Source organism: Actinomyces bovis, assembly GCF_900444995.1.
GTDB classification, from domain to species: domain Bacteria; phylum Actinomycetota; class Actinomycetes; order Actinomycetales; family Actinomycetaceae; genus Actinomyces; species Actinomyces bovis.
In genome coordinates this window covers 345,773-403,443 of record NZ_UAPQ01000006.1, presented here as the reverse complement: position 1 = coordinate 403,443, position 57,671 = coordinate 345,773, and the positions used below count along the sequence as shown (strand labels likewise).

Annotated in this window: 44 protein-coding genes, 1 tRNA gene, 1 pseudogene and 1 riboswitch (2 of these 47 running past the window's edge); of the genes and pseudogenes, 17 read left to right on the top strand and 29 right to left on the bottom strand. The window is 67.2% G+C overall.

Annotation, left to right across the window (positions count from 1 at the left end; translation table 11 throughout):
* Positions 1-1,088, bottom strand: partial view of a hypothetical protein gene (locus tag DR039_RS05375; RefSeq protein ID WP_111836354.1) — the 5' portion only. 397 nt of this gene lie to the left of the window's left edge; only the first 1,088 of its 1,485 coding nucleotides appear in the window; it begins with the start codon at positions 1,086-1,088; its stop codon lies off the left edge, out of view.
* 376 nt (positions 1,089-1,464) lie between these two features.
* Here DR039_RS05375 and DR039_RS05370 point away from each other — a divergent pair, with 376 nt between their 5' ends.
* Together DR039_RS05370 and DR039_RS05365 are read left to right on the top strand one after the other, a co-directional pair.
* On the top strand, positions 1,465-2,865 hold the full coding sequence (locus DR039_RS05370) for a DivIVA domain-containing protein (protein WP_172458358.1): 1,401 nt from the start codon (positions 1,465-1,467) through the stop codon (positions 2,863-2,865).
* A 111-nt stretch (positions 2,866-2,976) separates the two neighbouring features.
* Complete coding sequence (locus DR039_RS05365) at positions 2,977-3,426, top strand: hypothetical protein (RefSeq protein WP_111836353.1); 450 nt, start codon at positions 2,977-2,979, stop codon at positions 3,424-3,426.
* A gap of 79 nt (positions 3,427-3,505) precedes the next feature.
* Here DR039_RS05365 and DR039_RS05360 read toward each other — a convergent pair whose 3' ends face one another.
* The 13 genes from DR039_RS05360 to sucC all read right to left on the bottom strand — a co-directional run bounded on the left by DR039_RS05360 (position 3,506) and on the right by sucC (position 19,636).
* A complete protein-coding gene (locus DR039_RS05360) occupies positions 3,506-3,796 on the bottom strand; it encodes a hypothetical protein (protein ID WP_111836352.1) in 291 nt (96 codons plus the stop codon).
* A 78-nt stretch (positions 3,797-3,874) separates the two neighbouring features.
* Positions 3,875-4,681: a carbohydrate ABC transporter permease gene (locus DR039_RS05355; protein ID WP_229116840.1), complete on the bottom strand. Its 807-nt coding sequence runs from the start codon at positions 4,679-4,681 to the stop codon at positions 3,875-3,877.
* Positions 4,682-4,772: 91 nt separating this feature from the next.
* Entirely contained in the window at positions 4,773-5,705 is a 933-nt protein-coding gene (locus tag DR039_RS05350; protein ID WP_111836350.1) for a carbohydrate ABC transporter permease, read from the bottom strand.
* A gap of 92 nt (positions 5,706-5,797) precedes the next feature.
* Entirely contained in the window at positions 5,798-7,117 is a 1,320-nt protein-coding gene (locus DR039_RS05345; RefSeq protein ID WP_111836349.1) for an ABC transporter substrate-binding protein, read from the bottom strand.
* 278 nt (positions 7,118-7,395) lie between these two features.
* Entirely contained in the window at positions 7,396-8,385 is a 990-nt protein-coding gene (locus DR039_RS05340; RefSeq protein ID WP_111836426.1) for a malate dehydrogenase, read from the bottom strand.
* 186 nt (positions 8,386-8,571) lie between these two features.
* The gene (locus tag DR039_RS05335; protein WP_229116839.1) at positions 8,572-9,915 is read right to left on the bottom strand and encodes a dicarboxylate/amino acid:cation symporter; all 1,344 of its coding nucleotides are present in this window, start codon (positions 9,913-9,915) and stop codon (positions 8,572-8,574) included.
* 175 nt (positions 9,916-10,090) lie between these two features.
* Positions 10,091-10,420, bottom strand: coding sequence for a DUF3017 domain-containing protein (locus DR039_RS05330; protein ID WP_172458357.1), 330 nt, complete (start codon positions 10,418-10,420; stop codon positions 10,091-10,093).
* A gap of 38 nt (positions 10,421-10,458) precedes the next feature.
* Positions 10,459-12,195, bottom strand: coding sequence for a bifunctional phosphoribosylaminoimidazolecarboxamide formyltransferase/IMP cyclohydrolase (purH, locus tag DR039_RS05325; protein ID WP_111836346.1), 1,737 nt, complete (start codon positions 12,193-12,195; stop codon positions 10,459-10,461).
* A gap of 24 nt (positions 12,196-12,219) precedes the next feature.
* Positions 12,220-12,320, bottom strand: a riboswitch (ZMP/ZTP riboswitch).
* A 16-nt stretch (positions 12,321-12,336) separates the two neighbouring features.
* Complete coding sequence (locus DR039_RS11645; protein ID WP_111836345.1) at positions 12,337-13,191, bottom strand: ABC transporter ATP-binding protein; 855 nt, start codon at positions 13,189-13,191, stop codon at positions 12,337-12,339.
* A gap of 19 nt (positions 13,192-13,210) precedes the next feature.
* Positions 13,211-15,979: a hypothetical protein gene (locus DR039_RS11240; RefSeq protein WP_170166857.1), complete on the bottom strand. Its 2,769-nt coding sequence runs from the start codon at positions 15,977-15,979 to the stop codon at positions 13,211-13,213.
* Positions 15,980-16,265: 286 nt separating this feature from the next.
* The gene (locus tag DR039_RS05310; RefSeq protein ID WP_111836344.1) at positions 16,266-17,492 is read right to left on the bottom strand and encodes a cell division protein PerM; all 1,227 of its coding nucleotides are present in this window, start codon (positions 17,490-17,492) and stop codon (positions 16,266-16,268) included.
* A gap of 8 nt (positions 17,493-17,500) precedes the next feature.
* Positions 17,501-18,448, bottom strand: coding sequence for a succinate--CoA ligase subunit alpha (gene sucD / locus DR039_RS05305; protein WP_111836343.1), 948 nt, complete (start codon positions 18,446-18,448; stop codon positions 17,501-17,503).
* A gap of 3 nt (positions 18,449-18,451) precedes the next feature.
* A complete protein-coding gene (sucC, locus tag DR039_RS05300; protein ID WP_111836342.1) occupies positions 18,452-19,636 on the bottom strand; it encodes an ADP-forming succinate--CoA ligase subunit beta in 1,185 nt (394 codons plus the stop codon).
* 315 nt (positions 19,637-19,951) lie between these two features.
* Between sucC and DR039_RS05295 the strand changes: the two genes are divergently transcribed.
* Positions 19,952-22,306, top strand: coding sequence for a 6-phosphofructokinase (locus DR039_RS05295; RefSeq protein WP_111836341.1), 2,355 nt, complete (start codon positions 19,952-19,954; stop codon positions 22,304-22,306).
* Between the two features lie 516 nt (positions 22,307-22,822).
* Positions 22,823-23,548 carry a nitroreductase gene (locus tag DR039_RS05290; protein ID WP_111836340.1) on the top strand — a complete coding sequence of 242 codons (726 nt, stop codon included), beginning with the start codon at positions 22,823-22,825 and terminating at the stop codon, positions 23,546-23,548.
* 71 nt (positions 23,549-23,619) lie between these two features.
* Here the strand turns inward: DR039_RS05290 and DR039_RS05285 are convergent, their stop codons facing one another.
* On the bottom strand, positions 23,620-26,361 hold the full coding sequence (locus tag DR039_RS05285) for an ATP-dependent helicase (protein ID WP_111836339.1): 2,742 nt from the start codon (positions 26,359-26,361) through the stop codon (positions 23,620-23,622).
* A 173-nt stretch (positions 26,362-26,534) separates the two neighbouring features.
* Between DR039_RS05285 and DR039_RS05280 the strand changes: the two genes are divergently transcribed.
* From DR039_RS05280 to DR039_RS05265, 4 genes are all read left to right on the top strand, one after another.
* Entirely contained in the window at positions 26,535-26,768 is a 234-nt protein-coding gene (locus DR039_RS05280) for a ribbon-helix-helix domain-containing protein (protein ID WP_111836338.1), read from the top strand.
* Positions 26,769-26,771: 3 nt separating this feature from the next.
* The gene (locus tag DR039_RS05275) at positions 26,772-27,092 is read left to right on the top strand and encodes a type II toxin-antitoxin system PemK/MazF family toxin (RefSeq protein ID WP_111836337.1); all 321 of its coding nucleotides are present in this window, start codon (positions 26,772-26,774) and stop codon (positions 27,090-27,092) included.
* Positions 27,093-27,339: 247 nt separating this feature from the next.
* Positions 27,340-28,845 (top strand): sodium/proline symporter PutP, encoded by a 1,506-nt coding sequence (gene putP, locus DR039_RS05270; protein ID WP_111836336.1) that lies wholly within the window; start codon positions 27,340-27,342, stop codon positions 28,843-28,845.
* 157 nt (positions 28,846-29,002) lie between these two features.
* Positions 29,003-32,581 carry a proline dehydrogenase family protein gene (locus tag DR039_RS05265; protein WP_111836335.1) on the top strand — a complete coding sequence of 1,193 codons (3,579 nt, stop codon included), beginning with the start codon at positions 29,003-29,005 and terminating at the stop codon, positions 32,579-32,581.
* A 58-nt stretch (positions 32,582-32,639) separates the two neighbouring features.
* On the opposite strand, the gene DR039_RS05260 is transcribed toward DR039_RS05265, so the two are convergent.
* The 6 genes and pseudogenes from DR039_RS05260 to DR039_RS05235 all read right to left on the bottom strand — a co-directional run bounded on the left by DR039_RS05260 (position 32,640) and on the right by DR039_RS05235 (position 38,078).
* On the bottom strand, positions 32,640-33,368 hold the full coding sequence (locus DR039_RS05260) for a DNA alkylation repair protein (protein ID WP_229116820.1): 729 nt from the start codon (positions 33,366-33,368) through the stop codon (positions 32,640-32,642).
* Positions 33,369-33,513: 145 nt separating this feature from the next.
* Entirely contained in the window at positions 33,514-34,422 is a 909-nt protein-coding gene (gene prmC / locus DR039_RS05255; protein ID WP_407641278.1) for a peptide chain release factor N(5)-glutamine methyltransferase, read from the bottom strand.
* Positions 34,423-34,469: 47 nt separating this feature from the next.
* Complete coding sequence (gene prfA, locus DR039_RS05250; RefSeq protein ID WP_111836334.1) at positions 34,470-35,558, bottom strand: peptide chain release factor 1; 1,089 nt, start codon at positions 35,556-35,558, stop codon at positions 34,470-34,472.
* Between the two features lie 93 nt (positions 35,559-35,651).
* On the bottom strand, positions 35,652-35,864 hold the full coding sequence (rpmE, locus tag DR039_RS05245; protein ID WP_111836333.1) for a 50S ribosomal protein L31: 213 nt from the start codon (positions 35,862-35,864) through the stop codon (positions 35,652-35,654).
* A gap of 363 nt (positions 35,865-36,227) precedes the next feature.
* Positions 36,228-37,412, bottom strand: coding sequence for a sensor histidine kinase (locus DR039_RS05240; protein WP_111836332.1), 1,185 nt, complete (start codon positions 37,410-37,412; stop codon positions 36,228-36,230).
* Positions 37,406-38,078, bottom strand: a pseudogene (locus tag DR039_RS05235) (response regulator transcription factor). The gene DR039_RS05240 and the pseudogene DR039_RS05235 overlap by 7 nt, the downstream one beginning before the upstream one ends.
* A gap of 199 nt (positions 38,079-38,277) precedes the next feature.
* Here DR039_RS05235 and DR039_RS05230 point away from each other — a divergent pair.
* The gene (locus DR039_RS05230; RefSeq protein ID WP_111836331.1) at positions 38,278-38,604 is read left to right on the top strand and encodes a hypothetical protein; all 327 of its coding nucleotides are present in this window, start codon (positions 38,278-38,280) and stop codon (positions 38,602-38,604) included.
* A gap of 125 nt (positions 38,605-38,729) precedes the next feature.
* Here DR039_RS05230 and rho read toward each other — a convergent pair whose 3' ends face one another.
* The 3 genes from rho to DR039_RS05215 all read right to left on the bottom strand — a co-directional run bounded on the left by rho (position 38,730) and on the right by DR039_RS05215 (position 42,872).
* A complete protein-coding gene (rho, locus tag DR039_RS05225) occupies positions 38,730-40,751 on the bottom strand; it encodes a transcription termination factor Rho (protein ID WP_111836330.1) in 2,022 nt (673 codons plus the stop codon).
* Positions 40,752-40,992: 241 nt separating this feature from the next.
* Positions 40,993-42,066, bottom strand: coding sequence for a permease (locus DR039_RS05220; RefSeq protein ID WP_197719054.1), 1,074 nt, complete (start codon positions 42,064-42,066; stop codon positions 40,993-40,995).
* Positions 42,063-42,872 carry a TIGR03943 family putative permease subunit gene (locus DR039_RS05215; protein WP_111836329.1) on the bottom strand — a complete coding sequence of 270 codons (810 nt, stop codon included), beginning with the start codon at positions 42,870-42,872 and terminating at the stop codon, positions 42,063-42,065. The genes DR039_RS05220 and DR039_RS05215 overlap by 4 nt, the downstream gene beginning before the upstream one ends.
* 217 nt (positions 42,873-43,089) lie before the next feature.
* Between DR039_RS05215 and DR039_RS05210 the strand changes: the two genes are divergently transcribed.
* On the top strand, positions 43,090-44,487 hold the full coding sequence (locus DR039_RS05210) for a PAS domain-containing protein (RefSeq protein ID WP_111836328.1): 1,398 nt from the start codon (positions 43,090-43,092) through the stop codon (positions 44,485-44,487).
* A 42-nt stretch (positions 44,488-44,529) separates the two neighbouring features.
* Here the strand turns inward: DR039_RS05210 and thrB are convergent, their stop codons facing one another.
* Together thrB and DR039_RS05200 are read right to left on the bottom strand one after the other, a co-directional pair.
* Positions 44,530-45,435 carry a homoserine kinase gene (gene thrB / locus DR039_RS05205; RefSeq protein ID WP_111836327.1) on the bottom strand — a complete coding sequence of 302 codons (906 nt, stop codon included), beginning with the start codon at positions 45,433-45,435 and terminating at the stop codon, positions 44,530-44,532.
* A 3-nt stretch (positions 45,436-45,438) separates the two neighbouring features.
* Positions 45,439-46,776, bottom strand: coding sequence for a homoserine dehydrogenase (locus DR039_RS05200; protein ID WP_111836326.1), 1,338 nt, complete (start codon positions 46,774-46,776; stop codon positions 45,439-45,441).
* A gap of 167 nt (positions 46,777-46,943) precedes the next feature.
* Between DR039_RS05200 and DR039_RS05195 the strand changes: the two genes are divergently transcribed.
* The 6 genes from DR039_RS05195 (at position 46,944) to DR039_RS05170 (ending at position 53,935) form a co-directional block, all read left to right on the top strand.
* A complete protein-coding gene (locus tag DR039_RS05195; RefSeq protein ID WP_229116819.1) occupies positions 46,944-47,615 on the top strand; it encodes an ECF transporter S component in 672 nt (223 codons plus the stop codon).
* A complete protein-coding gene (locus DR039_RS05190; RefSeq protein ID WP_170166856.1) occupies positions 47,612-49,390 on the top strand; it encodes an ABC transporter ATP-binding protein in 1,779 nt (592 codons plus the stop codon). Before DR039_RS05195 ends, DR039_RS05190 begins: the two co-directional genes overlap by 4 nt.
* On the top strand, positions 49,387-50,160 hold the full coding sequence (locus DR039_RS05185; protein ID WP_111836324.1) for an energy-coupling factor transporter transmembrane component T: 774 nt from the start codon (positions 49,387-49,389) through the stop codon (positions 50,158-50,160). The genes DR039_RS05190 and DR039_RS05185 overlap by 4 nt, the downstream gene beginning before the upstream one ends.
* Positions 50,161-50,311: 151 nt before the next feature.
* Positions 50,312-52,036, top strand: a complete 1,725-nt coding sequence (locus DR039_RS05180; RefSeq protein ID WP_111836323.1) for an ABC transporter ATP-binding protein — start codon at positions 50,312-50,314, stop codon at positions 52,034-52,036.
* Positions 52,018-53,220 (top strand): ABC transporter transmembrane domain-containing protein, encoded by a 1,203-nt coding sequence (locus tag DR039_RS05175; RefSeq protein WP_111836322.1) that lies wholly within the window; start codon positions 52,018-52,020, stop codon positions 53,218-53,220. Before DR039_RS05180 ends, DR039_RS05175 begins: the two co-directional genes overlap by 19 nt.
* Positions 53,207-53,935, top strand: coding sequence for an ABC transporter ATP-binding protein (locus tag DR039_RS05170; RefSeq protein WP_170166834.1), 729 nt, complete (start codon positions 53,207-53,209; stop codon positions 53,933-53,935). Before DR039_RS05175 ends, DR039_RS05170 begins: the two co-directional genes overlap by 14 nt.
* A gap of 30 nt (positions 53,936-53,965) precedes the next feature.
* Here DR039_RS05170 and lysA read toward each other — a convergent pair whose 3' ends face one another.
* Together lysA and argS are read right to left on the bottom strand one after the other, a co-directional pair.
* Positions 53,966-55,432: a diaminopimelate decarboxylase gene (lysA, locus tag DR039_RS05165; protein WP_111836320.1), complete on the bottom strand. Its 1,467-nt coding sequence runs from the start codon at positions 55,430-55,432 to the stop codon at positions 53,966-53,968.
* Between the two features lie 25 nt (positions 55,433-55,457).
* On the bottom strand, positions 55,458-57,134 hold the full coding sequence (argS, locus tag DR039_RS05160; protein ID WP_111836319.1) for an arginine--tRNA ligase: 1,677 nt from the start codon (positions 57,132-57,134) through the stop codon (positions 55,458-55,460).
* 231 nt (positions 57,135-57,365) lie between these two features.
* On the opposite strand from argS, the gene DR039_RS05155 reads away from it, so the two are divergent.
* A tRNA-Arg gene (locus DR039_RS05155) sits at positions 57,366-57,441 on the top strand.
* Positions 57,442-57,505: 64 nt separating this feature from the next.
* On the opposite strand, the gene DR039_RS05150 is transcribed toward DR039_RS05155, so the two are convergent.
* Positions 57,506-57,671 carry the 3' portion of a glycerophosphodiester phosphodiesterase gene (locus tag DR039_RS05150; RefSeq protein ID WP_111836318.1) on the bottom strand. 623 nt of this gene lie beyond the right edge of the window, so the window shows 166 of its 789 coding nt (coding positions 624-789); its start codon lies beyond the right edge, outside the window — the gene reads right to left on this strand; the stop codon is at positions 57,506-57,508.

The window sequence follows — 57,671 nt, the reverse complement described above, 5'->3', positions numbered from 1 at the left end:
TGCACTGCCGGGGCTGGTGCGGCCTCTACGGGTGCCTCCTCGGGTGTGGTTTCAAAGGCAGGTCCCTCTGGCAGCTCCCGAGTGGCCCTGTGAGCGGCCACGGTGGCCTCTGCTAGGCCCGGAACGACGGCGGTGCCGTGGGCTAGGCCAGTGTGCGTGCGAATCTGTTCGAGCGTGGGCTCAAAGTCCACCTGCGGCAGCTGCGCGGTGGTTGGCAGCGGAATTGGCGGCACCTCAGCGCCACCTGGCTGAACCTCACCCGAGCGGGGGTCGATCCAGTCAGCGCCCTGCGCCTCAACGCGCTCCTTTTCCCGCTGCTCCCGACGGGACAAGACTCGATCCTGCTTCCCGACCTGCGGAATCGCAGCAGTGGAGATGCCATCGGCAGTTGCCAGGTGGGCGGCGCGCTCAGCGGCCCGAGCCCGCCGCTCCTCATCCTGGTGGCGCAGTTGTAGATCCAACACAAAGCCAAAGACCCCGAAGAGCAGCAGCAGGCCACCCAGGATTAGTCCCGGGATGAGCCAAGGTGTGGAGACGGTGCGGGGCCAGCTCAGTGAAAGCTTGGGCGCGGGCGCTGTTCCGTCCGTGGCTACTAGCGCTACTAGATCGGGGTCGGTGGCGCTGAACTTTAGGGTGGCAGTGCCAGTGCCCGTGGCGGTCCGCTGCCACAGGTCAGAGCTGGCCGGATTCGCGCCGGTGGCCGTAAGTGGGGTGCACTGGCCAGTGTCGGCGGTGCCAGCGGCGTCGCAAGAGGTGAGGATCGACTTGGAAACCAGTTTGGTCCAACCGTCCAGGTCGGTAACTGCCTCGTAGGGGTCCGAGCCGAGCCAAGCCTTTACATCAGCGGAGCGTGCGATAGCGATGGTGACGGGCTGGCTGGCATCCGCGGCTGTCGCAGTGATGGTCACATCAGGGTCGGCGACGCCGAGCACACCAGGACGGGTGACCACATATGCGGAGGTCGGCGTCGAGGTGAGGGATGCGACCGCTGTTGAGCTGGGCTTCCAGATGGTCGCCGAGCAGACTGCCAGGGCAATAACCACCAGGCCGATCAGCGCGAGGATCTCGCTCAGAATACGTCGTCTCACGAGTTTGCACTCCTTGGATTTCAGGTGCGGCCCGGGGCAGGAAAGCGCGGTTTCCTGGGGCGCTAGGACCTGAGCGCCTAAGCACTCGAGACAACAGAGTCCCATGAGAAAGCGCGAAATGGCACCATTCTGGGCGGAGGATCACATGCCCTGCGCCCTGAGCGGACACCGTACCCCTGAGTGAAGCCACTAAGGCAGGGCTCAGATTTTGCCTTGAACCTAAAATAACGGTGCGATAACGCCGGTTGTTTGAGATGCGCTGGGTGGCCCTAGACCGTTAGGCTGCTTTTCGGGCTTTCTGCACTGAGACCCGCCGCCTAAATTGACCCTGAACGCCGCGCCCTTACCCAAGGCGCCTTGCTAGGAGGAGACTGTCGTGCCCGACGAATACACCGAGTTCGCAATTACGATGCGTGGTTATGACCGCGCTCAGGTGGACCAAAGACTTGAGGCACTGACGCGTCAGCTCGCCGATGCGCGCCGCGAGGTCGCGGCCCTAGACGCCCGCGCCATGACGGTCGCCGGCGAGCTCGCAGAAGCCAAGCGGCGGCTCCGTGAGTCGGAGAAGCCCAGCTACGCCGGCCTGGGCTCCCGCATCGAGCAGCTGCTGCGCTCCGCTGAGGAGCAGAGTGCTTCCATCCTGGCTAAGGCCAACAGCGAGGCCGAGGCCCTGCTCAGCCGCACCCGCCAAAACGCAGCCACCCTTTCCCAGCGTTCCGAGTCTGAGGCCGCCACCCTCCTGGGCGACGCCCGCCGCGACGCCGCAGAGCTGCGCTCCCACGCAGAGAACGAATCCTCCACCACCATGGCCAATGCGCAGGCCCGCGCCGACGAGCTCGTTGCCGCCGCCGAACGCCAGGCTGCGCAGATCACCGCCTCCACCGAGGCCTCCACCTCTGAAGCGACCTCCGCTGCTGAGCGTCAGGCCCAGTTGGTCCTGGCCCAGGCCACCAAGAAGGCCAGCGAGGTCACCATCACTGCCGAGCAGGAGGCTTCCGCCACTCTGGAGGCAGCCGTCACCGAGGCTGAGGAGCTGCGCACCTCCAGCACCGAGCAGGCCGAGTCGGTCCTGTCCGCGGCACGCTCCGAGGCCAAGAGCCTGCTGGACAAGAGCAAGGCAGAGGCCGAGGAGCTCTTGAGCGCCGCCAAGAAGGAGGCGTCCGAGCTGCTGCGCACCGCCAAGGACGAGTCCGCCGCAGCTCACGCTGAGGCCAAGGAACTGCGCCAGCAGACCACGCTGGAGATCGCGGCCTTGCACGAGACCGCCGCGAAGGAAGACTCCGAGGCACACGAGAGCGCTCGCACCCGCACCCAGGAAATGATCCAAAAGGCTGAGGCCCAGGCAGCCGACGCCGAGGCCCGCCTGCAGGCCGCCCTGGACCGCGCCGAGCAGGTCCGCACCAAGACGGATGAGGAGAACCGCAAGCGCCAGAGCGACGCCGCGCGCAACGCGGAGGAGACGCTGCGCACCGCCCGCGAGCAGGCCGAGCAGATTGTGCAGGACGCTCGCACAGACGCCGACACCATCATGCAGTCGGCACAGCGTCAGCTCGCTGATCTGGAGCGCCAGCGCGAGTCCGTGACCACCTACCTGGACGAGATGCGCGGTGTTTTGGGCTCCCCGGTGCCCTCTCACCTCCCTGAACCGGTGGCGCCGATCAACCTGCAGGGTGAGGGCGCTGAGGAGGGCGAAGCCAAGGAAGCGAACGAGGGCAAGGAGAACCAGTCCAAGAAGCCTGGCAACTCCTCCAAGAGCGAGCCCGCTGCCGCCAAGTAAGTTCCTCATCTCCCCAGTTAGCCGCTTGGCAGCGGCAACGCTGAACTTGCCTGGTCCCCTTCCCACACTCGTGGGAAGGGGACCAGTTCTTTTCGCGTCAGGAGCATCGCGATGGCCCAGGAGCACCAAGAGGACCAGTGGGCTGCGCAGCGGCGCGAGGCGGCGGTAGAGCGAGCCCGGATGCTGCGGGCCCGCCAGGATGCTGAGCATGCCCGGGCAGAGCGGATTGCGCGCGCTTTTATCACTGTGGCCTTGCGTGAAGGCCTGCCCCCCGCTCCCCTGCTGGCACGGGGATACAAGGGCGGCACCGCAGGCACCGGTCTGCGTGGTTGGTACCTGCGCTCGGATCAGACGGTGGCTTTGGGCGCAGATGGGGCCTTCTACGTGCTCACCATGCCGCTGGGGTGGCGTGAACGCATCGCGGGCGTAAAGCCAACTCCTGCACGCGTGCCGCTGACGGTTGGTGAAGGCGGGCGCGACGGCGACGTCGTTCCTCTGCTGGATGCTTTGGAGCGCTTGCTGCCAGGCTGGCGGGACCGTTGCGAAGAGCCGCTAGTCTGAGCAGCCGCTGGGCTAAAAGCACCTGCGCTGCTGGGCGACGGCGCATCACCAGCCCGGCAAAGCCACCACGCCAGGGGGCTTACCAAAGCTGACGCTCCCAGCAGGGAGTGTGCCAGTGGCGGCGTTCCTCCAGTCCCCGGTCAGGACCGAACAGGGACTCGTTAGACCATGCCACTACATGCGCCGTACCCGGGGGAATCTGCCGGTGGCAGCCAGGGCAGGTATAAGGCTTATCCCCACCGCGCAGATGACGAACTGTGAACTCGGCGCCGCCTGGGCCAGTCTGGCTGCGCGGCATAGAAGCTAAACGCCCCAAGTTCAAGGGGACGTGCCCCTGCCCATAGGGGCGCTTGCTGCTGCGGCGTGCCATACCCCGACTCTAGTTGGCGCAGCACAAGGCCGGGCACCCACGCGGGGTGCCCGGCCCGGCCTTGTGTAACTGCCTGCCTCAGCCCTTCACGGAACCGGCCATCAGACCGCCCACGAAGTACTTGCCCAGGAAGATATAAACCAACAGGGTCGGCACTGAGGCAATCAGGGCGCCGGACATCGAGGCGCCGTAGTCAGCCATGATGGAGCCGTGTGCCAGGTTGTTCAGGGCCAGGGTGACCGGACCGGACTGTGCACCGCCGCCAAAGAACAGCGCGAATAGGAAGTCGTTCCAGGCGCTGGTGAACTGCCAGATGATGACCACCACAAAGCTGGGGATGGAGATCGGCAGCACCACGGAGAAGTAGGTGCGCAGCATCCCTGCGCCGTCGACGCGGGCGGCTTCAACCAACTCGTCGGGGATCGTCTCGTAGTAGTTGCGGAAGATCAGGGTGCAGATTGGGATGCCGTAAACCACGTGCATGAAGATCAACGTGGGAATACCCATGCCCATCTCGGCGCTGGTCAGCAGCTTCATCAGCGGGATCATCACCGCCTGGTACGGAATGAACATGCCGAACAGGATCAGCGTGAACACCAAATTTGCGCCTGGGAAGCGCCATTTGGAGAGCACGAAGCCGTTGGCGCTGCCCAGCATGGAGGAGATCAGCGAGGAGGGGATCACCAGCAGCAGGGAGCGGACTAGGCCACCGCTGAGTTCACTCCAGGCTTTGCCCCAGTTGGAGGCATCCCAGTGCTTGGGCAGGAACCAGGTGGAGGATGGGTCAGCCTCTGCCCCATTCTTGAAGCTGGTTACCAGCAGCACGTACACGGGGATCAGCACGAGGATCAAGGAGAGCAGCAGGAGCGCGTAGCGCAGGACCATGCCCCACTGGAGGCCGCTGCTCTGGCGGGATGGTTTGCTGGCTACAGAGGAGGCTGCCGAGGTCACGGTGGTTTCAGTGATGGCGGTCATCTCACTTCCTCCCCTTCGCGTCGTGGATCAGGTATGGGATGACGGCAATGGCTACGACGACGAGCAGCACCGTTCCGACTGCGGCGGCGTTGGAGTAGTCGTTGTCCGTCATGAAGTTGAACATGTCGATGGCTGGCACCTTGGTGGAGTAGGTGCGTTGGTCGGTGATCGACATGATCAGGTCGAAGGACTTGAGGGACATGTGGCCCACAATGATGACCGCGCTAAGCGCGATCGGGGTGAGCTGCGGGAAGATAATCGACTTGTAAAGCTGCCACTCGTTAGCGCCGTCGACGCGGGCGGCTTCGCGCAGGTCATCGCTGATGCCACGGAAACCCGCCAGGAACAGGGCCATAACGTATCCGGCCAGCTGCCAGATTGCTGGCAGGGCAATCGCCAAGATGCCGAAGGTGGTGTCCTGGGTCCAGCTGTTCTCCAGGAAGGTCAGCCCGGTCATCTCAAAGAGCCGGTTCAAACCAGAGGCTTCGGTGCCTTGCGCGGAGTTGAGCAGCCAGCGCCACACCACACCGGAGGCCACAAAGGACACCGCCATGGGGAACAGGAAGATGGAGCGGAAGATGCCCTCACCCTTGATGGGTTTGTCCAGCAGCCAGGCCCATAGGAAGCCGATCACCAAGGTGCCAGCCAGGAAGGCCACCGTAAACAGGACCAGGTTCAGGAAAGAGTGCTGGAAGTCCGCGTTTTTGAACAGATTGGTGAAGTTCTCCAAGCCCACGAAGCTTGAGGGCTTCCTACCGGAGACCTGGGCGGCCTTGTGGGTGTCCTGCAGGGAGGTACTCACGTTAACGGCGATCATGCCGTAGACGAATATGCCTACGAGGATCAGTGAAGGTGAGATTAGGAGCAGGCCAGGGCCCCACGTCCTCCATCCTGACTTCTTGCGCCGGGCTACCGGCGTGGATGCTTTAGTCACAGGTGTGTCCTAGTCGAACCGCCGCTAGTGGTTACCAGGGCTGTGGGGCGGGGCGACGGCGGTGCTGCCCCGCCCCACAGCTCAGGAGGCAATCAGGCGACTGACTTGTAAGCCTCGGCGAGCGCCTGCTGCAGTGCTGCAACGTCGGAGGCGCCCTGCGCGAACTTGGTGAGGGCGTCGCTCATGGCGTTGGAGGCCTTGGCGGGCAGCGCGGCCCCGTGGGCGATCGAGGAGACGATCGTGTCCTTGCCGAAGGACTCCATGGCGGTCTTCTGGTACTCGGAGAACTTGCCCTTCTCCTCGTCGGTGAGGTCCTTGCGCGCCGGAATCGAACCCTTGACAGTGTTGAAGGCGATCTGGCCTTCCTTGGAAGAGATGCACTTCAGCCAGTTCTTCGCCCCACCGGGGTGCTTGGCACCCTCGGCGAGAGTGAAGCCATCCGCCAGGAAGTCAAAGACGCCGTCGGTGCCCGGGACCGGGAAGTAGACGTAGTCCTCGTCCGCCTTCTTGCTGGCGGTGTCGAAGGCCGCCACGGCCCAGTCACCCATGACGTTGAAGGCAGCCTTGTTCTCCATAATCGGTTTCATGGCCGGCTCCCAGTCCTCCGTGTAGAGGGACTTGTCCGTGTAAGCCACGATCTTGGAGAAGTGCTCCAGGGCCTTGGTGACGTCGGCTCCGGCCCAGTCGGTCTTGCCGTCGAATAGGCCGTTGTACTTCTCAGCACCTAGGTCGGCTAGGAGGACAGTCTCCAGCAGCTGCAGCTGGGTCCAGGCCATGCCCATGGTGATGGGGGTAAAGCCAGCCGCCTTGACCTTCTCCATGTCGGCCAGCCAGCCGTCCAGGTCCTTGGCGGGTGCCTTCGGGTCCAGACCAGCGACCTTGAGCACGGAGACGGAAGCCCACACGACGTTGGCGCGGTGGATATTGGAGGGCACGGAGTAGATCTTGCCCTTCTCGTCCTTGAGTCGGTCCACGAGGGTCTCGGGGAAGGCTTTGGTCAGGCCGAACTCTTCGTAGAGGCTGGAGACATCGACCAGGTAACCGGCGTCAATGTCGTCCTTGATCTCGGCACCGGCGTGGGCCTGGTAGGTGTCCGGCGGGGTCTTGGCGGCCAGGTCGGCAGCCAGCTTCTGCTTAGCCTGCGAGCCAGCGCCACCGGAGACGGCCTTGTTCTCGAACTTGGTGTTGGGGAACTGGGTGGAGAACACCTTGGTCAGGGCGTCTAGGCCCTGCTTCTCAGATCCGGCGGACCACCAGGTGACGACGTCGACCTGGGTGGCGTCACCCTCACCGGCCTTGCCACCACTAGAACCGGAGGTGCCCTTGGAGCCGCAGGCTGCAAGAGTTGCCATGACGGCGGTCGCGGACAGGCCCACTAGGGCCTGACGACGGGAGATGAGGGGGTTGCGCATTTTCTCTCCTTGAAACGTCTCTGTTTCATGTCAGAGCCGGGTCCGGTTTGGTTGGGATACCAATCCATCTGTGGCTTCGTCGCCACGTGCCCGGCTGGGCGCGTGAAGTATATGACGATCCGCCAGCGAATCGCACAACTTTTCTCACTGCCGATCACAAACCGTCATAGTTCCGCATCATTCATGCGGCCATAAGCAGAGCTGCGCCCGGCCCGCATAGTGCGGGTCGGGCGCAGCAGATGACCGGTGCTGACCAGGTCAGCGCAGCTAGCGCAGGCTCAGATCAGGCCCATTCCGGCGACAGCGTTCTTCTCCTCCAGCAGCTCGGCGGCGGAGGCGTCGATCTTGGCGCGGGAGAACTCGTCGATCTCCAGGCCCTGGACGATCTTCCACTCCCCGTTTTCAGCGGTGCAGGGGAAGGAGGAGATGATGCCCTCGGGCACACCGTAGGAGCCGTCAGACATGATGGAGGAGGAGGTCCAGGAGTAGCCCTTGACGCCCAGGCACCAGTCGCGGAAGTGGTCGATGGCGGCGGAGGCGGCCGAGGCGGCCGAGGAGGCGCCCCGGGCCTCGATGATCGCGGCGCCACGCTTGGCGACGGTGGGGATGAAGTCCTGCTCCACCCAGGCGCGGTCGGCCAGGATCTCCTTGATGGGCTCGCCCTTGACAGTGGCGTGGCTCAGGTCTGGGTACTGGGTGGAGGAGTGGTTGCCCCAGATCGTCAGCTTGTCGATGTCGGTCACGTGGCAACCGGCCTTAGTAGCCAGCTGGGCTAGGGCGCGGTTGTGGTCCAGGCGGGTCATGGCGGTGAAGCGGGAGGCCGGGATGTCCTTGGCGTGGGACGCGGCGATCAGGGCGTTGGTGTTGGCGGGGTTGCCGACCACCAGGACCTTGATGTCGTCTGCCGCACCGGCGTTGAGGGCCTCGCCCTGAGGGCCGAAGATGCCACCGTTGGCGGAGAGCAGGTCGGCGCGTTCCATGCCAGCCTTGCGGGGCATTGAGCCCACCAGGAAGGCGATGTTGGCGCCCTCGAAGGCCTGCTTGGGGTCGTCGAAGATGTCCACGGAGCCCAGGGTCGGGAAGGCCGAGTCGAACAGCTCCATGGCGGTGCCCTCAGCGGCCTTGATGGCGGACGGGATCTCCAGCAGGCGGAGGTTCACCCGCTGGTCCGGGCCCAGGAGGGCGCCGGAGGCGATGCGGAAGAGCAGCGCGTAGCCGATGTTGCCTGCGGCACCGGTGATGGTGACGTTGACGGGGGCGTTAGCCATAGAGGACTCCTTAGAGATGGTCAGGTCGGGGCCGCAGGTGCCTGCAGCCGCTAGGGCACAGCCTATGCCGTGGCGGACGCCTCCGGCCCAGGACAATGGGCTGGAGGGCGTTCACCCGTGGCGTCATCCAGGTCACATTCCCCGGCCTGCCAACTCACCGCCTTCCAGCAGCGCGGCGAAGTCCGCTCAGCTCACGGCGTTAGGACCTGCAGCCTCAGCTGAGGCAGCTAGCTCCTCGGGGCTGACTACTCCTTCTACGGAGACTCGGTCCAGGTAGGCCATGCCGTCAAAGGACAGTTCTCGGGCGTTTTCCACATCGCCGTCGTTCTTGAAGCTGCCACCGGCGAGCTTGTCCACTACCAGGGCAATAGCGCCGTCGCCGGTCACATTGGTGGCCGTGCCGAAGGAGTCCATGGCGATATAGGTGGCGATCATGAGCGCCACCTGTGCCTCGGAGAAGCCGAGCATCGAGGACAGCAAACCGGTGGCTGCCACGATGGCCCCGCCGGGCACGCCGGGAGCCGCAACCATGGTGATACCGAGCATGAAGACGAAGCCCACCCACTGCGTGGTGGAGATGGTCAGGCCCTGGGTCATCACGATTGCGAAAGCAAAGGCAAAGATCTTGGAGGTGGAGCCAGCCAAGTGGATGGTGGCGCACAGCGGAACAGTGAAGGAGGCTACGGCGTCGGATACACCGTTCTTCTTGGTTTGGCGCAGCGTCACTGGAATGGTGGCCGCGGAGGAGGAGGTGCCCAGAGCCGTCAGATAGGCGGGCAGCATAACCGCGATGGCCTTAAGGGGATTGCGCCCGGCGATTAGCCCAGCCAGGACGTACTGCGTCAGCAGGATGGCCGCCTCTAGCAGCAGCACCACCACAACCACGCGGATAAGGGCCCGCATAACCACCCCGGCCTCGCCGGTGTAGGTCAGGTTCAAGAAGATGCCAAAGATATGTAGCGGCAGCAGCGGCACAATAATGCGCCCGATGAGCTTGGAGATGATGGCGCGGAACTCGATGAAGCCCTTGCGGAGCACACCGCGCGGCACCATAGACAGGCCAATGCCCACCACAAAGGACAGCAACAGTGCCGTCATTACCTGTACAGCGGCCGGCATCTCAATGGTGAAGTAGGGCTCCAGGGCACTGCCGGGCTCTTTCACGTCCGCCAAGGTGACGCCGTTGAGAAGCTTGGGGAACACGCTGGCGCAGACCAGGTAGGTCATGAAGCCGGAGAACAGGGTGGAGCCGTAGGCGACGGCAGTGGTAATGCCGAGCCATTTGCCAGCGCCGCGTCCCAGGTCCGCAATAGCCGGGGTAACCAGGCCGATGATAATCAGCGGGATTGAGAAGCTGAGGAACTGGCTGAACAGAGTCGAGAAGGTAGCGAAGATCCGGCCCACCTGCAGGGGAATCAGGTGTTCTCCCCCAATCTTCGCGGAACCAAGGAGCAGGGCTAGGACGATCGCCAGGATCACCCAGAACAAGATGCTCCGGAACAGTCCGTGCAGCCGGGAGGGCTGGTTCATGGACTTGGTTGAGGATTGAGGGGAGGAAGTCATGATGACGCCTTTCGGCCGGGTACTGCGTGGCGCGGACATACGAAGGCCCGCACAGGCGCAAACCTATGCGACCACCCGCCGAATTACCGAATTGCGGACACTTTCGTCCGTTTTCTGGACGTGCGCTTAGGTAAGGAGGCGTTCAGATGCGCCGCAGCGCCGCATAACCGGCCAAAGCCAGCAACACCAACACCAGCCCCGCCCCAAAGACGGCGTCAAAAAGGCGACTGCGAGAAGCAATCCAGGAACCATCCGGCCGCTGCAAACGGACCAGGGTGACCACCGCCAGCACCGCTGCCAGCCAGAACACCGCCAAACGAGCGCGCCCCAACACCGCCAGCGTTGGCGTCAAAGCCAGCGCCGCCCCCACGGCCACCACCGCAGCAGTCCGGTAGCGCTGCCAAGGGCGCTCAGCCTTGTCTGGCTCAATCGGCCTTTTGGACGACGGCGCCCCCTGCTCCTCCTGCTTCACGCAGGCCATGCTAGTGCGCACTGGCGCCCCGGGCCGCCTCAGTGGGCGAAGTGGCGGACTCCCGTGAGGTACATGGTCACGCCAGCCGCCTGGGCGGCAGCAATGACCTCCGCGTCCCGGATGGAGCCACCGGGTTGGACCACCGCGGTAATCCCGGCGTCGATAAGGACCTGCAGGCCGTCAGCGAAGGGGAAGAAGGCGTCGGAGGCAGCCACCGCGCCGCGGGCCCGCTCAGGGGCCAGGGCAGATAGCAGCTCGGCGGCGTCCGCTCCGCCTACCGCCCCTTGCTCGAGGGAGTCAGCGGCGGCGTCACCGGTGGAGCGGGAGCCCAGGGTGTTGGCGCGTTCCACGGCCAGTTTGCAGGAGTCCACGCGGTTAACCTGCCCCATGCCGACGCCTACCGTCGCGCTGTCCTTAGCCAGCAGGATCGCGTTGGAGCGCACTGAACGGATGGACTCCCAAGCGAAGCGCAGGTCAGCGAGGGTAGGCGCGTCGGCGGCTTGGCCAGCTACCAGAGTCCAGTTGGCGGGGTCGTCGTCCCCGGCCTGGTAGGAGTCGCATTCCTGGGCCACGGCACCGCCCGAGATCTGTTTAATCTCCCATGCCGCACGCTTGGGCGGTTCAACCACCAGCAGGCGCAGGTTCTTTTTGGTGGTGAGGATTTCCAGGGCCTCGTCCGTGAAGGTGGGGGCCGCTAGGACCTCCGTGAAGATCGGCTTGATCTGGCGGGCCATCTCTGCCGTGACGGTGGCGTTGGTGGCGATCACGCCGCCGTAGGCGGAGACGGGGTCGCAGGCGTGGGCCTTGCGGTGGGCCTCAGCTACGTCGCCAGCAGCGGATACGGCGATGCCGCAGGGGTTAGCGTGCTTGATGATGGCCACGGTGACGGCCTCGCCATGGTCGTAGGCGGCGCGGACGGCGGCGTCAGTGTCCGTGTAGTTGTTGTAGCTCATGGCTTTGCCGTGGAGTTGGTGGGCGCCTGCCACTCCCCCAGTCTGTCCCGGGCGGGTGTATACGGCGGCTGCCTGGTGTGGGTTTTCGCCGTAGCGCAGGGTGGCTAGGCGCTCGTATCCGGCACCAAGGTATGCGGGCAGGGTTGGGGTGGCCGTGGGTGGCTCGGAAGTGGCCACGGCGTCGGCCTCAAGTTGCTGGGCGAACCAGGTGGCGACGGCGGCGTCGTAGGCAGCTGTGTGGGCGAAGGCTTGGGCCGCCAGGCTGCGGCGCTGGGCCAGGGTGAAGCCTCCGGCTGCGAGAGCCTGCGCGACCTCACCGTAGGCGGCTGGTTTGGTGACCACGGCGACGGCGGCGTGGTTCTTGGCGGCGGCCCGCACCAGGGAGGGCCCACCGATGTCAATCTGCTCGACGCAGGCGTCAAAAGGAGCCCCGGAGCGGACGGTCTCGGTGAAGGGGTAGAGGTTGACCACCACCAGGTCTATAGGGGTGACCTCCAGCCCAGCCAGCTGGGAAAGGTGGCTGGGCCGGCGCCGGTCGGCGAGGATCCCGGCGTGCAGGCGCGGGTGCAGGGTCTTGACCCGGCCGTCCAGGCACTCGGGGAAGCCGGTGACCTGCTCGACGCCGGTGACCGGCAGGCCCGCCTGCACGAGGGTGGCGGCGCTGGAGCCGGTGGCCACCAGCTCCACGCCTGCTGCGTGCAGGGCGGTGGCCAGCCCTACCAGACCGGTCTTGTCATAGACGGACAGCAGGGCCCGCTTGACGGGGACCTGCCCCAGGGGCTCTGTGGGCTCGGCGGGGTGGGTGGCAGGGGTCAGGCTCATGCGGCGCTCCTGGGGCTCTGGTCGGCGGGACGCCCAGGCGGACGACGCCCCGTGCTGCGGTGGTGTCAGGTGCAGGCCTGCCGCTCCCCGGTGGTTGCCCACCCTCGCCAGTCGCGGCAGGGCCAGGATAGCGCGCCCGGCTCAGTCCAGGGGAAGTACCTGGTCCGCGGCCTCCACCACCAGCGGGTCGTGGGTGGCCACGAGCACGCCGGTGCCCTGGGCCACCAGCTCCTGGAGGTAGGCGATGAGCTGGCGGGTGGTGGCCTCGTCCAGGGCGGAGCTCGGCTCGTCCAGCAGGAGCAGGCGAGGCTGGGCGGTGATGAGGCTGGCCAGCCCCACCCGCTGCCGCTCCCCGCCGGAGAGGGTACGCACCTCGTGGTCCAGGACCAGGTCCAGGCCCAGCCGGTGGGCGGCCTGACGGGCTCGTTGGCGCGTCTGGGCCCGCTGGGAGCGGCGCAGCGGGCCAGCCCCCACCATGACGGCCTCCAGCGCCGTCAGCCCCTCGATGACGGGCACGCCCTGGTCCAGGTAGCCCAAGAAGCCCGCGCGCATCCGGGTGACCTGTTCGGGGCCCAGCCCCTCCAGGGGAGTACCCTGCCAGCGCACAGAACCTGTCTGAGGCCGGAGCACCCCGGCGAGCAGGCGCAGCAGGGTGGACTTGCCGGTTCCGGTGCGGCCGGTGACAGCCACCAGCTCCCCCGCCCGCAGTCCCAGTGAGAGGTCCTGGAGGACCTGGCGCGGGCCCGCGGGGCCGGGCACGGCCAGGCACAGCCCCTCCGCCTCCAGCAGTAGCTCGTCCCCGGGGTGGCTGGCCTGCCGGGCCGCAGCCTGGGCCTGGCTGGGGGCGTCCCGGCCCGAGGCGTCGCGCCTGGGTTCCTGCTGCCCCGAGGCGTCGCTGCTGCTCGCGTCCGGGCTGGCCGGGTCATGGCGGGACGACCCACGCCCAGGGGTGTCTGGGCCCGGTGCGTCCTGGGGGCTGGCGGCGGTCTGCGTCATCGTGGTCGTCCTCCGGGACTCATGCGGGTGGAGCACTGGCTGCGGCACGGGCTGGGCTACCGGCAGGGGCGCTGCCTGCGGAGGCGGGCAGGCTGACCGGCTGGGAGGCCCGCAACGCCGTCCACACGGTCACGCCGACCGCCACTAGCAGCACGCAGGCCACCACCAGGCAGCCCCAGAGCAGGGCCGCCCCGGCCGGGCCTCCCTCCTGCCACCAGCCTGTAGGGCCACCGAGCCCCAGCACCGTCGTCGGCAGGAGCACCAGCAGAACCGGTGCGAGCTGGCGGGCCCACAGGGCCGCCTCCGCCCCCAGTCGCGAGCGCCGCGACCAGCCCAGACTGGCCAGGAGGCGCTGACGACGGTGGGCGGCGCGCCGTAGGTCCCCCAGTCCCAGGAGCAGGACGGCGGCGGTGGCGCAGGCGGCCAGCAGTAGCAGAAGGCGGGCTGCCGCCCCGACCAGACCCCTGCCCTGGGCGGCGAGCTCCGAGAACCCCGCCTGGCTGCTGGTGGCGCTGAGCACCTCCAGCCCCAGGACTGTCAGGGCCCCGGCGGCCAGGGCCGCGCCGCTGACGGCCCAGCGGCCCGGGTTGTGGGCGTGCCAGCCCACAGCCAGGGGCGAGCCGCTGGCCCCGCCGCCCCGCCTACGCGCACGCCTGAGCCCGAGTCGCCGCCAGGAGGCGCGCCCCCCGGTCGGAGTGGGAGGGGCGATCCGGCGGGGCTGCGCGGCCCGCCACCCGTCCCACCAGGCCAGGGCGATCGTTCCCAGGCAGGCCGCCAGCCCGACGACCACCAGCGGGCCCGTGCCCGGCCCGGCGCTGGCCACCGGCCGGATTAGGGCCAGCAGGACCACGAGCAGGCAGGCCACCCCTACCAGCGTGCTGCCGGGCAGGGTGGCGGCCAGGAGGCGGCGGCGCACCTGCTGGCCCGTCCAGCCTGTGTGCAGCAGGGTGCGGGCCTCCTGGCGGCGGGCCACGGAGGCGTTGGACTCCACCAGCAAGGTCAGGGCACCGACCACCAGCACGGCCAGGACGGGCAGCAGCCGCAGGGCCCGCCCGGTGGCCTGCTCCACCCGCAGCACGGCGCCCAGCTCCGTCCAGGTCTCGGTGGCTGTGCCGTGCCAGGCCACCGGGTCGTGGCCCCCGAGCGTGACGCCCACCTCCACAGGGGAGGCGCCGGTGAGCACGGTCACGTCCAGGCCGGTCTGCGCGATCTGGGCGGCGACCCGTTCCAACTCAGTGTCCGAGGGCGGCTGCCCGGTGGGCCGTTCCAGGCGCACGCGCAGCACCCCTGCCCCCAGCTCCCCGCCCGGCATGAGGGCCTGGAGCAGCTGGCGGGAGACCAGGGCGGGGGCGGCGGAGGTGGCAGCACCGGTGGCGTCCAGGGTCTGCCGGACGGGCCCGTCAGCGGTGCGCAGGGTGGAGGCGCTCAGCGGGCTAGTACCCGCCTGGAAGGTACTGGTGACGGGGGTGTAGGTGTCGGCCTCCCCGGCCAGCAGGCTCAGCGCGGGCACCGGTGTGGGGCGCTGGGTGTGGGGGCGGTAGGTCTCGTCGTGCCACTGGCTGCCCAGGGAGCTGGGTGGACCCACCGGGCTGAGGACGACGCCGGGGCCGCTGCTGCCGCTGCTGTAGGTGCGGTCAAGGGGGGTGAGTACCTTGGCGGAGGCGGCGTCCGGGTGGGCCCAGAACGGACCGGTGCTGATGACTGGTACCGGGCTCGCCGCGTCCGTGGTGTAGGGGTGGGCGTGTCCGGCCCAGGCACTCAGTGGTGAGGAGAGGGATGAGCTGCGAATCTCGGTGACCGGCAGGCTGTGGAGGGCGGTGAGCCCTTCCGGGCTCAGCGAGTGGCAGCCTTTCAGCAGGCGGGAGGTCTGGCAGCCGCCGTCCGGGGCCTGCGCCTGTGGGCCCAGGTCGGCGGGGGTGCGGGCAGTGATGGTGGCTTCGACCGTGATCTCACCCCGGGGCTCGGTGCTGACCAGGGCGGGGACGGGCTGGCCGTTGGTCAGGGGCGGGGACAAGCGGGCCATGGCTGCCTCTTGGGTGCCGGCGTCGGCAGCAGTGGAGGTCTGTGCCAGCGTGTCCAGGGAGGAGGCCAGGTCCTCCGCCCCGACGGCGCGGGCCAGGTGGGCCTCGGCCTCAGGGTCCACCGCCACCGCGAAGGAGCGGGCTGCGGTCAGGTAGGTGTTGGCCAGCAGTCCCGCGCCGGTGGCCGGGGCGTACTGGGACTCGTAGCGGTAGCCCTCCGGGCCCAGGACCACGACGGGGCTGGCGGTGGGGCCCAGCAGGCTCGCCCGGCTGATGCCGGGGGAGACCAGGGTGGTGTCTGCCTGCAGCAGGGCCCCCACCTGCTGGAGGTCAGTGCGGCGGGTGCCGGTGCCGTCCTTGGTGGCGGCCTGCAGCTCAGCGGTCCAGGCCAGGTCAGCGCCCGGCTGAGAGGGCAGCCAGGCGCTGACGGCCTCGCCTGCGGGCTTGGCCCAGGTCGGCAGCACGGTGGCGGGGGCCACCACCTCCACACCCGGCACGACCTGCACCTGGCGAATCTGCTCCTCAGAGACCAGGCCGGGGGTCATCCAGGCGTCCGGGGCCAGGTGCGGGTGCCCGTCCAGAGGCGTGGCGAGGTCAGGCCCAGCGGTGATGAGCAGGTCGACGGGCTGGTCGCGGGCAGTCAGCAGGGCCTGGTTGACGCTTATCTCCGCACGGGCACCGACCAGGCTGGAGCACACCAGGACCACAGCAAGCAGCCCCATGGCCCCGGCCCGGCGGAGCACCCGCTGGCGGAGCCGGATCACCATGTACAGGCGTACACTCCTCGGCCGCCCCCGATGCAGACGTTACGAGACCAGGAACAGTCAGTTGAGAACGGCCAACAAGTGAAATTGGATGGTGCAGCAGGGACTGCCTCTGCAGTGACTCTAACGCCAGTAAAGCCACTCACAACTATGAGAGCCGTCGAGAACACCAAGACCAGGCGTGAATTCTTCATACCTCACCTCATCTTGAAATCATGTGATACACATCATTGGCGTCACGGAACGTATGACACACACTACAGTCTAACTTGCATGTAAGCAACACCTGTCACGGCGCCTTGCTATCGGCGTTGAACAAGGTCCTGGTGACGTGCTCGCGCGTGCGCGGGTGCAGCAGCACGGTGGTCAGGCACAGGCCGGTGCCGCACTCCACCAGCAGGAGCACCAGGCCCAAGGTGGAGGGCCCCACCTGGGTCAGACGCCCGGGGCCCGCCGAGCCGCTGGCCGCCCAGAAGGCCAGTCCCGCACCCACCACCAGCAGCCCGGTGGCCGCCGCGCAGGCCGCCACCGCACCCGGCAGGCTCAGCTGGCACAGCCGCCGTCTACGGGACCACGCGCACAGCGCCGCCACCGCCAGCGGCACCAGCGCCACCCAGACGGCCACCGCCCCCAGGCCCGAGTCAGGCAGCGCCCCCAGCAGCGGCAGGCTGGGGACCGGCCCGGCCACCACCTTTCCCGGAGTAAATCGGGTGCCGTCCCCCACGCTGAAGCCCGCGCCCGTAAGCCAGGACAACGCCCAGATCACCAGGGTGGGCAGCCAGCCCAGCTGGAGGATTACCAGTGCAACGATGGCGGTCACCCCGCCACCGGCCAGGGCGTGATGCAGGGCCTGGACGCGCCCCCAACCGGTGACCAGCATGACTCCGGCGGTCACCACCGCCGCAACCAGCAGCACCAAGCTGGCGCGCGCGGCCAGCAGCAGCCCTTCAGCCAGCCAATCTGGCCCTGCGGCCAACAACCGGTTTCGCGCAGCCCGCTCTGTGCCTTCCGCTGCGGTTCGGCCAGCGTCCCGCCACTGGCGTGCCAAGGCCACCGCACCAATTACCACCGCTGCGCCCAGCACGGCCCACCAGATCTGGCCTCCACCACCGTTCAGGCATAGCAGCGCGCTGCCGCCTGCGGCCGCCAGTCCCACCCAGAGCGCGGAGAGCGGCCCGACCAACTTGGCGCGCCCCGCCGCGCCCCAGGCCCACCAGGCTTGCAGAACCGTGAGTCCCAGCAGCGGCAGGCTCAGCTGGTCATCAGCCTCACCGGTGCCCGTCAGTGGTGCGAAGGCCCCGCCGAGCCCCAGGCTCCACAATCGGGTGGCGGTGCGCACCGCGCCGTCGGGGGCGAGCGCGGCGGCAACATCCTTGGCAGAACCGCTGAGGTAGATGGCCATCACCGGCAGCAGGACCAGGAACCAGCTGACGAATACCGTCTCCAGGCCAACGCGCAGCGCCCAGGGCCAGTCCTTGGGGACCAGTCCTGGGCGGCGTGTTTCGTGTTGGGTCATAGATTCCGTCACGCTTGGGTGCCAGCGGCCGCGCGCGTGGCGGCCAGGGTCTCGCGGGCCAGGCGCGCCGTCTCCGAGGGGGTGCGGCCCACGCGCACGCCCGCGGCCTCCAGCGCCGTCTTCTTGGCGGCAGCTGTGCCTGAGGAACCGGAGACGATCGCTCCGGCGTGTCCCATGGTCTTGCCTTCGGGCGCTGTGAAGCCCGCAACGTAGGCGACGACTGGCTTAGTCATGTTCTCCTTGATGTAGGCGGCGGCACGCTCTTCAGCGTCGCCTCCGATCTCACCGATCATGATGACGAGTTCGGTCTCTGGGTCCGCCTCGAATCCGGCCAAGGCGTCGATGTGGGTGGTGCCTACCACCGGGTCGCCGCCAATGCCGATGCAGGTGGTGAAGCCCAGGTCCCGCAGCTCGTGCATGAGCTGGTAGGTGAGGGTACCGGACTTGGAGACCAGTCCAAGGGGTCCCGCGCCGGTGATGTCGGGGGGAGTGATACCGGCGTTGGATTGCTCCGGGGAGATGATTCCGGGGCAGTTGGGGCCGATGATTTGCACACCTTTGGAGGCGGCGTAGGCGCGGAAGTAGGTGGCGTCAGCTACCGGGATGCCCTCGGTGATGACGACGACTAGGCGGATTCCGGCTTCCACCGCCTCCACGACGGCGCCTTTAGAGAAGGCCGGGGGCACAAAGACCACAGACACGGTGGCGCCAGTGGCAGCTTTGGCCTCCGCCACGGTGCCGTAGACGGGGACGGACACGGTGCCAGCTTTAACACTGCCAGCCCCCGGGCCTATGGGCTCTACTTCAAAGTCGACACTGGTGCCGGCTTTGCGGGGATTGACCCCAGCTACAACCTGGCTGCCTGCGCACAGCATGCGGCGGGTGTGCTTCTGCCCCTCAGAGCCGGTCATGCCCTGGATGATGAGGCGGTCGTTGCGGTCAAGGAAGATGCTCATGTTTCAGGCTCCCAGCTGCTCAGCGATAGCGGTGACGGCGTCGGCAGCGCCGTCCATGGTCTCAACAACGGTGACGCCGGGCAGGGCCGCCTCGGCCAGCATTTGGCGGGCCAACTCCGCGTTGTTGCCGTCTAGGCGCACGACAATGGGCTTGTCGAAGCCCTCCAACTCGCCTACGGCGGTGATGATTCCAGCGGCCACCGTGTCGCAGGCGGTGATGCCCCCGAAGACATTTACGAGAATTGCCCGAACCTGTGGGTCTGAGGCCACCACCTCCAGGCCGGTGGCCATGACCTTTGCGGAGGAGCCACCCCCTAGGTCTAGGAAGTTGGCGGGGCGCATGCCGCCGTGCTTTTCACCAGCGCCAGCGACGACGTCGAGGGTGGACATAACCAGTCCGGCACCGTTGCCGAGCACCCCTACCTGGCCCTCCAGGCGGACGTAGTTCAAGCCAGCTTCCTTGGCACGGGTTTCCAGTGGATCGGCGTCGCGCGTGTCCTTGAGGGCGGCGTGCTCTGGGTGACGGAAGGCGGAGTTGTCATCCAGGCTGACTTTGCCGTCCAGGGCGAGGACGCGGCCATCAGGGGTGACCACCAGCGGGTTGACCTCAACCAAGGTGGCGTCCTCCTTAATGAACACCTCCCAGAGACGCTCAATCACCGGCGCCACCTGGCTGGCAACCGCCGCGGGCTCAATCCGGGCCGCCGCCACGATCTGCTGGGCTACCTCCGGGGTGATGCCCACCAGCGGGTCGATGCCCACGCGCGCCAACTCCTCGGGCCGCTCTTTGGCCAGGGTCTCGATATCCATGCCACCTTCGCGCGAGCACATGGCCAGGTAGCGGCGCTCAGCGCGGTCTAGCAGCACAGAAAAGTAGAACTCGGAGGCGATGTCGGCGCCGTCGGCCACCAGGATGGTGCGCACGGTGTGGCCTTTGATATCCATGCCGAGAATCTCCTCAGCGCGGGCGCGGGCTTCCTCCACGGTGCGGGCAAGCTTGACGCCACCGGCCTTACCTCGGCCACCGGTCTTGACCTGGGCTTTGATAACCAGGAGTTGGGAGCCTTCAGCCAGCATGCGCTTAGCCGCGTCCGCCGCCTCTTGGGGGGTGATGGCTATGGAGCCGGTTAACACCGGCACCCCGTGTGCGGCAAAGAGGTCCTTTGCCTGGTACTCGTAAAGGTCCATTAAGTGCTTCCTCTCGGTGTCCGGCCCGCAGGCGGCTGGTTCACCAGGGGGCCAAGGGCCCTTTCCCGGTCAGGAGTGGTGGTTGTTGACGAGCGTAACGCGATCTAGACCACAAAGGAGGCAAGTCGGAGAGGGAAATCAGGACTAAAGTCCGCCAGCGGCTGTGAGGGCGGGTGGCGCCACCCGCCTCGGTCCCCCTAGACCTGCGCCGCTCGGCACCGGAAGCATGACGCCAGGCGCCGGTGCCGCCACAATGGGGCCGTGTGCCACCGACGCCAGGAGCACGCTTTGTCCACGCCAACTGGAAGGACCCTCATGCCCGCCAACGCCGCCCCTGAGCCCACCACCCTTGCGGAACTCACCAAGCCTGTCACCGGCCCCGGAGGCGAGCGCATACGCATCGGGGTGCTGACCAGCGGCGGTGACGCCCAGGGCATGAATGCGGCCGTGCGTGCAGTCGTTCGCACCGCCCTGCGCATGGGCGCCCAGCCCTATGCCGTTATGGAGGGCTGGGCGGGTGCGGTAGCCGGTGGAGCCGGCATCCGCCCGCTGGAATGGGACTCCGTGGGCTCTATCCTGCACCGCGGCGGCACGGTGATCGGCACCGCCCGCTGCCCGGAGTTCCGTGACCTGGACGGTCAACGGCTGGCCGCCAAGCACCTGTTGGAGCACGGCATCGACCGCCTAGTGGTAATCGGTGGGGATGGCTCCCTGACCGGCACTGACGAGTTCCGCAGCAATTGGCCCAGCCTTTTGGCCGAGTTGGTCGAGCGCGGTGAGCTCACGCAGGAAGTGGCGGATGCGCACCCCACCCTGATGGTCACCGGCATCGTTGGCTCGATTGACAACGACCTGGTGGGCGCGGATATGACCATCGGCACGGACTCCGCGCTGCACCGCATCCTGGAGGCCATTGACGCGATTTCCTCCACCGCGGCCTCCCATCAGCGAACCTTCGTCATCGAGGTCATGGGGCGCCGCTGCGGCTACCTGGCGCTGATGGCGGCTGTCGCCGGCGGCTGTGACTACGTGCTGGTGCCGGAGATGCCCACCACCGACTGGGCTGAAGACATGTGCGTGAAATTGCAGGAAGGCCGGGCCGCTGGGCGCCGCGAGTCGATGGTGGTTGTGGCCGAGGGGGCCACCGACTGCGATGGCAACCGCATCACCGCCGCTGATGTCTCTGCGGTGCTCTCCGAGCGCCTGGGGGAGGATGCGCGCGTCACCATCTTGGGCCACGTGCAGCGCGGCGGTAAGCCCTCGGCCTACGACCGCTGGATGTCCACGCTGCTGGGGGCCGCCGCTGCTCGCGAAGTCCTCACCGCCACTCCTGGCTCCGAGCCGGTCATAATTGCGGAGCGGCATAACCGCATTCGCCGCCTGCCCATGATGGAGCAGGTACGGGCCACACGCGCCGTCGCCCAATTCGTCAAGGAAGGGGACTATGACTCCGCAGTGGCTGCGCGCGGCGGTTCCTTCCAGCGGATGATCTCGATCTTTAACACCCTGTCCACTCCCCCGGCCCTGGACCCGGCGGTCTCCCCCGCTGCCGCCCCCAAGCGCGTGGCCATTATTCACGCAGGCGGCCTGGCCCCCGGCATGAACACGGCGGCCCGCGCCGCTGTCCGCTTGGGCTTGGACCATGGCTTCACCATGCTCGGTGTGGAAGGTGGCTTCCCGGGGCTTATTGACGGCAGGGTGCGCGAACTCAGCTGGGACGACGTCGAAGGCTGGGTTGGCGACGGCGGCGCCGAGCTGGGCACGCACCGAGATGTACCCTCCATCGAGCAGCTTTACGCGCTGGGACGCCAGATTGAGCAGAGCAATATCGATGCCCTGCTGGTGATCGGCGGTTACAACGCCTATCTGGCGGCGCACCGGCTGGTAACCGAGCGGGACCGCTACCCCGCTTTCAAGATCCCGGTGGTTTGCGTGCCCGCCTCCATTGACAACAACCTGCCCGGCTCAGAGCTGGCCATTGGTTCGGACACCGCTTTGAACCAGGCGGTCAACGCGCTGGATGCCATCAAGCTTTCCGCCTCTGCGTCCCGCCGCTGTTTTGTGGCCGAGATGATGGGGCGGCGTTGCGGTTATCTGGCCCTGGTGGCAGGCATAGCCGCGGGGGCAGAGCGCGTCTACCTCAACGAGGACCCGTTGGACCTGCAAACCCTGGCCACTGACTCCCAGCGGATGGTGGAGGCCTTCCGCTCCGGGCGGCGTCTCTACTTGGCAATCCGCAATGAGCGCGCCTCCGAGGGCTACACCACGGATGTGTTGGCGCATATCTTCGCGGAGGAAGGCCGGGGCCTGTATGACGTGCGCCAGGCGGTAATTGGCCACCTGCAACAGGGTGGCGACCCAACGCCCTTTGACCGGATTATGGCCACCAAGCTGGTGGCGCACGCGCTGGATCTGCTAGCTGAGCGACTGCAGGCCGGGAACATGCAGTCCAGCTACGTGGGCATTATGGAGGGCAAGGTCTCCGCACGCCCACTGGACCGGATGGAAGACGACCTAGACCTGGACGCCCGACGGCCCCTGGACCAGTGGTGGATGGGCTTGCGCGGAGCAATCCCCCTGGTCAGCCAGAACACTGGAGTGCTAAGTCTGGAGCAGGTGCCCGACTTCCGGGCCACGGTGGACGCTGCCGCCAGCCCCTCGGTGAACTGATTCCCAAAAATGACTGTGGCCCGCGGGCCGGGTGGTGTTCCCGGCCCGCGGGCCTTCGTCGTCAGGAGCCTTGGCTACGACTCGCGCGATTCCCATGACACGCGAGGAGCGGCTCCTGCTTCACCGAAGCGTGGCCCCGAGGCTCCCTTAAACCTCAGATGTCACTCGACTACGTTCCTTCAACGGGTTCCCCAACCCTCCAGAGCGTTGCCGTTCGGTGGTGACAACTATGTAAGACCATCCGTCTGGAAGAACACCCCTGGTCTGCCTGGGAACTTCCTTGGAACCCACTGGCGTGCGCTAGCCGGATTGTGGCGGCGGCTTGCCGAGGCCCATATCTAAGCGATTACCACAGGCACATTGGCAGATTTTCCGCTCCACCTTTGCGCCACAACAGGTCTGTCTTTGCGCCAATACACCGACTTCGGCTAGTCGCTTGCTAACAAAGTCGAACGCTCTGGGGAAAATTACACCGTTATCAGACAGTTACCAGTTCTTTACGCATAAAGTTATCAGGTGATTCCTGAACTCTTGTCCACCTTGGTGGCCTCACGACATTCAGTGCGTGACTTCCGCCCTGACCCGGTGCCCCAGTGGGTAATGGACGCGATCCTCGACGACGCCCGCCAAGCTCCGAGCTGGTCCAATACCCGACCTTTCATGCTGGCCTTAGCCACCGGCGAGCGGGCTGACCGCCTCCGGGCCGCCTACACCGCGGAGTTTGACAAGACCCTGGCAGTGCAGCACAAAGAGCGATTCGCGAAGGCGCGGCTAGCGCTCTGCGGTGACCGCCCCGACGGCGACTATCCCGTATGGCGCGCCTATCCCAAGGACCTGCTCCCCCATTCTCGTGACGTCGGCAAACGCCTCTACGCCCATATGGGCATCACCCAGGACGACACTGAGGGGCGCGATGCGGCCGCCCGGCGTAACGTCCAAGCATTCGGAGCGCCAGTGATCGGCTTCGTGCTGGTACACAAGGGGCTCATGCCCTTCGCGGCCCTGGACGCGGGGCTGATGCTGCAGACCCTGTTCCTGTCCGCCAAAGCCAGGGGCGTGGATTCTTGTCCGCTAGGGGTGCTGGCTGCTTGGCGCAGCCCGCTCAATGAGGAGTTCGACATTCCGCACGCCTATCGGCTCATCACCGGCTTCGCGCTGGGTTATGCCTCCAAGGATCCGGTTAATGACTTCCGGGCTGAGCGGCGCCCCGTGCAGTTGGTCCAGCCGCGCCAGCGGGACTGACGCCATAGGCGGGACTGACGCCAGCAACCGGGCTGCCACAGCCTTTGAGGCTGGCCCGCACCAGCCCAGACTCAGAGCTTCTCGAATTTCGCGAAGCCAACCATGAGGCGCTTGGTGGCGGCGACGCCGTCGAGAATGAACTCGACATGCACCACCGGGGCGCGCCCGCGCGTCTCCAGGCCCGTAACTGTGCCCTCACCGTAGGTCTCGTGCCGCACGCGGTCCCCTACCCGGAACTGCTGCGCGCCTGCCTGGCCCTCGCCTGCCGACGGCGTCGCGGAGCTGCTGGTTGCGGTGGCCGGGGCAGCAGAGCCATCCAAGCGCATCGCCTTGCCTCGGGCCTCCAGACGCTTGGCACGGCGCGCCTCAGCCCGATCCTTGGCGGTCTCCAAGCGCCCGAGTTTGCCGGTGCGCGAGCCTCCGCCGATAGGCGGCGCAAAATCGTCATCCTCACTGTAACCAGAGCCGCCCGCACGTCGGCCAGAGCTGCTGCGGCCCGCACCGAAGCCACCGTCGCCCCAGGAACTGCCCCAACCAGTGGAGTCGCCGCGCAGGGCATCAGTGGAGGAGGCCAGGCGCTTCCAATCCATGGTCTCAGCAGGAATGTCGTCCAGAAAGCGTGAAGCGGGCATAGCGCTGGCCGCCCCCCAGGCGGAGCGCACAGCCGCGCGCGTAACGTAGAGGCGCTCGCGGGCGCGGGTCAGGGCCACGTAGGCCAGGCGCCGTTCTTCCGCCAGCTCGGTCTCCTCCCCCAGGGAGCGGGAGTGTGGGAAGGTGCCGTCTTCCATGCCGGTTACAAAGACCACGGGGAACTCCAGGCCCTTAGCGGTGTGGACCGTCATCAGGGTGACCTGCCCAGCGTCGGCAGCTTGCTGTGCCGCCGCCGCTTCCGCCTCACTCATGGCAGCCAGATCGGCGGCATCCGGGAGTTGGTCGGAATCGGCCACCAGGCTGACGCGCTCCAGGAAGTCAGCCAGGGTGCCGTCGGGGTTGGCAGCCTGGAAGTCACTGGCCACAGAGTGCAGCTCAGCCAGGTTTTCCACGCGAGTGGCGTCCTGTGGGTCGTCGCTAGCGCGCAGCTCAGCTAGGTAGCCGGAGGCATCCAGGGCCGAGTCCAGCACTTCAGCTACGCCGTCGCCCGCTGCTATCTGGTGGCGCAGGGAAGTGAGCAGCTCATGGAAGGCGGTTACCTGGGTGCGGGCGCGGGTGGCTAGGCCTTCTACTGCGGGAGGTTCTGCCTCTCCAGCGGCCTCAGTCCCACTGTCAGCAGCTATCGGGCGGGGAGCCCCGGCGGCGTCAGCCACCGCCTGCCCGAAGGAGACGCCGTAGCGGGCGGCGTGCTCAGCCAAGGCGGACTCGGCCTTGTCACCCAGGCCCCGCTTGGGGACGTTGAGAATGCGGCGCAGGGAGACGTCGTCGTCGGGGTTGTCCACGGCGCGCAGGTAAGCGATGGCGTCCTTGACCTCACGGCGCTCGTAGAAGCGCGTGCCGCCCACCACCCTGTAGGGCTGGCCGGAACGCAGGAAGGCCTCCTCCAGGGCCCGGGATTGGGCGTTGGTGCGGTAGAAGACGGCGACGTCGCGCGGGCGAGTGCCCTCCATGTCAGCTAGGCGGTCGATTTCCGTGGAGATCCAGCGGGCCTCGTCGTATTCGGAGTCGGCCACGTAACCGGTGATGGGGGCACCTGCACCGGAGTCGGTGAACAGGCGCTTGGGACGACGCCCGGTGTTGCGGGCGATTACGGAGTTGGCGGCGTCCAGAATGTTCTGAGTGGAGCGGTAGTTCTGTTCCAACAGGATGGTGCGGACACTGGGGTAGTCCTGCTCGAACTCCTCAATATTGCGGATGGTGGCGCCCCGGAAGGCGTAGATGGACTGGTCCGAGTCGCCCACTACGGTGAGTTCCCCCGGGGGCAGGGCGCTGCCTGCGCCGGAGGTACCGGGCCCGCCGACGAGTTCACGCACCAACACGTACTGGGCGTGGTTGGTGTCCTGGTACTCGTCCACCAGGATGTGGCGGAAGCGACGTCGGTACAGCTCGGCGACGGCGGGGCGGGATTGGAGGAGCTGGACTGTGCGCATGATGATGTCGTCAAAGTCCAGGGCATTGGCGGCCCCCAGCCGCTGCTGGTAGGCGCGGTAGACCTCCACCAGGTGCCGTTCAAAGGGGTTGGAGGTGATGGCCCGCTCCGCGAAGCTGCCTGGGGCGATCAGCTCATTCTTCAGGTCGGAGATACGGTGGGCGAAGGCCTTGGGGGTGAAGCGCTTAGGGTCAATTCCTAGTTCTTTAACCACCAGGGTGATGAGGCGCTGGGAGTCGGCGGCATCGTAGATGGAGAAGGTGGAGCGCAGGCTAGCGGCCTCGTGTTCGCGGCGCAGGATCCGCACGCAGGCGGAGTGGAAGGTGGAGACCCACATGTGCTGTCCGGGCGGGCCCACCAGGGCGGTGACCCGCTCGCGCATTTCTGCGGCGGCTTTGTTGGTGAAGGTGATGGCTAGGACCTCGCCTGCGCGAGCCCGACCAGTGGCCAGCAGGTAGGCGATGCGATGAGTCAGCACGCGGGTCTTGCCGGAACCCGCTCCCGCGATGATCAGCAGGGGCGCGCCTGCGTGATTGACGGCGGCGGCCTGCTGGGGGTTCAGTCCGTGGGTTAGCTCGGCGGGGTCGGAGACCTTGAGATTTGCCTCGCGGCCCCAGCGGGCTAGGGATGTGCCCGCGATGAGCGGTGCGTCTGGGGCGGCGGGAGGGGTGTGCTCGGAACTGCGTTGGCCGGGCATGGGCAGGGCGCCGAAGAGGGAGTTAGTCGCGTTCATACTGGAGCCAACCCTAGGACAGTCCGCAGCGCTTCACGACGCTGCCTGGCAGGCGAGGCGAGTTCGAGGGCAGTGCAGGCGTGAGCTACCGAAATGAGCTACCGAAACTTACGGTTGAGGCCCGCCACACTGTTGCATCCCATTGTGGGATGCAATTGGGTAGACTCACGAATATGAGCACTCAGATCGCCGTTCGCCTGCCGGAGGACCTGGTCTCCTTCCTGGATGACCTTGTGGCCCGCGGTGAAGCCCCTAGCCGCGCCGTAGTAGTCAATCGGGCTTTGGAACGTGAGCGACGAGAGCGCACTGCAGCCGAGGATGCGCATATCCTCGCAAGTGTCGGCCCGCAGGACGATCTGGATGCTCTGGTCGAATGGACCGCTAGGACCGCTAGCCTTGAGGATTGAGCTGTGCGGGAGATAGTGCTGGCCAACTTGGACAAGACTCGCCCAGTCCTGGTTCTCACTCGTGAGCGTGCACGTGGCGCCATGACTAAGGTGACCGTCGCCCCGATTACCACCACGATCAAGGGCCTTAGCAGCGAACTTCCACTGGGGCTGCGCAACGGATTGGACCAGGACTGCGTCGCCTCGATGGACAACATCACGACGCTGCCCACAAGGTGCCTTGGACGCACCATTGGCTACCTCACGGCAGACCAGGAGCAAGTGCTCGCCCAGGCCCTGATCTTGGCTTTTGACCTAGACCTTCCCCTCGGAAACCACTTCTAGTGTGCGAACTGGCCGCGGCTACGGTGGCTGGGCGGATCTAGAACCTAACTAGCCCGGCCAGCGGAGCGCCGAGAGCCGCCAGTGGACGCTAGCTCACCTGAGCCCAAGGTCCTACTTATGTTATGCTCGTCACTGTCGGCAATGGTGCCTCACCCCTAGTTGGCGATGCGTTGATCGCCACAGCTGGCTGAGCACGACGTCGTCTCCTTGCCACCGCTTGATGCCGTGCCACAGAGAAGGGCAACACATGTCAGACGTGACTTACCAAGCCATCGCAATGATCATCTATCTGGTTGCGATGATTGCAATTGGGCTTTTTGCCTACAACCGCACCAGCAACCTAGACGACTACATGCTCGGTGGACGCGGCCTGGGCCCGGGCGTGGCCGCACTGTCGGCGGGCGCCTCGGATATGTCCGGCTGGCTCCTCATGGGCTTACCGGGCGCCCTCTATCTCAATGGGCTCATTGAGTCGTGGATTGCCATCGGTCTGACGGTCGGCGCCTGGCTCAACTGGAAGTACACGGCCCCCCGGCTGCGCGCCTACTCCCAGATCGCGGGCAATGCCATCACGGTGCCCTCGTTCCTGGGCACGCGGGTGCGCGACGCCTCAAATTTTGTGCGCATCACGGCGGGCATTGTCATCACGGTGTTCTTCACCTTCTATGTGTCCTCCGGAATGGTGGCTGGCGGCGTGTTTTTTGAGTCTTCCTTCGGCGTCGACTACAGGCTAGGCATGACGATCGTTGCTGCAATCACGGTCTTGTACACGCTGGTGGGTGGTTTCCTAGCGGTGTCTTGGACCGACGTCGTGCAGGGCTTGATGATGGTCACGGCGCTAATCATGGTGCCGATCGTCGCGATCGTGCACGTTGGTGGCATTGGGGAAATGACGAAGATCATCACCGAGATCAACCCCAATATCTTCTCCATGACAGGCGGCGCTAATACCCTGTCTTGGCCTGCAATCCTGAGCATTATCTCAGCCTTGGCTTGGGGCCTGGGTTACTTTGGTCAGCCGCACATCATTGTGCGTTTCATGGCTCTGCGCAGCGCCTCTGAAGCCAAGGCGGGCAGGCGGATCGGCATTGGCTGGATGATCCTGGCAGTGGTTGGCGCGGGCATGACCGCCATTGCGGGCGTGGCTATTTTCAAGCACGACACCAAGCAATTGCCGGATCCGGAGGGCGTGTTCATCGCTCTGGGTCAGCTCTTGTTCCACCCATTCATTGCGGGCTTCATGCTGGCGGCGATTCTAGCAGCCATCATGTCAACGATTTCCAGCCAATTGCTGGTGACTTCATCAGCTCTGGTGGAGGACATCTACCGGGCGGTCACTAAGAAGACCCTGGCGGACCGCGACGGCGTCTTGGCCGGTCGGGTAGCGGTGGCCTCGGTGTCCGTGGTGGCTGCAGCGCTGGCGTGGCAGCGTTCGGACACGATCTTGGGCCTGGTGGCCTTCGCTTGGGCGGGCTTTGGTGCTTCCTTCGGCCCTGTCGTCATTCTTGCCTTGTTCTGGCGCAAGCTGACGGCGCAGGGGGCAATTGCGGGGATGTTGGTGGGCGCGGTCACCGTAGCCGTGTGGGGCAATATCTCGGGTGGCCCTGCTGGCATCTTCGATTTGTATGAGATTCTGCCCGGCTTCATTTTCAATCTGATCGCCGCGGTGTTTGTGTCTAATATGACCCACACCGTGAATCCCGAGATTGAGCACGAATTCGACCAGACGGTGGCCCACACTAAGGGCCTGTGACCGCCCGCCCCAAGGGCCTATAAGCGTCAGGCCTGCGCTCTTCACAATCCTCAACCCAACCAGTTCTTTATTGATGGAGGCGGGGCTACCCTGTTTATCCCCACCCTCGTCATTGACTTCACCTAGCCCGGTTACGAGACGTACCAGAGGAAATACAATGAGCTCCGCATCAGCCAATCCGACCGACTTCGAGACCATCGTCGAGCGCGCAGTGAAAACAGCCCAAGGGTGGGCGACGTCGTCGACCAAGTACCCGATTGATCCAGCGGCAAAACTGCTGGCGAGGATTCTCGCAGACGAGGCAGGTCTGGACTACACGGTGTCCTTTGTTGACGGGGTGATCCGCCCAGAGGATTCACAGGTAGCAGCCCAGCACTTAGGCGAGATCGGGGACAAGAATCCGGCCTTCCTACCGTGGTACCTGCGCACGCCCGCCCTGGTGGGCGGCAAGGTCAGCCGCGTTCTGCCGAAGCTTTCCGTGCCAGTGGCGCGCAAGTTCTTTGCGCGCATCGTCGGCGACCTAGTGGTAGACGTTACTGATGCCAAGCTGGGGCCGGCGATCAAGCGACTCAAGTCCGAGGGCGCGCGCCTGAATATGAACCTGCTGGGCGAGGCGGTTCTGGGCGATGCTGAAGCGGGCAAACGCCTGGCGGCCACGCGCGAACTGTTGGAGCGCCCAGATGTGGACTACGTGTCGCTGAAGGTGTCGGCGGTGACTGGCCCACATAACCCGTGGGGCTATGAGCAGGTGGTTGAGCACGCGGTGTCACAACTGCTGCCGCTGTACCAGTATGCGGCGCGCTCGGGCGACAAGTTCATCAATTTGGATATGGAGGAGTACCGCGACCTCAACCTGACGATCGACGTCTTTAAGCAGATCTTGGATCGCCCAGAGTTGCTGAACCTGGAGGCGGGGATAGTCCTGCAGACCTACCTGCCAGACACTTTGGACGCCATGAAAGACCTGCAGGCGTGGTCGGCAGCCCGGCGGGCGCGGGGCGGTGCGGGGATCAAGGTCCGTGTGGTCAAGGGAGCAAACTTGGCCATGGAGCGGGTGGATGCGCTAATGCACGGTTGGGAGTTGACGACGTGGGAATCGCGCCAGGCCACGGATGCGAACTACCTGCGCCTGTTGGAGTGGTCTATGACGCCGGAGCGCATCGCGAATGTGCGCCTGGGGGTTGCGGGTCACAACCTGTTCACAGTGGCGGCTGCGTGGGAGCTCGCTAAGGAGCGCGGAGTGACCGGCGGGGTGGAAATCGAGATGCTGTCAGGCATGGCCACTCAGCAGGCCGCTGCGATCCGTGAGGATGTGGGCCGGCTGCTGCTGTACGTGCCGGTGGTGAACCCGGAGGAGTACGACGTCGCGATCGCTTATCTGGTGCGCCGTTTGGAAGAGAACGCGGCGGATGAAAACTTCATGTCCTCGATCTTTGATATTGGGTCTTCTGAGGAGTCTTTCGCTAAGGAGAAGGCGCGGTTCTTGGCTGCGATTGCGCAAATGCAGGCGGAAGGGACGGGCCGGTGTGGGCCAAACCGTAAGCAAAACCGTCTCACCGAATCGGTTTCCGAGATTTCTGCGCCGGTGCGATCTGCTGCGGGTGCGTGGAAGTTCGACAACACGCCAGATTCGGACCCGGCACTGCCAGCAAACCGCGAGTGGGCGCGCGCCATTGCGGCACGGGTGCCTTCATCCACCTTGGGTGTGGAGACGATTGAGGCAGCCGCTGTGCATTCTGCATCTGAATTGTCCGGGATTGTGGACGCGGTGGATGCGGCTGCAGCTAAGTGGGCGGCCTTGCCTGCTGCGCAGCGGGCGGAGATCTTGCACCGGGCTGGTGTGGAGATGGGACGGCGGCGCGCCGAACTGATCGAGGTGGCTGGCTCGGAGTTGGGCAAGGGCCTGGATCAAGCGGATGTTGAGGTCTCTGAGGCGATTGACTTTGCGCACTATTACGCGGAGCAGGCCCGGGCTTTGGAGGCTGTGGAGGGAGCCGTGTTTACGCCTTTGCGGGTCACGGTGGTGACGCCACCGTGGAATTTCCCGATTGCCATTCCTGCTGGCGGCGTGCTGGCCGCTTTGGCGGCAGGTTCGGGTGTGGTCTTTAAACCTGCAGGGGCGTCTAAGCGTTGTGGTGCGCTGGTGGCGGAGTGTTTGTGGGCAGCGGGGGTGCCGCGCGAGGTATTGGCTTTGGTGTCGATCGGTGAGCGGGAGCTTGGCAAGGAGTTGATCACGCATCCGAAGGTGGGCACCGTGGTGCTTACGGGTGGGGCGGAGACGGCGGAACTGTTCAGGTCTTGGGATCCGACTCTGCGGATTATGGCGGAGACCTCGGGGAAGAACTCGATTATCATCACGCCTTCAGCTGACCTGGACTTGGCGGTCAAGGATGTGGTGCAGTCTGCTTTTGGGCACGCTGGGCAGAAGTGTTCGGCTTGTTCCTATGTGATCCTGGTGGGGTCGGTGGGCTTGTCGAAGCGCGTGCATAACCAGTTGTTGGATGCGACGCGTTCTTTGCATGTGGCGTGGGCCGACGACCTGTCGGCGCAGGTAGGGCCCTTGTCGACGCCGCCGGGTGAAAAGCTGCTGGCGGGATTGACGAGCTTGGCGCAGGGTGAGCATTGGACTTTGGAGCCGCGCCGCCTGGATGACAGTGGCCGGTTGTGGAGCCCGGGTATTCGCGCGGGCGTGCAGGTGGGTTCGGAGTATCACCTGGTCGAGTACTTTGGGCCGATCCTGGGCATTATGCGGGTGGATACCTTGGAGGAGGCGATCCAGGCGCAGAACTTGACCGCTTATGGCCTAACTGCTGGCTTGCATTCCTTGGACGCCGATGAGATCAACTTGTGGCTGAACAGTGTTCAGGCGGGCAATGTGTATGTGAACCGTGGAATTACTGGCGCTATTGTGCGTCGTCAGCCTTTTGGTGGGTGGAAGCGTTCGGTGGTTGGCGAGGGTGCGAAGGCAGGCGGCCCGAACTATCTGTTTGGCTTTGGCTCATTTGCGCCCGCACCCTTACCTGATGAGTTTGGCGATGCGGGGGTGTCTAAGCCACAGCTCCGGGCACTGTTGAAGACGGGCGCCTCGGTGTTGCCTCCGGATGACTTGCGTGTTTTCACTGCTGCGGTTGCCTCAGATGAGAAAGCTTGTGCTGCAGAGTTTGATGTTCTGCATGATCCGAGTGGGGTGTCGGTTGAACGGAACTTGTTGCGTTATATCCCTACGCCGGTCACTATTCGGGCAGGAGTGGATGCCACGCTCGCAGACGTATTGCGCGTGATTTCGGCGGCTTTGGCTGTGGGCGAGTTTGAGGGGGTCGGTTCAGGTTCTGGATCCGACTCTGGCGAGTTCGGCGGTTTGGCGCGCGTGCTATCTGGTGGCGGTTGGGTGCCGCAGGAGCTTGACCTTTCTGTGGCGACGCCGCTGCCTGCGACAGTTCAGGCCTTGTTGGATGAGTATGGGGTTCTAACGACGGTTGAGTCTGCCTCCGAGTTTGCTGCGCGTCTGGTCAAGGAGGGCTGCGGTTTGGATGAGCGCGTGCGAGTCATTGGGGAGGACGGTGATGCTCTGCGCCGTGCCGTCAAGGGTTCGATTGATGTGGCTGTTTGGGACGGCCCGGTTACGAATGCTGGCCGCATCGAGATCCTGCCCTTCGTCCACGAGCAGGCCGTCTCTATCACCAACCACCGCTTCGGCAACAGGACTCCGCTGACGAAGGAGGTGCTGGCGAAGTGATCCGTTGCATCCCGCGTCCTTGGCGAAATCCATATGTTTCCCTGCCTCTCCAAGGCTCTCAAAGATGCTTGAGGGCCTCGCGGCGGCTTAGTGGTGACAGGCCTGGGTGCGTCTCCACAAAATTGCGCACCCAGTTGGGGCCCGTGCGGGCGTAGTCACGCAGCGCCCAGCCAATGGCCTTGCGGATAAAGAACTCACCATCGTCCTGGTTGACTTCAATGACTTCGGTCAACAGCTCCAGGTTCGTGCGTTCCTTATGCTGAAGCTGGCAAATGATCGAGCTGCGGCGCACCCACAAGTCGGCGTCGCGAGCCCAAAGGCGCATGGCTGAAGCTTGCTCCGGGTGCTCCAACAGCACCAGGCCAACCGCATGGCTGGTCTCGTCCACCAGGTCCCACCACTGGCCACTGCGCAGCAGATGCTCATACAGGCCCAAGGACTCCACCCGGCTGGCCTGCACCGCCGAGAGCCTGGAGCGAATCACCGCCAAGGCTGCGAAGCGCTCCTCACGGTAACCAGCCTGATCCCAAAGCTCACGCAGCGTCCCCTCCCAGCTGCTGGCGTCCTGCCACAGCGCCGGGTGTGCCTTGGCGGTGGTCTGCGCGATCTTGCGAGTCTCAGGCACACCCACCCCGTACATCGGCATCTCCGACTTGAGGTACTGGCGCTGCTGCACAGCCCGCTGCGGGTCACCAGCCGCCGCGAGCGCAGCACGCAGCTCCGCGAGAAAGGCGCCGCGCTCGTCGTCGCTAACGCTGGAGGTGACTGCTGCATTCATCTCTGACATGAGCCAACGCTAGCGGTGCTGTCACAGCCAAAGGAAGCAGCCGGAGGCAGACCGCCGCCCGCGTTGGCCGCGACCCGCGTCGGCCCCCAGAATCACCCTGGTGGCTAGCCCAGCGTTCTCGATGGCACGCAGGCGGTCGCCGGCCTCAGCGCCAGGCCTGCAGGTAGCGGTCTCGGCCCGTGAGATCCTGGCCGGTCCGCGCTTCTGTGAGCCCCGCGTCCATAGCCGCCTGCCGCAGGGCTGCTCCCTGCCCGGCGTCGTGCTCCATGACCAGTACCCCGCCGGGGCGCAACAAGCTTGCTGCCCGGGTCACCACCCCCACCGGCACGCTCAGTCCATCAGCTCCCCCACCGAACAGCGCCAGCGCCGGGTCGTGCTGCTGCGTCTCCACGTCTTCCAAAGCTCCGGCGGGCACATAAGGCGGGTTACTCACGACGACGTCCGCCGTGCCATCCAACTGAGCCAACGTGCCAGGCGCGGTGGCATCAGCCTGCAGGAACTCCACGCGGCCAGGCACCAAGTGTTCGCAATTGGTTCGTGCCAGTGCGAGGGCGACGGCGTCTAGCTCTACCGCCAGCACTCGGGCACTAGGCACCTCCGTAGCCAAGGCGGCAGCAATCGCCCCAGAGCCAGTGCATAGATCGACGGCAAGCGGCACCTGCCCCACCCTGGCAGCTAGCGCGCGGCGAGCAGCGTCAATGGCCACCCCAGCCACCACCTCAGTTTCCGGGCGAACGATGAACACCCCCGGACGGGCCTCCAATTCCAGCCCCCGGAACCACATACGCCCCGTCAGATGCTGCAAAGGCTCACGAGCCGCCCGCCGCTCAACTAGGTCCAAGAAACGGCCAGCCTGCTGCTCGCTAGCCCCCTCACACCTCACCAGAGAAGTGCCAACAACCAACTCAGCCAATACGCGCGCGTCATTTCCTGGCGAGCTGACTCCCGCCTCCCCCAAGATCTGGCTGGCCTCGCGGACCAAGCGGCGGAAGGCGTAGCGGTCAAGCGGCTGGGCTCGCAGGCCGTCCCAAAGCCGCGCGAGCGCCTGTGCCAACTCCAGTTGCAGCTCTTTAGCCCAACCGCTCCTTGGCTTATCCGCCACTACTGGTCTCCGACGGCGGCCATTCGCTCCGCCTCGTCCATGGCAATGGCTGAGGCGATCACTGGGCCAAGGTCGCCGTCAAGCACAGCGTCCAAGTTGTAGGCCTTGTAGCCGGTGCGGTGGTCGGCGATCCGGTTCTCAGGGAAGTTGTAGGTGCGGATGCGCTCGGAGCGGTCCACGGTGCGTACCTGGGAGCGGCGGGCGGCGCTAGCCTCAGCCTCGGCGGCGGCGGCGCGCTCAGCCAAGAGGCGGGCGCGAAGGACCCGCAGTGCCGCCTCCTTGTTCTGCAGTTGGGATTTCTCGTTTTGCATGGACACGACGATGCCGGTGGGCAGGTGGGTGATGCGCACGGCGGAATCAGTGGTGTTTACGGACTGGCCGCCCGGACCGGAGGAGCGGAAGACGTCAATACGCAGATCATTGGGGTCGATTTCCAACTCACCGGGGTCGTCCACCTCCGGCATTACCAACACTCCGGCGGCGGAGGTGTGGATACGGCCCTGACTCTCGGTGACGGGAACCCGCTGGACGCGGTGCACGCCCCCCTCATATTTCAGATGCGCCCACACGCCGTCCTGAGGCTCGGGCGCGGTGCGGGACTTGATGGCTAGGCGCAGGTCTTTGTAACCGCCCAGGTCGGAGTCGGTGGAGTCCATGACCTCCACGGCCCAGCCCTGCCGCTCGGCGTAGCGGGTGTACATGCGGGCCAGGTCGGCGGCAAAGAGTGCGGACTCCTCACCTCCCTCGCCGGCTTTGACTTCAATGATGACGTCGCGGGCATCGTCGGGGTCACGGGGGATGAGGACCTCACGCAGGTGCTCGGCGGCGGCAGCCTCAGCAGCCTCTAGGGCGGGCAGCTCGGCAGCAAAGTCAGGGTCCTCGGCGGCGAGTTCACGGGCGTCAGCGGCGTCGGCGGCGGCTTGAGCCCAGCTGCGGTGCGCGGCTACGACGCGGCCTAGCTCGGCGTAGCGGCGTCCCAGGCGGCGCAGGGCACCAGGGTCGGAGGCGACGGCGGGGTCGGCCATCTCGCGTTCGATTTGGGCGTGCTCGGCGAGCATCGGGGTGGCGGCGGCGAAGTCCTCGCTCATGCTCGTCTCCTGTGACCGGTGGATGCTGGTTGGTGGGAACGCGACGACGCCGACGGCGGTCCGGGGACCATCCGTCGGCGTCGGGCAGGATGCTTACTTACCGCGCTTGCCGTAGCGGGCCTCAAAGCGGGCCACGCGACCACCGGTGTCAAGAATCTTCTGCTTGCCGGTGTAGAAGGGGTGGCATTCGGAGCAGACGTCCACGCGAATCTCACCGGAGGTGGCCGTGGAGTTGGTCTCGAAAGTGTTGCCGCAGGTGCACGTGACCGTGGTGGCCACGTAATCGGGGTGAATCCCCTGCTTCATGGTGTCTCCTAGCTTCAGAGGGTCCCGGGTCCCACACGGGTCCGCGCAGGTGAACCGGATACCAACAGCAGAGGATATCGGCTCCACCTTCGGCCGACAACGGCCCCGCCCGCCCCAGCAGGTGAGTTCAGGCACCCCAAAAGCCAGCATGTAACCTCGGTCACATCACGCTCTCATTGCATCACACTAGAACCCACATTGTTATGGGACACATCAAGGACTACCTCAAAATTAACTACTGACTTACCGCCTCAGAGGTCCAGAGAGGCTCGTACACTCCACCCCTCGCAACGTCGTTCCGTAACGGCAGTAGGTAGCGAGCCCTAATCCCGCTGCCACAGGGAACTGTCCTACGGCGTCGTTTTAGGGCTGTTCCTGCGCGACTTCACCTTGGGGCAGGATAAGTTCAGCGACGCATCCGCGCCCTGGACCTGGCGAGCTAAGAATCAAGTCGCCTCCGTGCGCTCTGGCAATACCGCGGGCGATGGATAGCCCGATCCCCGTGCCCGATCCCTCCTGAGCCCGGTCCGCCGGTCCGCGCCAGAACCTCTCAAAAGCCCGGGACAGTTCCTCAGAGCGCAACCCCCGGCCCGTGTCCTCAACCCTGAGCACCGCTACCCGCGCAATCCCACCGGGCTTCGAGGGCCTGGATGCCCGATTTCCCTGCTTTCCGGTTCCTGTTAGGAGCCCTGAACGCTCCTCCACACTGACGCTCACGCTCACACGCCCTCCGCGCGGAGTGGCCCGCAAGGCATTAGACATGAGGTTGGCGACCACCTGGCCCACCCGGTCGGGATCAAGCTGTACCGGAGCCGCCACGGCTGCGCCGACCTCCAACTCAATCCCCTTCTCAGTGGCCCGGGAGCGAAAAGTCTCCGCCACCGTCAGGCCCACCTCAGACAGGTCGGCCTCCTCTAAACGCAGCGTCGCTGGCGCCTCATCCGAGCGAGACAGGGCCGAGAGGTCCTCGGTCAGGCGCTGCAGGCGCATGACCTGGTAATGCACTCCCGTCAGCTCGGCGTCATCGCGCTCAAGCACCCCATCGAGCATGCCCTCAATGTCTGCGCGGACCACGGAAATCGGAGTACGCATCTCATGGGCGACGTCGCGCAGCAACTCCACCCGCGCGGCCTCAGTCCGTCCCAGGCGTTCCCCGAGCTCATTGACCGCGGCGGCCAGATCAGCCAGCTCCTTCTCCCGAGGTGGCACCAGGCGCACCGACCAGTCGCCGTCGGCCATGGCCCGGGCGGTGGCGGCACTCGACTCCACGGAGCGGGACAGGCGCACAGCCAGCCACCACCCCAGGGTCACAGCGATCCCCAGGGCCAACACCGTGCCCAACAGCAGTGAGGTCGTGACGGTATCCAACAGTTGCTGGCGCGCCGAAGCCTTCTCCCCCGGCCCACGGCGGCCCGCGCCGGTGCCGTGCCCGTGGCGTGACAGGACAGCCGGAGCGACTAGGCGCACCGCCACGAAAGTCACGCAAGTAGCCACCACAGCTACCAGGGCGTGGCTAGTAATCAGACGAGAGCGCAGGCTCCTCAGCATGGCTCCTCCAGATAGCGGTAACCGACCCCACGGCTGGTGCCAATGAGCTCTGGCGCCGCGGCGTCATCATCCAGCGCCCGACGCAACGCCCGGATGTGCACGTCCACAACTCGCTCGTCCCCAACCGGGCCCCCAGACGGCGTCGAGCAGTTGGCGGCGCATCAGGACCCGGCCCGGGTTGGCGCAGAGATAGGTCAGCAGATCAAATTCCAGCGCAGTCAGAGACACCTTCAGGCCATCACGCTGCACCTCCCGCCGGTCGGTATCGATAACGACGTGGGGGAATCGCAGCGGCGCCTGCGTGGACGCCACACCCGGCGCACAGCGACGCAGCACGGCGCGCAGCCGAGCCACCACCTCTCGGGGGCTGAAAGGTTTGGACACATGGTCGTCTGCTCCGGCGCCCAACCCGACCAACAGGTCGATCTCCTCAGCCCGAGCGGTTACGAGCAAAATCGGCAGATCGGCGCGCGTTTGGCGGGCACGACGCATCACCTCTAGGCCGTCGACATCGGGCAGGCCAATGTCCAACAAAACGGCATCAAAGGATTTGGCGTGTAGCTCAGCGAGCGCCCCAGCTCCATCAGCGGACTCGATGACTTGGAAGCCATCGCGCTCAAGATAGGCCCGCAGGACCCGACGGATGCCGGACTCATCATCGACCACCAGCACTAAGGGCACGGTTCCTTCTCCTGCCAGCCGCCCCTTACAGCCCTAGTGTGTCCGGCAGCGACCGCGCATGGTGCTGGCTTCACACAGTCTTCACGGGAGCACCGCCCGGGGCCTCATATGGCAGCGATGTACTAGTCGTGTCCCCAAAGGACACAAGGAAGACGACGAAGACGACGCGTGAGAGGAGCACATCATGACAACGACGAAGGAACACACCCTGGGAGTCTCCCGGTTGCCTCGGTGGTCTACCTGGGCAATGACGGCAGCGGTGGCCATTGCGGTGGCAGCGGTACCGCTGCTTGCGACCGTCGATGCGAAGGCGCAAGAGACCACGAGTCCTGCAGTATCGGTGCAGACCGGCAACGGAACTTGCGACGGCACCTGCAATGGCACCGGCAAAGGCTACGGCCCGGGTGATGGCACCGGAAACCGCTGTGGCCGCGGGGATGGCACCGGCAACCGGGTTTGCGACGGCACCGGCGCTGGTCGCGGTGGCCGCCACGCACGTCACGGCCACTAATCGCCAGGCCCGCAAACCTGCCGAAACCGAGCTGCACGGCCCACACCGGTAGCACCAAGTGATCGCGCCCGCTTCCGCCTGAGTTCCAGGTGGAAGCGGGCGCGATCGGTGCAGCCCAGGGACGCTCAGTCGTCAGCGTCAGCCAGGGAGGTGCCTTGCGGCGTCGTCTTGGAGATGACCATGAGGAACTCCGCGTTGGAGTTAGTTTCCTTGAGTTTGCCAAGCACCAGTTCCAGGGCCTGCTGCTGCTCCAGCCCAGTGAACAAACGGCGTAGACGCCACATGATCTTGAGCTGAGCCGGGTCAATGAGGAACTCCTCGCGGCGGGTGGAGGAGGCGGCCACATCCACAGCTGGGAAGAGTCGCTTCTCAGCGAGCTGGCGGGACAGGCGCAACTCCATATTGCCGGTGCCCTTGAACTCCTCGAAGATCACCTCGTCCATCTTGGAGCCGGTCTCCACCAGCGCCGTGGCCAAAATGGTCAAGCTCCCGCCGTTCTCAATATTGCGGGCCGCCCCAAAGAATCGCTTAGGCGGATACAGTGCGGCGGCGTCCACACCACCGGAAAGAATGCGTCCGCTGACTGGGGCGGCCAGGTTGTAGGCCCGCCCCAGGCGCGTGATGGAGTCCAGCAGCACCACCACGTCCTGTCCCAATTCCACCAGGCGCTTGGCCCGTTCAATAGCCAACTCGGCCACGGTGGTGTGATCGGAGGCAGGGCGGTCAAAGGTGGAGGCGATGACCTCCCCCTTAACCGTGCGCTGCATATCCGTGACCTCCTCGGGGCGCTCATCCACGAGCACCACCATGAGGTGCACCTCCGGGTTGTTAATGGCGATGGCGTTGGCAATCTGCTGCAGCACGATCGTCTTACCGGCCTTAGGCGGAGAGACGATCAGACCACGCTGGCCCTTACCAATGGGCGAGACCAGGTCAATGATGCGCGGGGTCAAAGCCTTAGGGGTGGTCTCCAGGCGCAACTGCTCCTGGGGGTACAGGGGCGTGAGCTTGGTGAAGTCGGGGCGCCGCTTGGAGCGCTCAGGGTCCATGCCGTTGACGGTGTCCACCGAGGCCAGCGGGTTGTACTTGACGCGCTGGAAGGGGCGGTTGCGGCGACCCTGGCGTCCGGCATTGCGCTGCGGCTGATCGGACTCCCCACCCTCACGAACCCAGCCGGTGATGGCGTCACCAGGGCGCAGACCGTAGTTCTTGATCTGCTGCTGGCTGACGTACACGTCCTTGGGGCCGGGCAGGTAGCCGGAGGTGCGCAGGTAAGCGTGGTTGGAGTCGGAAGCGTCCAAAATGCCGGCCACAGGTAGGAGAACCTCGTCCTCCCGGGGGGCACGCTGGCCACCGTCCTGATTGTTCTGGTTGCCACCATTTTGGTTGTTGTTATGGCCGTTCTGGCCGTTTTGACGGTCCTCACGGCCACGACGACGACCCCGACGGCGTCGCCCAGAGCGACCATCCTCATCCCAGTCGTCCCGCTGCTGGTTCTGGCGAGACTCACTGTGCTCGACGACGGGGGTGCCGGTGACGTCAGCGAGGTCACGCATAAGCGCAGCCTTGGCATCCTGATGGTCGACGCCGCCCTCCTCAGCCGCCTCAATCTGGGCGCGGCGGCGGGAGCGGCGCGAACCCTCCTGACGACTCCCCTGGCCGTCCTCGCCCCGCTGGCGACGCTCACCGCGCTCATTCCATTCATTCCGCTCAAGGCGCTCGGAGTGGTCAGGGCGCTCACCGCGCTGGCGGCGCTCGGCCCTGGAGGCATCCTCCTCACTGACCTCCCGCTCGGCGCGGGGCTCCGGCAATTCCAGGAGGGGGGCGGCCGTGGGGGCACCGGCAGCGGCGGTCACGCGGCGACGCCGTCCGCGCCCTGCGGTAACAGCTTCAGCGGGCGCCTCAACGGCAGGCGCGGCATTAGCCGAAGGCTCAGCGATGGGCGTGGGCTCAGTCAGGGTGGGGGCCTCAACACTCGGGGCAGTCTCAGACTTGGGGGCACCACCGTGAGCGTTCTTGATGGCGGCCACTAGGTCGCTCTTGCGCATGCGGGAGGTGCCTTTAAGGCCCATGCTGGCGGCGAGTGCTTGGAGGTCAGCCAGGCGCATGGTGGTCAGTGAGGCGGTGTTGGCAGAGGTCTCGGTCACGAGGATCCTTACAGTGTGCTTCTAGTCCGGCAGGTCCGGTTGCATAGGGAGGGACCGTCCGGAAAGCTCACGGGAAAGGTCCTGCACAGCGGGATTGTGGGGCAATGCCACCGTTCCTAGGCTGATGCTGGCGCGAGTCACTGCGGACCCGACGTCGCGGTAACTCTAGCATCTTACCGGGGCTAAACGCATCCATAGGGCGGTAAATATGCTGCAGAGCCGGCCTGCTCTGCCACCAGGATCACATCCCACCCAGCAGCAGCGCCCCCACCACCGTGCCGCAGAGCACTGCCACAGCCAGGGTCAAGGGCACAAAGCGCAGCACAAAGCCTCTCCCCCAGGCCCCGTACTGCATGGCAATCAGCTTTAGGTCCACCATGGGGCCAACCACCAGGAACACCAACTGCGCCGTCAGGGAAACCCCGTTGAAGGCGGCCGCCACAAAGGCATCCGCCTCCGAGCACAGGCTCAAGAGCACCGCGAGCGCCGCCATAACCAAAATGGCTACCGCCGGATACTGCTGCAGGACCGTGAACCAGCTGCGCGGCACCACCACCTTGATGAGAGCTGCGACCATAGCGCCAGCAGCCAAGTAGCCACTGGCGTTCATGAAGTCATGGACGGCGCTAGCCCGGAAAGCCTCGGCCCGGCTGACTCCACCGTGTTCATGCGCCTCAGCCTGCCCCGCTGGCGCCTCGTGCCCAAGGGCCAGCCACACCCAACCGACCACCATCGCAGATAATAGTGAGGCGGCCAAGCGAGCCCACACCATGGTGGGGTTTCCGGTGTAGGCGACGGCGGTGGCCACCAGCACCACGGGGTTGACGGCGGGGCTGGCCAATAGGAAGGCGTAGGCGGCTGCTGGCGGCAGTCCGCGGCGGATGAGGGACTGGGCCACGGGCACGGAGGCGCATTCACAGCCGGGCAGGAGCAGGCCGCAGGTGGCAGCCGTGGGCACAGCCAGGGCGCCATTGGCGGGGGTCAGGCGTTTTAGGAGGCTCTGGGGTACCAGGGCGGAAATTAGTGCGGAGACCAGCACGCCTAGCAGCAGGAAGGGCAGGGCTTGCAGGGTGATGGCGATGGTGATGGCAGCCCAGGACTCGACGGCGCCGTGCAGGTCTAGCAGCTGCCCGCGCCAGCGCAGTGCCCCCATGCAGAGGGTTACCAGAGCTAGGGCGGCGGATGGTAGGTACCAGCGTCCAGAGGCGGCGCGCCTGGCGGCGGCAAGCTGCTCGGCGTCAACATCTGCTTTGGGGCCGGTGGCTGGCTCAGTGGCTGGCCTAGTAGCTGTCCCGATGGCTGGCGGAGTTTTCACAGGTAGGGGCTCTCCGGCTGGGGTACGGCAGTCAAGTGGGTGACCTGCAAGATGGGCACCTCAAACTCCGGGTTGGTCTGTACGAGTCCGGTCACCTCGTACCACTGGTCGGCTTGGAGTTCCTGGGACAGTCCTATCAAGGCGGCCTGGTAGGGGATGGCGTCAGCGGCGCAGCAGTAGATTTTGAAGCGGCCTAGCCGCCAGCCGCCGTCAGGGCCCGGGCTAGCAAAGCCCAGCAGCTTTACGGTGCGGCCTGCTAGCTGGGGTTTAGACCCTAGCGAGTAGCGGTCGGAGAGTTCATCCAGGCCAAGGGAGTTGACGGTGCCGGTGGGCAGGATTGGGAAGGCGACGGTTCCATCAGGGTTGGTGCCCAGGACTTTGGCGGCGCGCACCCGTGAACTCTGCTTGGCTGCGGTGTAGGCCGCGCCTCCGCCACCGCCCGCCACCGCCGTCGAGGACATCAGTGCTGCCCCCAGGGGGCTGGGGGCGCAGACCACTGCCAGGATCACAGGCACCAGCACTAGCCAGGAGCTGGGGCGCATGGGGGCGTGGGCTTTGAGGACTGTGGGTCGGTCCAGGTCCACCAGCGTCCACATGGCTAGCACGATGAGCACTAAGGCTGTCAGCAGTATGAAAGGTTGGAAATAGGGCTGTAGGTAGAAGTTGAGCCTGCGGGTGAGCACCAGCACTAGGGCCACTAGGCCCAGGACCAGCATGATCGTGGCGGCCACCATCTGCCGGTGGGCACTGCGGCGCAGGGACGACGCCGTCGGCACGGTGGGCGAGGCGGCTTGCTGCTCGCTCATGGCGTCCTTCCGGCTGGGCTGGGCCGCTGGGCGGCATTGGCGGGCGCCCGCGAGAGCAAGTGCGGCGCCTGGCGGACAGGTTATCTCGGCACTTCGCCTTAGCACCCAGTTGCTGTGCTGTAGGAGAGCTCAAAAGCCATCCGATCGTCGGAAGCCGGGGCCGGTGGGTTTAGGTAGCCTTCTCCTTGGCTTATCGACCCTGAGGAGAATTGCCGCCATGCCCAACCAACCCTCCGGCGCCAGGCACGAGGTCGGCGTGGACGAGCTGTTCTTCTCCACTACGGATGCCAGGGGAGTTATCAAGCGCGCCAACAATGTCTTTGTGCGTCTGTCCCATTTTGAGGCCGACGAGCTCAGTCAGGCCCCTCACAATCTGATCCGCCACCCGGCGATGCCAGCCGGGGCTTTCCACGCCATGTGGGACACCCTCAAAGCGGGCCGGCCCTTCGCCGCGTATGTGCGCAATCTGGCGGGCAATGGCTCCGAGTATCGCGTCTTTGCCACCGTCACTCCCATGCGCAACGGTGACTACCTCTCCGTGCGTTCCCGGCCCATGCGCGCTGACTTGGAGGAGACCGCTTACGCCCTGTACGAGCAGGCCCTCGGTTTTGAGCAGGAGGCTGCCGCCGGTGGTGCCAATCGGCGGGAGACTGCTGCTCAGGGGGCCGGGAAGCTCGTGGAACTGTTAGCAGAGGCGGGCCTGGACTCTTACGAGGCCTTCCAGAACGTGGCTTTGCCCGCAGAAGTAGCCAGCTGGGAGGAGAGCGGACAGGGACTTGCGCAGCGGCCAGGTACCGTCGGCCCCCAGGCTCGCGCGCTTGAGGCGGTGCATGCGCTCAGCGCTGACTTAGACGCTTGGATGAGTCGCCTAGATGCGCTGGCGGACCTGGATCACGCGATTAAACGCACCTCCAAACGCCTGAATCGCGCCGTAAACAACCCCGCGATTAGCTCCGAGTCGGTGGCCAGCCTGGACCGCTCCGACGCAGGCCTGTCCACTTTGGGGCAGCTGCTTGATCTGTGGTTGCAGATGCAGGGGCTTATCACCCCGCAGGTCTCCAGTCTGCAGCAAACTTTGGCGCAGATGGAGGCGACCGTGGGGCGCACCCGCTTCCGCATCGCCCTGGCACGCCTGCACGCCTCCATGACGGCCACCTTCCTGGCGGAGTTGATCGACGGCGAAGCTAGCGGCGCGGAGGGGGCTGGCACTGCTGCCAGCGAGGACTCTGAGCTGACGCGCGGCGCGATTAATGACTTGGGTCAGGCTTTGCGCGAGGGCATGGAGGACTTCGCCGCCCAGACGCGCAGCTACCAGGAGCTGGCCGCGCAGACTGGCGACGCCGTCGCCCAGGTGCAGCGCCTGCTGGCAATCCCCCACCAAATCCTGGAGCTTTGGACCAATAGCCCCAAGTCCCAGGACCCCAATCTACCGGAAGCGGCTCAGTCGCTGACCAAGGCTGCTGCGGCCGCCGTCTCCGGCTCAGAGCAGATCCTCATGGATCTGGCTGGGCTGGTGGAGCAGTGCACTAGCGCGGCGGTGGGCGAGGATGCCGGCCAGGAAGCTGATCTGCGGGCGTTAGTTGAGCAGGTTTGCGCGGCAATTGAGGCTGCCTGAGGCCGCAGTTCAGCCGGGTCAGCGGGGCGGTTGGGCCAGCTTTCAGCTGAGGCGGGCGCCGTCTAGGTCAATGGCGGGTTGCAGCACGCTCCAGCCGTGCCGCTCCAGGGCCATTCGGGTGCCCTGTTTGAGGTGTGCGAGCACCAGCACGGTGGGGCCAGCTCCGGAGATGACTGCCGGGTAGTCCTGGCCGCGTAAGGAATCCATCACGGCCATGGAGTCGGGTAGGACGCGACGGCGGTACTCCTGGTGCAGGCGGTCCTCGGTGCCCGCCATGAGTAGGTCGGGGCGCCCTGCCAGCGCCAGCATGAGCACGGCGGCCCGGGAGGTATTGAAGAGGGCGTCGGCGCGCGGTACGGCGGAGGGCAGGACTTTGCGGGCTGCTTCCGTGGATAGGCGAGTGGTTTCCGGGGGTACCAGCAGGCTCACGGGCAGGCTCGCGTCCACGGGCATGGGGGCGGCGTGCGGGGTGCCGTCCTTGTCCGTCCAGGCTACGGTGGCGCCCCCAAAGACGGCGGGGGCTACATTGTCCGGGTGGCCTTCAAACTCGGTGGCTAGGCGGAAGATGACCTCATCGCTTAGGGCTTCAGGCTCAGAGATCAGGCCTCGGGCCAGCATTAGGCCAGCGACGGCGGCGGAGGCGGAGGAGCCCATGCCGCCGCCATGGGGGATGCGGTTAAAGCAGCTCATTTCAAAGCCTGCCTGGGGGGCGCCTACGGCGTCGAGTCCGGCACGCAGGGCCCGGACCACCAGGTTGTCGTCATTGGTGGCGACTTTGCCCTCACCCACCCCTACGACCTTGACGTGGGTGGCGCCGATCACTGGCCGCACGGTGACTTCGTCGTAGAAGCGGAAGGCCATGCCGAAGGAGTCGAAGCCCGGCCCCATATTGGCGGTGGTAGCAGGCACGCGCACCGCCGCGCGTTCTTTGCAAAGCCTGGCTGACATAGCTCAGAGCCCTTCGACGCGGCGGATAGAGACCACGGACTCCACCCGCTCCTCTTGGCTCAGGCCGGTGACGGCGGCGTCCAGGGCGGAGACGGGTGCCTCATGGGTGACGATGGTGACGATAGCGTCTTGGCTGCCCACGTAGGAGGATTGGCGCACGGAGTCGATGGAGACCTGGTTGTCCGCAAAGACCTGGGCTATGGCGGCCAGGGAGCCGGGGGTGTCCTCCAAGCGCAGTTGCACCTGGTAGCGGGTCAGCGCGGCCTCCGGGCCAAGGAGTGGCAGATCGGCGTAGGAGGACTCGCGGGGGGCCTCACCGCCGTTTACGCGGTGCGCGGCGGCGGCTACGACGTCGGAGAGCACTGCGGAGGCGGTGGGGGCTCCACCGGCGCCTTGCCCGTAGAACATGAGGCGACCAGCGGCCTCAGCCTCCACTAGAACGGCGTTGAAGGCGCCGTGTACGGAAGCGAGGGGGTGGTTTTGGGGGACGAGGGCCGGGTGGACGCGCACGGAGATGCCTTTGGCGTGTTGGTCTTCGCGGCGCTGGGCGATGGCTAGGAGCTTGATTTCGCAGCCGGAGGCGTGGGCTTCACGGATGTCGTCGGCGGTGATGTCCCGGATGCCTTCTACGGTGACGTCGTCTAGGCCGACGCGCGTGTGGAAGGCTAGGGAGGCGATGATGGCGCATTTGGCGGCGGCATCTAGGCCGTCGACGTCGGCGGTGGGGTCGGCTTCGGCGTAGCCAAGTTTCTGGGCGGTGGCCAGGGCGGCGTCGAATGACAGGCCTTTGGTGCTCATCTCGTCCAGGATGTAGTTGGTGGTGCCGTTGACGATGCCGAGCACGCTGGTGACGCGGTCTCCGGCCATGGATTCTCGCAGGGCGTAGACCACGGGGATGGCCCCGGCGACGGCGGCTTCGTAGTAGAAGTCGACGTGGGCTTGTGCGGCGGCGGCATAGAGCTCGGGGCCGTGGGCGGCGATGAGGGCCTTGTTGCCGGTGATGACGGAGGCGCCGGCGTGGAAGGCCGCGAGGATGAGGGTGCGGGCGGGTTCAATGCCGCCGATGAGCTCGATGACGATGTCGTTGCCAGTGGCGACGGCGGTGGCATCGGTGGTTAGGAGGTGGCGCGGGACGGCGGGGTCGCGGGAGGCGTCAAGGTTGCGCACGGCGATGCCGGTGATTTCCAGGTGGGCGCCGGAGCGGGCTGCGAAGTCGTCGGCTTGCTCTAGCAGGAGGCGGACCACCTGGGTGCCGACGGTGCCTGAGCCGAGGACACCGACCTTGAGGACGGGGCGCGTCGCTGGGGTGGCGGGGGCTGCGGGCGGGGCCTGCTGGGTCATGGGTCCACCTTGTTCTCGTGCTGGCGTGCGGGCTCGGGCCAGCATAGACGGGGCCACAGACGTACCGCGCGCGCGTCCCTCCACCGCGGCGGTTCCACGTGCCCCGGCGCCGCAGGCCCCGGGCGGACGACACTTGACCGCTACTGAGAACCACTACTATCTTAGGTGTGCCTATCCTGATTCACGGGTGCCTGGTGGTCATGGCGTCCACCCGACCGGCGCCCCACCTACCCGAGGTCACCATGAGCAGCGCACCCGAAGCCTCGACCACCATCCGCACCTCCGCCCGGTCCGGGCTGCGAGACTCCGTCCTGGGCACCCGCAACCTCATGACGGTAGCCGCCCTCGGCGTCGTCGGCTCCCTTCTGGTCGTGCCCCTGACCTACGTGTCCGTCCTCGTCGCCGTCAGCCCTCGCGGCATCCTCATCATGTGCGCCCTCATGGGCGCCTGGATGGTGCCCTACCTCCTTCCCGGCGTCCTGGTCAACAAGCCCGGCGCCTTCCTCGTCTCCGGACTCGTCATGGGCATCATCTCGGCCTTCCTCACCCCGCAGGGCCCCTCCGCCGTCCTGGGCAACCTCATTGGCTCGCTCTTCGTCGGCGCCCCCGTCGCCCTCTTCCTCTACCGGCGCTGGACCTGGTGGGTCTACCTGCTCTCCGGTGTCGTCTTCGGTGGTATCAACGCCTCGCTCTACTCGGCGGGCTTCGGCATCGCCCTCACCACCCAGGAGACCGTCGTCGGCGTCATCCTGGCGGTCCTGTCCTGCTGGGTCGCCGTCGGCGTGTGCCTGCTGCTGCGCCGGGCCCTGGAGCGCACGGGCCTGGCCGTCTCCCGGTGAGCACGGCTCCCTCCGTCGCCACGCTCCAGGACGCCGCCGTCCAGTACGCCCGCACCAGCACCTGGGTCCCGCAGGGTGCCACCCTCACCCTGCGCCCGGGTACGACGACGCTCCTGCTGGGCCCCTCCGGCTGCGGCAAGTCCACTCTCACCCGGCTCCTACCAGGGCTCGTGCCCCACTGCCTGCCCTCCGCCTACCGCGGCTCGGCGAGGGTCGGCGGACAGGAGGTCGCCGACGCCGAGGTCTCCCACCTGGCCAGCACCGTCGCCGTCGTCATGCAGGACCCCGACGCCCAGATCGTCACCACCAGTGTCCTCGACGAGGTCTGCTACGCCCTGGAGAACCTGTGCGTGCCGGCCGCCGACATCGAGGCGCGCGCACGTCGGGCGCTGGCCGACGTCGGCCTGTCCGGCCGGGAGGCGACGAGCCCCTGGGAGCTGTCCGGCGGGCAGCGCCAGCGCCTGGTCCTGGCCTGCGCCCTGGCGCAGGAACCGGCTCTGCTGGTCCTGGACGAGCCCACCGCCAACCTCGACCCGTCCGCCACCCGCGCCTTCTACCGGCTGCTGCCGGGGGTCCACGCCCGCGGGGCGGCCGTGCTCGTCGTCGAGCACGACCTCGACGACGTCATCGAGCACGTCAGCCACGTCATCGCCCTCGGCCCCGACGGCTCCACCCTCGCCTCCGGCCCCGTCCGCCGGGTCATGGCCCGCCACGCGCGTGCGCTCGCCCGGGCCGGGGTGCGACTGCCCTCCGCGACCGCGCTGGGGCTGCGCCTGCGCGACGCCGGCTGCACCGGGCCCGACGACGTCGACCACGACCGGCCCGAAACCGCGGAGAAGGCCCCGCTCACGCTGGCCGACGGCGCCCGCCTGCTCGCCGCAGCCCGTCTGCCCCAGGGCTCACCGCCCGTTGCCGTCACGGAGGACGACCGCGCACCGTCGGGCGCCCCGCAGGCCGGGCCGCCCGCCCCGACCGCGCCCCCGGCGCTCGAGGTGCGCGACCTCGACGTTCCCCGCGGGCGCAGGAGTCGCCGTCGCCCCGTCCTCACCGGGGTGAGCCTCACCCTCGGCCCCGGCCAGGTACTCGCCGTCACCGGGGCCAACGGCTCGGGCAAGACGACCCTTCTGCGCGCCCTCGCCGGGCTCGAGCCCTGGACCGGCGGCAGCGTCCGCGTCGCCGGCCGCGAGCGCCGTCCCGGCCGTCCCGGCCACGCGGTCACCCTCGTCGCCCAGAACCCCGAGAACCAGTTCCTCGAGCGCACCGTGGCCGACGAGCTCGCCCACGGCCTGCGACTGGCCGGTGCCGACGAGCAGGAGGTGCGTCGGTCCGTCTCGGAGCGCCTGGAGCGCTTCGGGCTGGTCGAGCAGGCGGGCTCCAGCCCCTTCCTCCTGTCCGGGGGCCAGCAGCGCCGCCTGTCGGTCGCCTCCGTCCTGGGACGCCACCGCGACCTCATCTGCCTCGACGAGCCGACCTTCGGCCAGGACCGGTCCAGCTGCGAGGCCCTCATGGCGCTGCTGCGCTCCATCGCGGACGAGGGCACCGCCGTCGTGCTCACCACCCACGACATGGAGCTCGTCGCCGGTCACGCCGACCGCGTCCTCGTCCTGGCCGACGGCGCGGTCCTCACCCAGGGCGGCCCTGCGCAGGTCCTCACCGACACGGCACTGCTGGAGCGGGCCGGGCTCACGCCCCCGCCGCTGGCGCGCATGCGTGCGCTCGCCGTCGCCACGGGCGCGCCCGTGCCCCCGTTCACCCGGTGGGAGGACCTGCCGTGACCAGGCGCTCCCCCGTCTTCGACCCGCTGTCACCCTTCACCGCCCTCCTGCCCCTCATGGTGGTCACCGCCCTCATGCCCACACCCCAGGCCCCCCTCCTCGTCCTGGCGGTGGGCACGTCCCTCCTCCTCGTCGCCGACCTGCGCCGCGGCGGCCTCGCCGCGCTGGCCGTCCTGACGGTCGCGCTCCTCATCGGATCGTCCCTGGCGCTCAGCGCTCCCGTCGAGCGGGTGGGCGCCTCCGAGACCGTCCTCGCCCTGGGCGGCCTCGAGCTGCAGCGCAACCAGGTGCTCGCCGGCGCGCGCCTGGGAGGCAAGCTCGGCTCGGTCATGTCCCTGTGCGTGCTCACGGGCCTGCTCTCGCGCCCCGAGGACCTGCTGCGCGCCCTCACCACCCATCTGCACGTGCCCTACCGCGTCGCCTACGCGGGCGTCGCCGCCATCAGCTTCCGTCAGCGCCTGGCCGCCGAGTACCGGTCGGTCAAGGAGGCGCACGCCCTGCGCGGCACCCGCGCGCCCCTGCCGGTGCTGCGCCCCCTCGTGCGGGCGTGGGCCGCCGTGCCGGCCCTGACCGCGGGGGCCGTGCGGCACGCCGAGCGGGTAGCGGCCTCCATGGACGCGCGCGGCTTCGGCGCCTACAGCACGCGCACCGAGCGCCACCGGCCGCGCTGGCGGCGGCGCGACACCGTCCTCGTCCTGGCCGGCTGGGCCCTGGCCGCCTGGCTCGCCGCCACCTTCTCCGGGGGCGGGCTCGTCCTCCACGACGTCTGACCCGCCCCTCCCCCCCCCCACCAGCCCCCACCCCCGGAGACCCTCATGCCCACCACCCCCACCGACCAGCACCTCTCCTCCCCCGTCCCGGCCCGAACCTGTCGCCCCGCGCAGCAGCGGGGCCACCGCCCCTCCCCTCACCCTGGGCCAGGTGCTGGCCCCCGTCCGCGGGGCGACTGCCCTCACCGCGCTGGCGGAGACCCTCGCCTCTGCCTTCACCCTCCTGCCGGCCGTCGGCGTCACAGCCGTCGCTGAGGCGGCCGTGGCCGGGACCCTCACCGCCCGCGCCGCCTGGACGTGGCTGGGCGCCGTCGTCCTCGGCCTCACCCTGGGGCACGCCATCGCGATGGCCGCCACCGGCTGGGCGCACGACGTCGAGAGCGCCTTCCGGACCACGCTGCGCGGCAGGATCGTCCGGCACCTGGCGCGCCTACCCCTGGGCTGGCACACGAACGAGTCCTCGGGCCGCACGAAGGTCCTCATCACCGAGGACACCACCGCCATCCACACCCTCGTCGCCCACCTCGGCACTGACCTGGGGGCCTCCGTGGGCGGGATCGTCCTGGGCCTGGCCTACCTGTTCACCCGCTCCTGGCAGCTCGCCCTCGTCCTCCTGGGCTGGCTGGTCCTGCTCCTCGTCCTCACGGCGACTGCGATGGCAGTCTCCCAGGGGACCGTCAACGAGGACTACCTCGAGGGGATGAAGAAGGTGGGGTCCTCCACGGTGGAGATGGTCGACGGGATCGCCACCGTCAAGGCCTTCGGCCTGGCGGGGACCGTCTTCCGACGCTTCGACGAGGCCCTCGACCAGTACACCGACGCCGCCTACCGGTACATGAAGGGGCCCGGTCGACCCATGGCGCTGCTGGGCTCGTTCATCTCCCCCGCCGGGATGCTCGTGCCCGTCCTTCTCGCCGGAGCCTGGATGGCCGGGCACGGGGTCCTACGGCCGGTAGAGCTGCTGCCCTTCCTCCTGGTCGGCATCGGGCTGCCCAGCGGGCTCGTCAGCCTTGTGACCCTCGTCAACCAGGTCACGCTCGGAGCCGAGGCCACCGGCAGGCTCGGCGCCCTCCTGTCAGAGCCGGTCCTGGCCGAGCCCGAGCACCCGGTGCCGGTGGGGCGCGACGAGGCCGGGGGCGTGGGCGTCGAGCTCGACCAAGTCTCCTTCCGCTACTCCTCGCGCGAGGGCGCCGAGCCGCTGCCGCTGGCGGTGGACGACGTGAGCCTGCGCCTAGAGCCAGGCATGGTCACCGCCGTCGTCGGCCCTTCCGGCTCGGGCAAGAGCACCCTTGTCAGGCTCGTCGCCCGCTTCTGGGACGTCGAGTCCGGGTCCGTGCGCGTGGGAGGCACCGACGTACGCGACGCCGCCACCACGGACCTGCTCGCCCGCCTAGGACTCGTCCTCCAGGAGGGCGGGACGCTCGCTGACACCGTGCGCGCCAACATCTTGCTGGGGCGTCCCGGCGCCACCGAGGCCGAGGTGGAGTCCGCCGCCCGCGCCGCCCGGATCCACGAGCGGGTCCTGGAGCTGCCTGACGGCTACGACACGGTCCTCGGCTCCGAGGGCGCCCACCTGTCCGGCGGGGAGCGTCAGCGTGTCGCCCTGGCCCGCCTGTTCCTTACCGGCGCCCCTGTCCTCCTGCTGGACGAGGCCACCGCCCAGGCGGACGCGCACTCCGAGCGCGAGATCCAGCAGGCGCTGGCGCAGCTCGCCGCCGGCCGCACCGTCCTGGTCATCGCGCACCGCCTGTCCACCGTCGTGGACGCCGACCAGGTCCTCGTCATGGACCACGGCCGCCTCGTCGAGCGAGGCACGCACACCGGGCTGCTCGCACAGGGCGGCCTCTACGCACAGATGTGGAGGGCACAGCAGTGATCCGTCGTCTTCAGCGCTGCCTGGGCGCGAGCAGCAACCTCGTTCCCCTCGTGGCGGCGCACGCCCTGGCCGGGGTCCTCCAGGGCGCCTCCCTGGTGCTCCTCGTGCCCTTCCTCAGGTCCTTCCTGGCCGGCGAGCCGGCCGGGCGGTGGCTGGCCGGCGTCGTCCTGTGCGCCCTGGCCGCGGTGGTCGTCGCCTGCGCCGCCGGCATCGGCACCCACGCGGTCGCCTGCTACGACGTGTGCGGCAGCCTCGTGCGCACCCTGGGCCACCGGGTCCAGCAGCTGCCCCTGGGCTGGTTCACCTCCGCGACCACCGGGCAGGTCGCCACCGCCGTCTCGCGCGACACCGCCGACCTCGCCCACATTCCCTCGGTCGCCCTGCCGCAGATCGCCTCGATGAGCGGCACGGCGGTCGTCGTCGGGCTCAGCGCCCTCGTGCTGGAGTGGCGGATGGGCCTGGCGCTGCTGCTGGCCCTGCCCGGCACCGTCCTGTGCCTGCGGTGGCTGCGGCGGGCGGTGCGAGCGGAGTTCCGCCACTCCCAGGACGCCGCTGAGGAGCTGGGTTCCCGCCTGCTGGAGTTCAGCCGCCTCCAGGCGGTCCTGCGCGCCACGGGCGCGGCCAGCGGGTCGCGCGACGGGCGGCCCACGGTCTGGGCGCCGCTGGAGGAGGCTCTGAGGGAGGACCACGCGGCTGCGCACCGCGCCCAGCACGCCAAGGGCCCGGCAGGGCAGGCCTTCCACACCTGGGTGGAGACCGGTGTCATCGCCAGCCTGGCCGTGGGCCTGTACCTCCTGCTGGGAGGATCCCTCGACCCGGTCGTCTTCGTCACCCTGGCTCTCATGGTCATCCGCTTCGCCGAGCCAGTCGGCATGCTCGCCTTCTACGTCGACCCCCTCCACCAGTCCGACGTCGCCCTGGAGCGGATCGAGTCGATCCTGGGCGCACCCGCCCTGCCGGAGCCTGTGGAGGAGAGGACGGACTCACCCCGTCCGGCTGCCGGGGGCGGGCTGGACGTGAGCCTGGATCACGTCACCTTCGGCTACGTGCCGGGCCGTGACGTCATCCACGACGTCACCCTGCGCTTCCCCGCCCGCTCGGTCACCGCCCTCGTCGGCCCCTCCGGCTCCGGCAAGTCCACGCTCACGCGGCTGGTGGCCCGCCGGCTACGTGCCGGGCCGTGACGTCATCCACGACGTCACCCTCACCTTCCCGGCCGGCTCCGTCACCGCTCTCGTGGGGCCCTCCGGCTCCGGCAAGTCCACGCTCACGCGGCTGGTGGCCCGCTTCTGGGACGTCCAGCGCGGGTCGGTGCGCGTGGGCGGCGCGGACGTGCGAGACCTTCGCACACAGGACCTCATGGCGCAGATCTCGATGGTCTTCCAGGACGTCTACCTCTTCGACACCACCATTGAGGAGAACGTACGCATCGGGCGCGCGGACGCCAGCGACGAGGAGGTGCGGGAGGCGGCCGATCGGGCGGGCCTGAGCGAGGTGGTCGAGCGCCTGCCGCACGGGTGGGCGACTCGGGTCGGAGAGGGCGGTTCCTCCCTGTCCGGGGGTGAGCGCCAGCGCGTCGCCATCGCTCGTGCCTTCCTCAAGGACGCACCCGTGCTGCTGCTCGACGAGGTCACGAGCGCACTGGACGGCGTGAGTGAGGCCGGGGTGACCCGGGCGATGGAGGAGCTGAGCGAGGGACGCACGGTGCTCGTCATCGCGCACCGGCTGTCGACGATCCGGCGCGCGGACCGGATCGTCGTGCTCGTGGACGGGGCCGTCGAGGCCATTGGCGCGCACGACGAGCTCTACAGCGCGGGCGGCACGTACCGACGTTTCTGGGAGGACCAGAGCGCTGTGGACCGCTGGAGGCTCGTGGGGGCCGGGAGCCAGGAGGACTGAGGCGGGCCTGCGGCAGGGACGGTGGAGGGCCTACTCCCCCTCGAGGGCGAGGAGGTCCTCCGCCGTCTCCGGACGCAGCACCCAGCCCTGCTCGCCGTCACGCACCCAGGCGACGCCCGGACGGGTGAACATGTTGTAGCTGCTGGCCATGGAGCGTCCGTAGGCACCCGTGGCGGGCACGGCGAGGACGTCGCCGACGGCGAGGTCGGCGGGCAGGTCGACGTCGCGCACGACGACGTCGCCGCTCTCGCAGTGCTTGCCGACGACGCGCGCGCGGGTGAGACCGGCGGCGGGGTCGGGGCGGCGGCTGGCGAGGAGCGCCGTGTAGGCGGCGCCGTACAGGGCGGGGCGGATGTTGTCGCTCATGCCGCCGTCGACGCTCACGTACAGGCGGCTGGCGCCGCCGTCGAGGTCGACGCGCTTGAGGCCGGTGACCGTGTAGAGGGTGACGGTGGAGGGGCCGGCGACGCTGCGGCCGGGCTCGACGGACACGTGCGGGACGGGGTCACCGAGCTCGGCGCACAGCTCGCGCACCGTGTCGGCGAGGGTACGGGCGACCTGGGCGGGGCTGGGGGGCACGGCGTCGGCACCGGTGTAGGCGATGGCGTAGCCGCCGCCGAGGTCGACCTCCGGGCAGGCGGTGCCGGTGGCGAGGGAGACCTCGTGGCGCAGGGTGAGCACGACGCGGGCGGCCTCACGGAAGCCGGCCAGGTCCATGATCTGGGAGCCGATGTGCGAGTGCAGGCCGTGCAGCTCGAGCTCGGGGGCGGCGGTGATCGCGTCGACGGCCTGGCGGGCGGCGCCGGTGTGGACGGACAGGCCGAACTTCTGGTCCTCGTGGGCGGTGGCGATGAACTCGTGCCCGCCGGCGTGCACGCCGGTGGTCAGGCGCACCATGACCTTGCCGGTCTCGTCGGGGGCGTAGGTGCCGGTCTCGCGCAGGCGGCGCACGGCGGCGGCGGCGAGGTCGACCTCCTCGAGGGAGTCGAGCACGACGTGGCCGACGCGGTGGGCGAGGGCGACGGCGAGCTCGGCCTCGGTCTTGCCGTTGCCGTGCAGGCCCAGTCGGGCGGCGTGCTCGGTGGCCTGCTCGCCGTCGACGTCCTGCAGGGCGGCGAGGGAGACGGCGAGCTCGACGCGGCTGGCGGTGTCGATGCCCATGCCCTCCTCCAGGGCCCAGCGGGCGACGCGCGTGGTGAGGAAGGCCTTGCCGGCGTAGAAGGCCTCGCCACCGGCCATGCCGTACTGGGGCCAGAACTCCTCGTGCATGGCGGCGGACCATGCCGCGGCGCGTGAGCGCAGGTCCGTCTCATCTAGGACGAAGACGGGCGTAGGAGCTTGCGCTAAGACCTGGGCGAGACTGCGGCCTCCCAGAGTGAGGGCGCCGTCTTCCCCCCGGCGGACGGTGGTGGGCCATAGGTCGGGGCGCTCAGAGGGCTCGGGGGCGATCAGGCTGCCCAGGGGTGCCTCTCCAGCGGGGGCGGCGGGGTTGGTCATATCTGCTCCTGTGCTTGCTGCGGGCTCACATGCGCTCGGGGGCGGAGACTCCTAGCAGCCCCAGGCCGTTGGCGAGCACCTGGCTGACGGCGTCGTTGAGCCATAGTCGGGCCACATGGCCGGAGTTCACGGCATCGTCACCACGCGGGGTGACGCGAGTGGCCGCATACCAGGTGTGGTAGGCCGCTGCGAGCTCCTCCAGGTAGCGGGCCACGCGGTGCTGCTCGCGCAGGCTGGCGGCCTGCGCGACGATCGCTGGGAAACGCGCCAGCACCCCCAGCAGCTCAGAGTCCGCCGGGTTGTCTAGGGCCGCCGGGTCGAATCCGGCCTCGCGGGAGACGCCGTGCTCTGCCGCGTTGCGCGCCACATTGCGGGTGCGGGCATGGGCGTACTGCACGTAGTAGACGGGGTTTTCGTTGCTGGCAGAGGCCAGGACATCCAGGTCAATGTCGATCATTGAGTCCATGGAGGCGCGGGCTAGCGCGTAGCGGGCAGCATCCACACCGACGGCGGAGACCAGGTCTTCCAGGGTCACGATGGTCCCGGCGCGCTTGGACATGCGCATCGGTGCTCCGTCTTTAACCAGGTTGACTAGCTGGCCGATAAGGATCTGCATATTTACTCCGGGTTCATCCCCGAAGGCTTGGCACATGGCCATCATGCGGCCGATGTAGCCGTGGTGGTCGGCACCTAGTAGGTAGATGGCGCAGTCGGCGCCGCGGGAGCGCTTGTCCAGGTAGTAGGCCACATCGGCGGCGAAGTAGGCGGCGTCGCCGTCGGATTTGATGAGTACGCGGTCCTTGTCATCCCCGAAGTTGGTGGTGCGCAGCCAGGTGGCGCCGTCCTTTTCCTCAATGACGCCGCGCGCCCGCAGCTTGCCGATGGCGTGAGTTACGGCCCCGGATTCGTGCAGGGAGTCCTCGTGGAAGAACACGTCAAAGTCGGAGTGGAAGGCGTGCAGTTCCGCTTTGATGGAGGCGAACATGAGGTCTACGCCGCGCGCCCGGAATACCTCGGTGGCCTCGTCGTCCGGGAGGGTCGCGGGGGCGGGCCGGCCGGCGGCGGTCTCCGTGTCGGTGACGGTCTGGGCGATCTCGGCGATGTAGTCGCCGCCGTAGCCGTCCTCGGGGGTCTCCTGGCCGCGGGCGGCGGCGAGCAGGGAGCGGGCGAAGCGGTCGATCTGGGTGCCGTGGTCGTTGAAGTAGTACTCGCGGGTTACTTTGGCGCCGCAGGCGGTGAGGATGCGGGCGAGGGAGTCGCCGACGGCGGCCCAGCGGGCACCACCCAGGTGCACGGGGCCGGTGGGGTTGGCGGAGACGTACTCCAGGTTGATGTGCTGCCCGGCCAGGGAGTTGTTGCGTCCGTACTCCTGCCCGGCTTGCAGGATGGCGCGGGCTAGTTCACCGGCGGAGGCGGCGTCTAGGCGGATGTTCAGGAAGCCGGGGCCGGCCACTTCAGCGGAGGCGACGCCGTCGAGCTGGGCGACGCGCTCGGCTAGCAGTTCTGCTAGGGCGCGGGGGTTGGTGCTGGCTTTCTTGGCCAGCTGCATGGCGACGTTGGTGGCCCAGTCGCCGTGCTCGCGGGAGCGGGGACGCTCGACCTTGGGCAGTGGCACCTCCTCAACCGGCAGGTTCAGGGAGCCGTCTTGGACGGCGGCGGTGAGGACGTTGCGGATCGCTTCAGCGAGCTCTTCTGGGGTCACGCTGGGAGTTTATCTGAGTGCTTTGCTTGGGTGTTGGGGTGGGGGTGTTGCGTGCGCTATGAGCGCCTGGTTTTCCACTGGCTGGGACGCTGCCGCCTGAAACTTGGCAAGGGTGGCGCTATGGGCGGGCTGCAAAGTGCGGGTGCGGCGCGGCTTGGTGCCTAACCGTGAGCTAGGCCGCTTCGGCTGGTTCACGGTGGCAGGCTGAGCGCTGGTAGAGTCCTGCCTCGGGCCCCGGTAGCTCAGTGGATAGAGCGTCTGCCTCCGGAGCAGAAGGTCGCAGGTTCGAATCCTGTCCGGGGCACCAGGTCCCAGAGCGCATCGACGCCCTGGGACTTTCTTGTGCCGTGAGTAGGCTGTCGCGGGCTCGCTCAGGCTTGCTTTAGGCGCCCCACAACCTCCAGAGCCACCGTGGGCACATCCGTGATCAACGCATCCACGTTCATGGCCGCCAAGCGCTCCATCTCCGCCGGGTCATCCACGGTCCACACATGCACCTCCAGCCCGTAGCGGTGCGCAGCAGCCACAAAACGCTCC

Coding starts and splice junctions, on each gene's coding strand:
- DR039_RS05365 (WP_111836353.1), top strand. CDS start 2,977: ATGGCCCAGGAGCACCAAGAGGACCAGTGGGCTGCGCAGCGGCGCGAG.
- DR039_RS05360 (WP_111836352.1), bottom strand. CDS start 3,796: ATGGCACGCCGCAGCAGCAAGCGCCCCTATGGGCAGGGGCACGTCCCC.
- DR039_RS05355 (WP_229116840.1), bottom strand. CDS start 4,681: ATGGTCCTGCGCTACGCGCTCCTGCTGCTCTCCTTGATCCTCGTGCTG.
- DR039_RS05345 (WP_111836349.1), bottom strand. CDS start 7,117: ATGCGCAACCCCCTCATCTCCCGTCGTCAGGCCCTAGTGGGCCTGTCC.
- DR039_RS05340 (WP_111836426.1), bottom strand. CDS start 8,385: ATGGCTAACGCCCCCGTCAACGTCACCATCACCGGTGCCGCAGGCAAC.
- DR039_RS05335 (WP_229116839.1), bottom strand. CDS start 9,915: ATGAACCAGCCCTCCCGGCTGCACGGACTGTTCCGGAGCATCTTGTTC.
- purH (WP_111836346.1), bottom strand. CDS start 12,195: ATGAGCCTGACCCCTGCCACCCACCCCGCCGAGCCCACAGAGCCCCTG.
- DR039_RS11645 (WP_111836345.1), bottom strand. CDS start 13,191: ATGACGCAGACCGCCGCCAGCCCCCAGGACGCACCGGGCCCAGACACC.
- DR039_RS11240 (WP_170166857.1), bottom strand. CDS start 15,979: ATGGTGATCCGGCTCCGCCAGCGGGTGCTCCGCCGGGCCGGGGCCATG.
- DR039_RS05310 (WP_111836344.1), bottom strand. CDS start 17,492: ATGACCCAACACGAAACACGCCGCCCAGGACTGGTCCCCAAGGACTGG.
- sucD (WP_111836343.1), bottom strand. CDS start 18,448: ATGAGCATCTTCCTTGACCGCAACGACCGCCTCATCATCCAGGGCATG.
- sucC (WP_111836342.1), bottom strand. CDS start 19,636: ATGGACCTTTACGAGTACCAGGCAAAGGACCTCTTTGCCGCACACGGG.
- DR039_RS05295 (WP_111836341.1), top strand. CDS start 19,952: ATGCCCGCCAACGCCGCCCCTGAGCCCACCACCCTTGCGGAACTCACC.
- DR039_RS05285 (WP_111836339.1), bottom strand. CDS start 26,361: ATGAACGCGACTAACTCCCTCTTCGGCGCCCTGCCCATGCCCGGCCAA.
- DR039_RS05280 (WP_111836338.1), top strand. CDS start 26,535: ATGAGCACTCAGATCGCCGTTCGCCTGCCGGAGGACCTGGTCTCCTTC.
- putP (WP_111836336.1), top strand. CDS start 27,340: ATGTCAGACGTGACTTACCAAGCCATCGCAATGATCATCTATCTGGTT.
- DR039_RS05265 (WP_111836335.1), top strand. CDS start 29,003: ATGAGCTCCGCATCAGCCAATCCGACCGACTTCGAGACCATCGTCGAG.
- DR039_RS05260 (WP_229116820.1), bottom strand. CDS start 33,368: ATGTCAGAGATGAATGCAGCAGTCACCTCCAGCGTTAGCGACGACGAG.
- prfA (WP_111836334.1), bottom strand. CDS start 35,558: ATGAGCGAGGACTTCGCCGCCGCCACCCCGATGCTCGCCGAGCACGCC.
- rpmE (WP_111836333.1), bottom strand. CDS start 35,864: ATGAAGCAGGGGATTCACCCCGATTACGTGGCCACCACGGTCACGTGC.
- DR039_RS05240 (WP_111836332.1), bottom strand. CDS start 37,412: ATGCTGAGGAGCCTGCGCTCTCGTCTGATTACTAGCCACGCCCTGGTA.
- DR039_RS05230 (WP_111836331.1), top strand. CDS start 38,278: ATGACAACGACGAAGGAACACACCCTGGGAGTCTCCCGGTTGCCTCGG.
- DR039_RS05215 (WP_111836329.1), bottom strand. CDS start 42,872: ATGAGCGAGCAGCAAGCCGCCTCGCCCACCGTGCCGACGGCGTCGTCC.
- DR039_RS05210 (WP_111836328.1), top strand. CDS start 43,090: ATGCCCAACCAACCCTCCGGCGCCAGGCACGAGGTCGGCGTGGACGAG.
- thrB (WP_111836327.1), bottom strand. CDS start 45,435: ATGTCAGCCAGGCTTTGCAAAGAACGCGCGGCGGTGCGCGTGCCTGCT.
- DR039_RS05200 (WP_111836326.1), bottom strand. CDS start 46,776: ATGACCCAGCAGGCCCCGCCCGCAGCCCCCGCCACCCCAGCGACGCGC.
- lysA (WP_111836320.1), bottom strand. CDS start 55,432: ATGACCAACCCCGCCGCCCCCGCTGGAGAGGCACCCCTGGGCAGCCTG.